54 protein-coding genes and 2 pseudogenes (2 of these 56 running past the window's edge) are annotated in these 57,671 nt (G+C 55.3%); 41 read left to right on the forward strand and 15 right to left on the reverse strand.

The annotated features are described in order from the left end of the window. From glyQ to IEQ42_RS12620, 4 genes are all read left to right on the forward strand, one after another. Positions 1–586, forward strand: the 3' portion of a protein-coding gene (gene glyQ / locus IEQ42_RS12605; protein WP_025112261.1) for a glycine--tRNA ligase subunit alpha. It extends 368 nt beyond the left edge of the window; the window shows 586 of its 954 coding nt (coding positions 369–954); the start codon falls outside the window, past its left edge; it ends in the stop codon at positions 584–586. Next, the gene (gene glyS, locus IEQ42_RS12610; RefSeq protein ID WP_210703764.1) at positions 583–2,637 is read left to right on the forward strand and encodes a glycine--tRNA ligase subunit beta; all 2,055 of its coding nucleotides are present in this window, start codon (positions 583–585) and stop codon (positions 2,635–2,637) included. The genes glyQ and glyS overlap by 4 nt, the downstream gene beginning before the upstream one ends. Positions 2,638–2,641: 4 nt before the next feature. Then, positions 2,642–3,181, forward strand: coding sequence for a D-glycero-beta-D-manno-heptose 1,7-bisphosphate 7-phosphatase (gene gmhB, locus IEQ42_RS12615; protein ID WP_210703765.1), 540 nt, complete (start codon positions 2,642–2,644; stop codon positions 3,179–3,181). 83 nt (positions 3,182–3,264) lie between these two features. Continuing rightward, positions 3,265–4,044 (forward strand): lysophospholipid acyltransferase family protein, encoded by a 780-nt coding sequence (locus IEQ42_RS12620; RefSeq protein ID WP_210623293.1) that lies wholly within the window; start codon positions 3,265–3,267, stop codon positions 4,042–4,044. A gap of 168 nt (positions 4,045–4,212) precedes the next feature. Here IEQ42_RS12620 and IEQ42_RS12625 read toward each other — a convergent pair whose 3' ends face one another. Further along, on the reverse strand, positions 4,213–5,745 hold the full coding sequence (locus IEQ42_RS12625) for a sensor histidine kinase (RefSeq protein ID WP_210703766.1): 1,533 nt from the start codon (positions 5,743–5,745) through the stop codon (positions 4,213–4,215). A 168-nt stretch (positions 5,746–5,913) separates the two neighbouring features. On the opposite strand from IEQ42_RS12625, the gene IEQ42_RS12630 reads away from it, so the two are divergent. Next, positions 5,914–6,633 (forward strand): response regulator transcription factor, encoded by a 720-nt coding sequence (locus tag IEQ42_RS12630; RefSeq protein ID WP_210703767.1) that lies wholly within the window; start codon positions 5,914–5,916, stop codon positions 6,631–6,633. Between the two features lie 63 nt (positions 6,634–6,696). Here IEQ42_RS12630 and gyrB read toward each other — a convergent pair whose 3' ends face one another. Genes gyrB through dnaA form a run of 4 tightly spaced genes read right to left on the reverse strand, consistent with a single transcriptional unit; the run spans position 6,697 to position 12,904 of the window. Continuing rightward, positions 6,697–9,114, reverse strand: a complete 2,418-nt coding sequence (gyrB, locus tag IEQ42_RS12635; RefSeq protein ID WP_042561927.1) for a DNA topoisomerase (ATP-hydrolyzing) subunit B — start codon at positions 9,112–9,114, stop codon at positions 6,697–6,699. Positions 9,115–9,119: 5 nt separating this feature from the next. After that, positions 9,120–10,223 carry a DNA replication/repair protein RecF gene (gene recF / locus IEQ42_RS12640; protein WP_210703768.1) on the reverse strand — a complete coding sequence of 368 codons (1,104 nt, stop codon included), beginning with the start codon at positions 10,221–10,223 and terminating at the stop codon, positions 9,120–9,122. A 14-nt stretch (positions 10,224–10,237) separates the two neighbouring features. Continuing rightward, complete coding sequence (gene dnaN / locus IEQ42_RS12645; protein WP_042556902.1) at positions 10,238–11,341, reverse strand: DNA polymerase III subunit beta; 1,104 nt, start codon at positions 11,339–11,341, stop codon at positions 10,238–10,240. Between the two features lie 39 nt (positions 11,342–11,380). After that, positions 11,381–12,904, reverse strand: a complete 1,524-nt coding sequence (gene dnaA / locus IEQ42_RS12650; RefSeq protein WP_210703769.1) for a chromosomal replication initiator protein DnaA — start codon at positions 12,902–12,904, stop codon at positions 11,381–11,383. Positions 12,905–13,470: 566 nt separating this feature from the next. Between dnaA and rpmH the strand changes: the two genes are divergently transcribed. The 28 genes and pseudogenes from rpmH to IEQ42_RS12785 all read left to right on the forward strand — a co-directional run bounded on the left by rpmH (position 13,471) and on the right by IEQ42_RS12785 (position 42,689). Further along, entirely contained in the window at positions 13,471–13,605 is a 135-nt protein-coding gene (gene rpmH, locus IEQ42_RS12655) for a 50S ribosomal protein L34 (protein ID WP_003213577.1), read from the forward strand. Between the two features lie 16 nt (positions 13,606–13,621). Beyond that, on the forward strand, positions 13,622–14,023 hold the full coding sequence (gene rnpA / locus IEQ42_RS12660) for a ribonuclease P protein component (protein WP_042556900.1): 402 nt from the start codon (positions 13,622–13,624) through the stop codon (positions 14,021–14,023). Next, on the forward strand, positions 14,016–14,261 hold the full coding sequence (gene yidD / locus IEQ42_RS12665; RefSeq protein WP_010465488.1) for a membrane protein insertion efficiency factor YidD: 246 nt from the start codon (positions 14,016–14,018) through the stop codon (positions 14,259–14,261). Before rnpA ends, yidD begins: the two co-directional genes overlap by 8 nt. Before the next feature lie 2 nt (positions 14,262–14,263). Then, positions 14,264–15,946 carry a membrane protein insertase YidC gene (gene yidC / locus IEQ42_RS12670; protein ID WP_210703770.1) on the forward strand — a complete coding sequence of 561 codons (1,683 nt, stop codon included), beginning with the start codon at positions 14,264–14,266 and terminating at the stop codon, positions 15,944–15,946. A gap of 81 nt (positions 15,947–16,027) precedes the next feature. Next, positions 16,028–17,398 carry a tRNA uridine-5-carboxymethylaminomethyl(34) synthesis GTPase MnmE gene (mnmE, locus tag IEQ42_RS12675; protein ID WP_210703771.1) on the forward strand — a complete coding sequence of 457 codons (1,371 nt, stop codon included), beginning with the start codon at positions 16,028–16,030 and terminating at the stop codon, positions 17,396–17,398. 554 nt (positions 17,399–17,952) lie between these two features. Then, positions 17,953–19,851: a tRNA uridine-5-carboxymethylaminomethyl(34) synthesis enzyme MnmG gene (mnmG, locus tag IEQ42_RS12680; RefSeq protein ID WP_210703772.1), complete on the forward strand. Its 1,899-nt coding sequence runs from the start codon at positions 17,953–17,955 to the stop codon at positions 19,849–19,851. Further along, positions 19,848–20,492, forward strand: coding sequence for a 16S rRNA (guanine(527)-N(7))-methyltransferase RsmG (gene rsmG, locus IEQ42_RS12685; protein ID WP_210703773.1), 645 nt, complete (start codon positions 19,848–19,850; stop codon positions 20,490–20,492). The genes mnmG and rsmG overlap by 4 nt, the downstream gene beginning before the upstream one ends. Positions 20,493–20,510: 18 nt before the next feature. After that, complete coding sequence (locus IEQ42_RS12690; protein WP_007911909.1) at positions 20,511–21,308, forward strand: ParA family protein; 798 nt, start codon at positions 20,511–20,513, stop codon at positions 21,306–21,308. Between the two features lie 9 nt (positions 21,309–21,317). Continuing rightward, on the forward strand, positions 21,318–22,190 hold the full coding sequence (locus IEQ42_RS12695; protein ID WP_047303468.1) for a ParB/RepB/Spo0J family partition protein: 873 nt from the start codon (positions 21,318–21,320) through the stop codon (positions 22,188–22,190). 148 nt (positions 22,191–22,338) lie between these two features. Then, entirely contained in the window at positions 22,339–22,746 is a 408-nt protein-coding gene (locus IEQ42_RS12700; protein ID WP_008084411.1) for a F0F1 ATP synthase subunit I, read from the forward strand. Positions 22,747–22,762: 16 nt separating this feature from the next. Further along, positions 22,763–23,632 carry a F0F1 ATP synthase subunit A gene (atpB, locus tag IEQ42_RS12705; RefSeq protein WP_042556894.1) on the forward strand — a complete coding sequence of 290 codons (870 nt, stop codon included), beginning with the start codon at positions 22,763–22,765 and terminating at the stop codon, positions 23,630–23,632. A 133-nt stretch (positions 23,633–23,765) separates the two neighbouring features. Then, on the forward strand, positions 23,766–24,023 hold the full coding sequence (gene atpE, locus IEQ42_RS12710) for a F0F1 ATP synthase subunit C (protein ID WP_003097235.1): 258 nt from the start codon (positions 23,766–23,768) through the stop codon (positions 24,021–24,023). 59 nt (positions 24,024–24,082) lie between these two features. After that, a complete protein-coding gene (locus IEQ42_RS12715; RefSeq protein WP_016772403.1) occupies positions 24,083–24,553 on the forward strand; it encodes a F0F1 ATP synthase subunit B in 471 nt (156 codons plus the stop codon). Between the two features lie 12 nt (positions 24,554–24,565). Then, a complete protein-coding gene (locus tag IEQ42_RS12720; RefSeq protein WP_042556893.1) occupies positions 24,566–25,102 on the forward strand; it encodes a F0F1 ATP synthase subunit delta in 537 nt (178 codons plus the stop codon). A 21-nt stretch (positions 25,103–25,123) separates the two neighbouring features. Continuing rightward, positions 25,124–26,668, forward strand: coding sequence for a F0F1 ATP synthase subunit alpha (gene atpA, locus IEQ42_RS12725; RefSeq protein WP_042556892.1), 1,545 nt, complete (start codon positions 25,124–25,126; stop codon positions 26,666–26,668). Positions 26,669–26,718: 50 nt separating this feature from the next. Next, a complete protein-coding gene (gene atpG, locus IEQ42_RS12730; RefSeq protein WP_042556891.1) occupies positions 26,719–27,579 on the forward strand; it encodes a F0F1 ATP synthase subunit gamma in 861 nt (286 codons plus the stop codon). A gap of 27 nt (positions 27,580–27,606) precedes the next feature. Further along, on the forward strand, positions 27,607–28,986 hold the full coding sequence (atpD, locus tag IEQ42_RS12735; RefSeq protein ID WP_042556890.1) for a F0F1 ATP synthase subunit beta: 1,380 nt from the start codon (positions 27,607–27,609) through the stop codon (positions 28,984–28,986). Between the two features lie 45 nt (positions 28,987–29,031). Then, positions 29,032–29,457 (forward strand): F0F1 ATP synthase subunit epsilon, encoded by a 426-nt coding sequence (locus IEQ42_RS12740; RefSeq protein ID WP_042556889.1) that lies wholly within the window; start codon positions 29,032–29,034, stop codon positions 29,455–29,457. Between the two features lie 117 nt (positions 29,458–29,574). Next, a complete protein-coding gene (glmU, locus tag IEQ42_RS12745) occupies positions 29,575–30,942 on the forward strand; it encodes a bifunctional UDP-N-acetylglucosamine diphosphorylase/glucosamine-1-phosphate N-acetyltransferase GlmU (protein ID WP_115147906.1) in 1,368 nt (455 codons plus the stop codon). A gap of 163 nt (positions 30,943–31,105) precedes the next feature. After that, positions 31,106–31,882 carry a DeoR/GlpR family DNA-binding transcription regulator gene (locus IEQ42_RS12750; RefSeq protein ID WP_210703774.1) on the forward strand — a complete coding sequence of 259 codons (777 nt, stop codon included), beginning with the start codon at positions 31,106–31,108 and terminating at the stop codon, positions 31,880–31,882. Between the two features lie 2 nt (positions 31,883–31,884). Beyond that, entirely contained in the window at positions 31,885–33,717 is a 1,833-nt protein-coding gene (glmS, locus tag IEQ42_RS12755) for a glutamine--fructose-6-phosphate transaminase (isomerizing) (RefSeq protein WP_210703775.1), read from the forward strand. A gap of 280 nt (positions 33,718–33,997) precedes the next feature. Continuing rightward, on the forward strand, positions 33,998–34,852 hold the full coding sequence (locus IEQ42_RS12760) for a TnsA endonuclease N-terminal domain-containing protein (protein ID WP_210703776.1): 855 nt from the start codon (positions 33,998–34,000) through the stop codon (positions 34,850–34,852). Then, entirely contained in the window at positions 34,849–37,017 is a 2,169-nt protein-coding gene (locus tag IEQ42_RS12765; RefSeq protein ID WP_045061251.1) for a Mu transposase C-terminal domain-containing protein, read from the forward strand. Before IEQ42_RS12760 ends, IEQ42_RS12765 begins: the two co-directional genes overlap by 4 nt. After that, on the forward strand, positions 37,014–38,474 hold the full coding sequence (locus tag IEQ42_RS12770) for an ATP-binding protein (RefSeq protein ID WP_019816907.1): 1,461 nt from the start codon (positions 37,014–37,016) through the stop codon (positions 38,472–38,474). The genes IEQ42_RS12765 and IEQ42_RS12770 overlap by 4 nt, the downstream gene beginning before the upstream one ends. Before the next feature lie 17 nt (positions 38,475–38,491). Beyond that, on the forward strand, positions 38,492–40,159 hold the full coding sequence (locus IEQ42_RS12775) for a TnsD family Tn7-like transposition protein (protein WP_082060923.1): 1,668 nt from the start codon (positions 38,492–38,494) through the stop codon (positions 40,157–40,159). 378 nt (positions 40,160–40,537) lie between these two features. Beyond that, positions 40,538–40,987 (forward strand): annotated as a pseudogene (locus tag IEQ42_RS27315) (TniQ family protein); the annotation flags it as partial. Positions 40,988–41,134: 147 nt separating this feature from the next. After that, positions 41,135–42,169 carry a hypothetical protein gene (locus IEQ42_RS27320; RefSeq protein ID WP_019816903.1) on the forward strand — a complete coding sequence of 345 codons (1,035 nt, stop codon included), beginning with the start codon at positions 41,135–41,137 and terminating at the stop codon, positions 42,167–42,169. 187 nt (positions 42,170–42,356) lie between these two features. Continuing rightward, positions 42,357–42,689: a DUF2790 domain-containing protein gene (locus tag IEQ42_RS12785; protein WP_032872197.1), complete on the forward strand. Its 333-nt coding sequence runs from the start codon at positions 42,357–42,359 to the stop codon at positions 42,687–42,689. 303 nt (positions 42,690–42,992) lie between these two features. On the opposite strand, the gene IEQ42_RS12790 is transcribed toward IEQ42_RS12785, so the two are convergent. From IEQ42_RS12790 to IEQ42_RS12815, 6 genes and pseudogenes are all read right to left on the reverse strand, one after another. Beyond that, a complete protein-coding gene (locus IEQ42_RS12790) occupies positions 42,993–43,460 on the reverse strand; it encodes a DUF411 domain-containing protein (RefSeq protein WP_032872163.1) in 468 nt (155 codons plus the stop codon). Then, a pseudogene (locus IEQ42_RS12795) lies at positions 43,450–44,253 on the reverse strand (c-type cytochrome). The gene IEQ42_RS12790 and the pseudogene IEQ42_RS12795 overlap by 11 nt, the downstream one beginning before the upstream one ends. 9 nt (positions 44,254–44,262) lie before the next feature. Beyond that, positions 44,263–45,237, reverse strand: a complete 975-nt coding sequence (locus IEQ42_RS12800) for a copper resistance protein B (protein ID WP_019816897.1) — start codon at positions 45,235–45,237, stop codon at positions 44,263–44,265. Further along, positions 45,209–45,457 carry a hypothetical protein gene (locus IEQ42_RS12805; protein ID WP_131670796.1) on the reverse strand — a complete coding sequence of 83 codons (249 nt, stop codon included), beginning with the start codon at positions 45,455–45,457 and terminating at the stop codon, positions 45,209–45,211. The genes IEQ42_RS12800 and IEQ42_RS12805 overlap by 29 nt, the downstream gene beginning before the upstream one ends. A 12-nt stretch (positions 45,458–45,469) precedes the next feature. Then, positions 45,470–47,446 (reverse strand): copper resistance system multicopper oxidase, encoded by a 1,977-nt coding sequence (locus IEQ42_RS12810; RefSeq protein ID WP_019816896.1) that lies wholly within the window; start codon positions 47,444–47,446, stop codon positions 45,470–45,472. Between the two features lie 177 nt (positions 47,447–47,623). Next, entirely contained in the window at positions 47,624–47,830 is a 207-nt protein-coding gene (locus IEQ42_RS12815; protein WP_019816895.1) for a co-regulatory protein PtrA N-terminal domain-containing protein, read from the reverse strand. A 383-nt stretch (positions 47,831–48,213) separates the two neighbouring features. On the opposite strand from IEQ42_RS12815, the gene flgB reads away from it, so the two are divergent. Next, positions 48,214–48,627: a flagellar basal body rod protein FlgB gene (gene flgB, locus IEQ42_RS12820; RefSeq protein WP_019816894.1), complete on the forward strand. Its 414-nt coding sequence runs from the start codon at positions 48,214–48,216 to the stop codon at positions 48,625–48,627. Positions 48,628–48,737: 110 nt separating this feature from the next. Here flgB and IEQ42_RS12825 read toward each other — a convergent pair whose 3' ends face one another. Further along, a complete protein-coding gene (locus IEQ42_RS12825; protein WP_019816893.1) occupies positions 48,738–48,938 on the reverse strand; it encodes a heavy-metal-associated domain-containing protein in 201 nt (66 codons plus the stop codon). Positions 48,939–49,299: 361 nt separating this feature from the next. Between IEQ42_RS12825 and IEQ42_RS12830 the strand changes: the two genes are divergently transcribed. From IEQ42_RS12830 to IEQ42_RS12845, 4 genes are read left to right on the forward strand one after another with little or no spacing between them, the layout of a single operon-like run. After that, complete coding sequence (locus tag IEQ42_RS12830; protein WP_019816892.1) at positions 49,300–49,575, forward strand: metal/formaldehyde-sensitive transcriptional repressor; 276 nt, start codon at positions 49,300–49,302, stop codon at positions 49,573–49,575. A 20-nt stretch (positions 49,576–49,595) separates the two neighbouring features. Next, positions 49,596–50,522 carry a CDF family Co(II)/Ni(II) efflux transporter DmeF gene (gene dmeF / locus IEQ42_RS12835; RefSeq protein WP_210703777.1) on the forward strand — a complete coding sequence of 309 codons (927 nt, stop codon included), beginning with the start codon at positions 49,596–49,598 and terminating at the stop codon, positions 50,520–50,522. A gap of 39 nt (positions 50,523–50,561) precedes the next feature. Further along, entirely contained in the window at positions 50,562–50,933 is a 372-nt protein-coding gene (locus IEQ42_RS12840) for a hypothetical protein (RefSeq protein ID WP_045061253.1), read from the forward strand. 2 nt (positions 50,934–50,935) lie between these two features. Continuing rightward, positions 50,936–51,136 carry a DUF1289 domain-containing protein gene (locus tag IEQ42_RS12845; RefSeq protein WP_019816980.1) on the forward strand — a complete coding sequence of 67 codons (201 nt, stop codon included), beginning with the start codon at positions 50,936–50,938 and terminating at the stop codon, positions 51,134–51,136. Positions 51,137–51,156: 20 nt separating this feature from the next. Here IEQ42_RS12845 and IEQ42_RS12850 read toward each other — a convergent pair whose 3' ends face one another. The 3 genes from IEQ42_RS12850 to IEQ42_RS12860 all read right to left on the reverse strand — a co-directional run bounded on the left by IEQ42_RS12850 (position 51,157) and on the right by IEQ42_RS12860 (position 54,739). Next, on the reverse strand, positions 51,157–53,514 hold the full coding sequence (locus IEQ42_RS12850; protein ID WP_024014913.1) for a heavy metal translocating P-type ATPase: 2,358 nt from the start codon (positions 53,512–53,514) through the stop codon (positions 51,157–51,159). A gap of 180 nt (positions 53,515–53,694) precedes the next feature. Next, positions 53,695–54,228 carry a cupredoxin domain-containing protein gene (locus IEQ42_RS12855; RefSeq protein WP_019816982.1) on the reverse strand — a complete coding sequence of 178 codons (534 nt, stop codon included), beginning with the start codon at positions 54,226–54,228 and terminating at the stop codon, positions 53,695–53,697. A gap of 157 nt (positions 54,229–54,385) precedes the next feature. Then, positions 54,386–54,739 (reverse strand): co-regulatory protein PtrA N-terminal domain-containing protein, encoded by a 354-nt coding sequence (locus IEQ42_RS12860; RefSeq protein WP_024014911.1) that lies wholly within the window; start codon positions 54,737–54,739, stop codon positions 54,386–54,388. A gap of 204 nt (positions 54,740–54,943) precedes the next feature. Between IEQ42_RS12860 and IEQ42_RS12865 the strand changes: the two genes are divergently transcribed. The 3 genes from IEQ42_RS12865 to copC all read left to right on the forward strand — a co-directional run. Further along, entirely contained in the window at positions 54,944–55,630 is a 687-nt protein-coding gene (locus IEQ42_RS12865) for a heavy metal response regulator transcription factor (RefSeq protein WP_019816984.1), read from the forward strand. Beyond that, positions 55,630–57,018: a heavy metal sensor histidine kinase gene (locus IEQ42_RS12870; RefSeq protein ID WP_019816985.1), complete on the forward strand. Its 1,389-nt coding sequence runs from the start codon at positions 55,630–55,632 to the stop codon at positions 57,016–57,018. The genes IEQ42_RS12865 and IEQ42_RS12870 overlap by 1 nt, the downstream gene beginning before the upstream one ends. Positions 57,019–57,377: 359 nt before the next feature. Then, a protein-coding gene (copC, locus tag IEQ42_RS12875; RefSeq protein ID WP_024014909.1) for a copper homeostasis periplasmic binding protein CopC crosses the window boundary here: on the forward strand, positions 57,378–57,671 show its 5' portion. 90 nt of this gene lie beyond the right edge of the window; 294 of the gene's 384 nt are visible here — the first part of the coding sequence; the start codon lies at positions 57,378–57,380; the stop codon falls past the right edge of the window.

Raw genomic sequence — 57,671 nt, forward strand, 5'->3', positions numbered from 1 at the left:
GGAATCGCCGACCCTCGGCGCCTGGGGTCTGGGCTGGGAAGTCTGGCTGAACGGCATGGAAGTGACTCAGTTCACTTACTTCCAGCAAGCGGGCGGCATCGAGTGCTACCCGGTGACCGGCGAAATCACCTACGGTCTCGAGCGTCTGGCCATGTACCTGCAGGGCGTGGATTCGGTCTACGACCTGGTCTGGGCTGACGGCCCGATGGGCAAAGTCACCTACGGCGATGTGTTCCACCAGAACGAAGTGGAGCAATCCACCTATAACTTCGAACACGCCAACGTCGACAAACTGTTCGAACTGTTCGACTTCTATGAAAGCGAAGCCAAGCGCCTGATCGAACTCGACCAGCCGTTGCCGCTGCCGAGCTACGAAATGGTCCTGAAGGCCTCGCACACCTTCAACCTGCTGGATGCGCGCCGGGCAATCTCGGTGACCGCGCGTCAGCAATACATCCTGCGCGTACGCACCCTGGCGCGTTCCGTTGCGCAAGCCTACCTGCTGGCGCGCGCCAAGCTGGGCTTCCCGATGGCGACCCCGGACCTGCGTGACGAAGTACTGGCCAAGCTGGAGGCTGCACAATGAGTGCGCAAGATTTTCTGGTTGAACTGGGCACCGAAGAACTGCCACCCAAAGCGCTGAACACTTTGGCTGACGCGTTCCTCGCCGGTATCGACAAGGGCCTGCAAGCTGCCGGCCTGAGCTATGAAGCAAAAACCGTCTACGCCGCGCCGCGTCGTCTGGCTGTGTTGATTACCGCGCTGGCCACCCAGCAACCGGATCGCAGCATCAACCTCGACGGCCCGCCACGTCAGGCGGCTTTCGATGCCGAAGGCAATCCGACCCAGGCAGCGTTGGGCTTCGCCAAGAAGTGCGGCGTCGACCTGAGCGAGATCGATCAGAGCGGCCCGAAACTGCGTTACAGCCAGAGCATCGCCGGCAAGCCGACCGCGAGCCTGCTGCCGACCATCGTCGAAGATTCGCTGAACGACCTGCCGATCCCGAAACGCATGCGTTGGGGTGCACGCAAAGAAGAATTCGTGCGTCCGACCCAATGGCTGGTGATGCTGCTCGGTGACCAGGTCATCGACTGCACCATCCTCGCGCAGAAGGCTGGCCGTGACTCCCGTGGCCACCGCTTCCACCACCCGGAAAACGTGCGCATCGGTTCGCCGGCAAGCTACCTGTCCGACCTGCGTGCCGCTTATGTTCTGGCCGACGCCAACGAGCGTCGCGAGATCATCAGCAAGCGCACTGAAGAGCTGGCGACCCGTCAGGAAGGCACTGCAATCGTTCCGCCAGCGCTGCTCGACGAAGTGACCGCGCTGGTTGAATGGCCGGTGCCGCTGGTGTGCTCGTTCGAGGAACGTTTCCTCGACGTGTCGCAAGAAGCACTGATCACCACCATGCAGGACAACCAGAAGTACTTCTGCCTGCTGGATGCCGACGGCAAGTTGCTGCCTCGTTTCATTACCGTGGCCAACATCGAAAGCAAAGACCCGCAGCAGATCATCGCCGGTAACGAGAAAGTGGTTCGCCCACGCCTGACCGACGCCGAGTTCTTCTTCAAGCAAGACAAGAAGCAGAAGCTCGAAGTGTTCAACGATCGCCTGAAGAACGTGGTGTTCCAGGAAAAACTCGGCAGCGTCTATGACAAGGCCGAGCGCGTATCGAAACTGGCGGCTTACATCGCCGCACGCATCGGCGGCAACGCTTCGTGGGCTGCCCGCGCAGGCTTGCTGTCGAAGTGCGACCTGTCCACCGAAATGGTCGGCGAGTTCCCGGAGATGCAAGGTGTCGCCGGCTACTACTACGCCCTCAATGACGGCGAGCCGCAAGACGTCGCGCTGGCGCTGAACGAGCAGTACATGCCGCGCGGTGCCGGTGCTGAACTGCCTGCGACCCTGACCGGTGCAGCCGTCGCCATTGCCGACAAGCTCGACACACTGGTCGGCATCTTCGGTATCGGCATGCTGCCAACCGGCAGCAAAGACCCGTATGCCCTGCGCCGTGCGGCACTGGGCGTGCTGCGTATCCTGATCGAGAAAAAACTCGATCTCGATCTGAACGACGCCGTGGCTTTCGCCGTGAATGCGTTCGGTCCCAAGGTCAAGGCTGCTGGTCTTAACGAAGCGGTGCTGGAATTCATCTTCGACCGTCTGCGTGCGCGTTACGAAGACGAAGGCGTCGATGTTGCCACTTACCTGTCGGTACGTGCCCTGAAGCCGGGTTCGGCGCTGGACTTCGACCAGCGTGTGCAAGCGGTGCAGGCCTTCCGCAAACTGCCGGAAGCGGCAGCGTTGGCGGCGGTGAACAAGCGGGTTTCCAACCTGCTGAGCAAAGTTGAAGGCGCCGTGCCAAGCGTGGTTGAAGCCAAGTACTTCGACAATGCCAACGAGTTCTCGCTGTACTCGGCGATCCAGCAAGCGGATCAGGCTGTGCAGCCAATGGCTGCGGCGCGTCAGTACAACGAATCGCTGGCACGCCTTGCAGCATTGCGCGAGCCGGTAGATGCGTTCTTCGACGCGGTGATGGTCAATGCCGAAGACGCCAAAGTGCGGGCCAACCGTTACGCGCTGCTGGCGCGTCTGCGTGGCCTGTTCCTGGGTGTTGCCGACATTTCGCTGCTGGGTTGAGGGATTGCTGTTGAAACTGCTGATTCTCGATCGGGACGGAGTGATCAATTACGACTCCGACGCTTACATCAAGTCGGTGGAGGAGTGGATTCCTTTGCCCGGCTCGATCGAGGCGATTGCGCAGTTGAGCAAGGCCGGCTGGACGGTGGCGGTTGCCACTAACCAGTCGGGCATTGCTCGCGGCTACTACGACCTCGCTACCCTCGACGCCATGCACGCGCGTTTGCGCGCATTAGTGGCGGAGCAGGGCGGTGAAGTCGGGCTGATCGTGTACTGCCCGCATGGGCCGGACGAGGGTTGCGATTGCCGTAAACCGAAACCGGGCATGTTGAAAACCATCGCGGCGCATTACCACGTCGAACTGAACAATGTCTGGTTCGTCGGCGACAGCCTTGGTGACCTGGAGGCCGCCAAAGCCGTCGATTCACAGCCAGTTTTGGTAAAGACCGGAAAAGGCGAAAAGACTCAGGGTAAAACCCTGCCGGTTGGCACTCTGATTTTTGACGATCTGGCGGCGATTGCCGCAGAACTTATCCACAACTAGAGTACTTCTGAAATTCCTGACCAGGGATTGATCGGGAGTGCGCTTGAACAGACGGGCATTGCCCCGTAACGGTAAACGTCGCCATGTCGATACTGCGGGCCTTCAGAATCTTTCTCTTTTACCTGCTGCTGGGCACCACCTCCTTACTGTGGTGCAGCCTGAGCTTTTTTATCGCGCCCTTTTTGCCATTCAAGGCGCGCTATCGCTTCATCAACGTGTACTGGTGCCGTTGCGCCTTGTGGTTGAGCAAGGTGTTCCTGGGTATCCGTTACGAAATCAAAGGCGCGGAAAATGTGCCAGACCGGCCCTGCGTGATTCAATCGAACCACCAGAGCACTTGGGAGACGTTTTTCCTCTCCGCTTATTTCTCGCCTTTGAGCCAGGTGCTCAAGCGCGAATTGCTGTTCGTGCCATTCTTCGGCTGGGCCATGGCCATGCTGCGACCGATCGCGATTGATCGCGACAACCCGAAAGCTGCGCTCAAGCAAGTCGCGGCGAAAGGCGATGAGCTGCTCAAAGACAATGTCTGGGTGCTGATCTTTCCGGAAGGCACTCGCGTCCCCTACGGCACTGTCGGAAAATTCTCCCGCAGTGGCAGCGCTTTGGCGGTGAATGCCGAGCTTCCGGTACTGCCGATTGCACACAATGCCGGCAAATTCTGGCCGAAAACCGGTTGGGCCAAAAAGCCTGGAGTGATCACTGTGGTCATTGGCGAACCGATGTACGCCGAAGGTACTGGGCCGCGAGCCATTGCAGCATTGAACGACCGGGTGCAAGCCTGGAACGAGCAGACGCAACGGGAAATGGGTTCATTGCCACCTGCGCCACAGGCACCCGCTGAAAGTGGTCAGATCGCTGTCTGAGATTTTGTGGATAACCTGTGTACGCTTTTGTTGAAAAAGCTTGAATATTAGATATAACCTACTGATTTACTTATATATTTCTCAAGCTCATAAAACGCCGTAAAAGGTGCATAAGTTTTTTTTGGATGTAAAAAAACCGGCTGATATAGCCGGTTTTTTTGTGCCTGTTCATTCAATGACCAACGGTAACTCAAGCCTGAACGTCGTACCTTGATCGACCACACTACGGCATTCGATTCTGCCGCCATGGTGATCGACCACGGCTTTCACCATCGACAGGCCCAGACCAACGCCATCAATGCCCTGAGCCGAGGAAAATCGCCGGTATTGGCTGAACAGGTCGGGCAGTTCCTCGGCGGCAATGCCTTTGCCCTGATCAACAAGCTCGCAACGGAGCCAATCGTCCTGACACGTGACACGCAACTGAATCGTGGTGTCAGCCGGGCTGTACTTGATGGCGTTTTCCAGCAGATTGAACAACGCACGAGTCAGCAGGCCCTGGTCAGCAGACACCAGCCGTTCCTGGGACTGCTCGTCCATGTCGTGCAGCAGTTCGATGCGTTTCTGCTGAGCGATCGGCAAGGCCTGATCGAGCACGTCCAGCACCAGCATCCCAAACAACGTCGGCTGGAACTGATACGTTTCGGATTCAGCCCTCGCCAACAACACAAAGCCATCGGTCAGATCCAGAGCGCGGTGAACCTGACGCTCGATCTGTTCGAACAATGGCGCATCCGCCCCGGCCTGATGACGATGAACGTCAAGCAGAGCGAGGATCGCCGAATGCGGCGCACGAAGATCATGGGAGAGGAAGCGCAGCAAGACGCCGCGTTGTTCCTCGGCGGCGCGCTCGGCACTCAGGTCGGTCAAACTCAGCAACCAGCCGATTGGGGTGTCACCATCCACCGGCAGCAACGCAGCGCGCTCAAGGCGCAGGCTGCGCTCCTTGTGATCACGAAATTCCAGCAACGGCAGTGCGGATAACAGAGGACGCGGGGCTGTGGACAACTCTGGATATCCGAGCAGCGCCAACTGATCGAGAACGTCGTCACCCACCAAAGCATGATCGAACAGCTGGCGAGCCTTGCGATTGCCCAAAAGGATCTGGCCCTTGGGATCGCTGATGAGCGTGGCGACGGGTAGATATTCCAGACCGTCAGCGATAAAGCGCCGGGTATCGCGGGTACGACTCATGGCTTGTTCGAGCGCCATGATCTGGCGCTGCAAGTGATCAGCGCCGGTGAACTGCGCGCGGCGGCGTTCGGGAAAGACTTTCGGTTCGCTGTCCAGCCGCGCCAGCTCCCAACCGAAGTACGTCAGCACCACACTCAGGCGTCGCCAGTTCCAGATCAAATAGCCGAACAACATGCCCAGCATCGCTGGCGTCGGCGACCACCACTCGCGGATTTCCGCCAGCCCGACGCTGGTCAGCAGTACGCCGGCCATGCCGATCAGCGTCATCCAAAGGGCCAGACGTGGACGCCATAACAGCAGCCCAAGAACGCAAGCCACCAGGCCCACCGAGAGCAATGCGCCAAGGCTCGGGGATGCGTCATTCAAATTGACCTGCGCTCTATACGATAACAGCGCAGTCAGTGGTAACAGCACTAGACTTATCCACAACCACTCGCGCACCAACTGGCGAAACAGTCGCTGCACCTGGCTCGGCTCTCGGCTTTCATGCCGTCTGCGGTCATTCATGGGAAAAAGGGCAGGGTGGTGTGAATGGTTTCATAGGTCACAGGTCTGATACTCGACCCGAAGAATCATAGCGGACGTCGACCAACGGCGGGCCGCTTACTTTCCTGAAGATCGCCGAACGACTATGGTTGACGCCCAACTGCCCCCAGCGACAAGGAACCCTCGCGTATGCGCGTTGCGATACTGGACGATGAACCCGCCGAACTGCGCCGGGTCGAGCAGACCCTGCAGCAAATGGCTGAAGCCGGAGAACAGCCTTGGTCGCTGCACAGCTTCGAGCACGGTGAAGACCTGTTGCGACAGCTGCGCCGGGAAACCTTCGACCTGTTGATCCTCGACTGGCAACTGCCCGACATCACCGGGCTGACCCTGTTGCGCTGGACCCGTGAACACATGGAGGCGCCACCGGCGGCGATCATGCTCACCAGCCGCGATGGCGAAAGCGATATCGTCCAGGCCCTGAATGCTGGTGCCGACGACTACGTCAGCAAACCGTTCCGGCCCAATGAACTGAAAGCCCGAGTCGCCGCAGTATTACGCCGGCACAGCCAGCCACGCAGCGCTGCAACCGAAGTGCTGAGCTTCAATGATCTGACCTTCGATGACGCCGAGTTGACGGTCACCCGTGAGGGCAAACCGATCGTCATGACCGAACGCGAATACCGCCTCGCACGATGCCTGTTCAGCAACCTCGGCCGACCGCTGTCGCGGGATTACCTGTATGAGCGCTTCTGGCCCCATGAAGAAGTCGCTTCATCGCGGCCCTTGGACACGCACATCTATCGACTGCGCAACAAGCTGGGGCTGACGGCGGATCGCGGCTGGCAGTTGTTGACGATTTATGGGTATGGGTATCGGCTGGAAAGTGTGGCGACGGCGCAAGAATAAGATCAAGGAGCCAAAAAAAAGGCCAACGCAAATGCGTTGGCCTTTTTTTGGTGCTGACCGGGATCAGAAATCCAGGTTGGATACTGCCAGCGCATTGCTCTCGATGAACTCACGGCGTGGTTCGACCGCATCACCCATCAGGGTGTTGAAGATCTGGTCCGCGCCAATGGCGTCTTCGATAGTGACCTTCAGCATGCGACGCGAGCTTGGGTCCATGGTGGTTTCCCACAGCTGATCAGGGTTCATTTCGCCCAGACCTTTGTATCGCTGGATGGTGTGGCGCTTGGTGCTTTCGGCCATCAGCCAGTCCAGAGCTTCCTTGAACTCGGTGACCGCTTTCTTGCGTTCGCCGCGCTGGATGTACGCGCCTTCGTCCAGCAGGGTACTCAGTTGAGCGCCGAGAGTGACGACAGTTTTGTAGTCGTTACTGCCGAAGAAGTCGCGGTTGAACGTCACGTAGTTCGACAGGCCGTGGGAGATCAATTCGACCTCCGGCAGCCACACGCCACGTTCACGATCTTCACGCAGGCTGGCCTTGTAGACCAGACCGGACTTCTCGACGGTACGCAGACGGACTTCGTACTGAGCCAGCCAGTCTTGCATCGCAGCGTGGTCGCCGAGCTTTTCAAGGCTGACGGCCGGCAGATAGATGAAGTGCTCGGTCAGCTCCTGTGGGTACAGGCGCGACAGACGCTTGAGGGTCTTCATCACCATGCGGAAGTCATTCACCAGACGTTCCAGCGCCGGGCCGGAAATGCCTGGTGCTTCTTCGTTCAGGTGCAGGCTCGCATCTTCCAGGGCCGACTGCGTCATGTACTCTTCCATGGCGTCGTCGTCTTTGATGTATTGCTCCTGCTTGCCTTTCTTGACCTTGTACAGCGGCGGCTGAGCGATGTAGATGTAGCCACGCTCGATCAACTCCGGCAACTGACGGAAGAAGAAGGTCAGCAGCAGCGTACGGATGTGCGAACCGTCGACGTCAGCATCGGTCATGATGATGATGTTGTGATAGCGCAACTTGTCGATGTTGTACTCGTCGCGACCGATGCCGCAGCCAAGCGCGGTGATCAAGGTGCCCACTTCCTGGGAAGAGATCATCTTGTCAAAGCGCGCCTTCTCGACGTTGAGGATCTTACCCTTCAACGGCAGGATGGCTTGGGTCCTGCGGTTACGCCCCTGCTTGGCAGAGCCGCCCGCGGAGTCACCTTCCACGAGGTACAGTTCAGACAGCGCCGGGTCTTTTTCCTGGCAGTCGGCCAGTTTGCCTGGCAGGCCGGCGATGTCCAGCGCGCCTTTGCGGCGGGTCATCTCGCGGGCCTTGCGCGCGGCTTCACGGGCACGTGCTGCATCGATCATCTTGCCGACAACGAGCTTGGCTTCGTTCGGGTTTTCCAGCAGGAAGTCGGAGAAGTATTTGCCCATTTCCTGTTCGACGGCGGTCTTCACTTCGGAAGAAACCAGCTTGTCTTTGGTCTGGGAGCTGAACTTCGGATCCGGCACTTTCACCGAAATGATCGCGGTCAGGCCTTCACGCGCATCGTCACCCGTGGTGGCGACTTTGTGCTTCTTCGCCAGGCCTTCAGCTTCGATGTAGGTGTTCAGGTTACGCGTCAGTGCGGAACGGAAGCCCACCAGGTGAGTGCCGCCGTCGCGCTGCGGAATGTTGTTGGTGAAGCACAACAGGTTCTCGTTGAAGCTGTCGTTCCACTGCAGGGCGATTTCCACGCCGATGCCGTCTTCACGCTGGATGTTGAAGTGGAACACCTGGTTGACCGGGGTCTTGTTGGTGTTCAGGTATTCAACGAACGCACGCAGGCCACCTTCGTATTTGAACAGCTCTTCCTTGCCGCTGCGCTCGTCTTTAAGGACGATGCCGACACCGGAGTTGAGGAAGGACAGCTCACGAATGCGCTTGGCCAGGATGTCCCAGCTGAAGTGAATGTTCTTGAAGGTTTCATCGGAAGGGCGGAAGTGAATCTGCGTACCCGTGGTCTCGCTGTCGCCAACGATTTTCATCGGCTCTTGCGGAACGCCGTGCACGTAAGTCTGTTCCCAGATCTTGCCGCTACGGCGCACGGTCAGGATCAGCTCTTCGGACAGTGCGTTCACCACGGAAACACCTACACCGTGCAGACCACCGGATACCTTGTAGGAGTTGTCGTCGAACTTACCACCAGCGTGGAGGACGGTCATGATGACCTCGGCGGCGGAAACGCCTTCCTCTTTGTGCACGTCTACCGGGATGCCACGGCCGTTATCGCGAACGGTGATGGACTCATCCGGGTGGATGATGATGCTGATGTCATCGCAGTGGCCGGCGAGGGCTTCGTCGATCGAGTTGTCGACCACTTCGAACACCATGTGGTGCAGACCGCTGCCATCGTCGGTGTCACCAATGTACATACCGGGACGTTTGCGTACGGCATCCAGGCCTTTCAGCACTTTAATGCTCGTTGAGTCGTACGTATTTTCTTCGCTCAATGCCTTCACTCCCGATGGTCGTGGGTCTGGGTGATACGGCCCTGTTCCACGTGGAACAAAGCGACTGGCGTTTCCGTCTGCCAGCCTTCCCTCAATAATTCGTGATCTACACAGGTAATGAAAACCTGGCAGCGTAAGTCTTCCAACAAGCGGCACAGCGCACGACGGTGGTTCTCGTCCAGCTCGGACGGCAAGTCATCCACCAGATAAATACACTGACCGCGACGGGCCTGGCTCACCAGATGCCCTTGGGCAATCCGCAATGCACAGACCACCAACTTCTGCTGACCCCGGGACAAGATGTCCGCGGCGTTGTGGGCGCCCAATCTAAGACGCAAATCAGCCCGTTGTGGCCCAGCCTGGGTATGGCCCACCTGCTGATCCCGTTGCAGGGATCCAGCAAGTACGGCACTCAATTCCCGGTCTTTGTCCCAACCTCGGTAATAGCTGAGCGTCAAACCTTCGAGCTCAACCAGTTCGCTCAAGGTTTGTTCAAAGACTGGTTTCAAGGCTTTGATGTAAGCGCGGCGGTATTCATCGATTTCAGCGCTGGCCTGGCACAGTTCCCTGTCCCAAACCGCTTGTGAAACGGCGTCAAGTGTACCATGCCGCAGCCAAGAGTTTCTCTGGCGCAGGGCCTTCTGCAAGCGCTGCCAAGTGGCCATGAACCGAGGCTCGACGTGGAATACGCCCCAATCGAGAAACTGTCGGCGAATCTTCGGCGCGCCTTCCAACAAACGGAAGCTGTCCGGGTTGATCAGCTGCAGCGGAAGGATCTGCGCAAGTTGCGCGGCGCTACGGGCATTCTGGCCGTCGATGCGGATCTGGAACTCGCCCTGACGGTCGCGTGAAATTCCCAAAGCGCTGTGGCCACCCTCGGCCAGTTCGACCTGACCAAACACCGTGCAGGCGAGTTGCTCGTACTGGATGACTGGCAACAGCCGCGTGCTGCGAAACGAACGGGCAAGCCCCAGCAGGTGAATGGCTTCCAGAACACTGGTTTTGCCGCTGCCGTTGGCGCCGTAAAGGATGTTGATGCGAGGGGAGGGAGAAAAGGTCACCGGGTGCAGATTACGCACCGCGGTGACCGAAACACGACTTAAGGACATCCAGGATCAGCTGTTTACAGGCGCATCGGCATGACAACGTAAGCCGAATCGTCGTTGTCGGACTCTTGCACCAGCGCACTGCTGTTGGAGTCGGACAGGATCAGACGAACCTGCTCGGTGGTCATCACGCCCAGCACATCGAGCAAGTAGCTCACGTTGAAGCCGATCTCCAGAGAGCCGCCGTTGTATTCGACGCCCACTTCCTCTTCCGCTTCTTCCTGCTCCGGGTTGTTGGCCTGGATCTTCAACTGACCGCTGGCCAGTTGCAGACGGATACCGCGATATTTCTCGTTGGACAGAATCGCGGTACGGCTGAACGCTTCACGCAGTGCCTGACGATCGCCCAGCACCAGCTTGTCGCCGCCCTTCGGCAGAACGCGCTCGTAGTCGGGGAACTTGCCGTCGACCAGTTTCGAGGTGAAGGTGAATTCACCCGTGGTGGCGCGAATGTGATGCTGACCCAAGACGATGCTGACAATGCCGTCCGGCTCGGTGAGCAGACGCGCCAGTTCGAGAATGCCTTTGCGCGGCACGATCACCTGATGGCGATCCGGCTGACCGATATCGGCCTTCATCGAGCACATCGCCAGACGGTGACCATCGGTAGCCACTGCGCGAATGATGCCTTCCGAGACTTCCAGCAACATACCGTTAAGGTAGTAGCGCACGTCCTGTTGGGCCATGGCGAAGCTGGTGCGTTCGATCAAACGACGCAGTCTGCTCTGCTCCAGGCTGCAGGTCAGCGAGCCCGGGCCTTCTTCCACAGTCGGGAAATCATTGGCGGGCAGGGTCGACAGGGTGAAGCGGCTACGACCGGCCTTCACCACCAGCTTCTGCTCGTCGACCTTGATATCGATCAGCGCATCGTTGGGCAGGCTCTTGCAGATATCCATCAGTTTGCGCGCAGGCACGGTGATGGAACCTGTTTCAGCCGGCTCTTCGAGTTGCACACGACCAACCAGCTCGACTTCCAGGTCGGTACCGGTCAGCGACAATTGCTGGCCTTCGACAACCAGCAGCACGTTAGAGAGTACCGGCAAGGTCTGTCGGCGCTCAACGACGCCTGCGACCAGTTGCAGGGGTTTCAACAGGGCTTCGCGTTGAATGGTGAAATGCATGGTCTAGTCCCTTGCCTTAATAAGCTGCGCTGGTGTTCATCAAGTGGTCAGTGTACGCAGCAGGTTCTTGTAGTCCTCGCGGATGTCCGCGTCGGATTCCTTAAGTTCGTTGATCTTGCGGCAGGCGTGCAAAACAGTCGTGTGGTCGCGGCCACCAAACACATCACCGATTTCCGGCAGGCTGTGGTTGGTCAGTTCTTTGGACAGCGCCATGGCGACCTGACGCGGACGTGCCACCGAGCGCGAACGGCGCTTGGACAGCAAATCGGAAATCTTGATCTTGTAGTACTCGGCGACGGTACGCTGAATGTTATCCACAGAGACCAGTTTGTCTTGCAACGCCAACAGGTCTTTCAGGGATTCGCGAATCAGCTCGATGGTGATGTCGCGGCCCATGAAGTGCGAATGGGCAATCACGCGTTTCAGCGCGCCTTCCAGCTCACGGACGTTGGAGCGAATGCGCTGGGCAATGAAGAACGCTGCATCGTGTGGCAAGTCGACTTTGGCCTGGTCGGCCTTCTTCATCAGGATTGCTACGCGGGTTTCCAGTTCCGGCGGCTCGACGGCGACGGTCAGGCCCCAGCCAAAACGGGATTTCAGGCGTTCTTCAAGGCCTTCGATTTCTTTCGGGTAGCGGTCACTGGTGAGAATGACCTGCTGGCCACCTTCAAGCAGGGCATTGAAGGTGTGGAAAAACTCTTCCTGGGAACGCTCCTTACGGGCGAAGAACTGAATATCGTCGATCAGCAAAGCATCCACCGAACGGTAGAAGCGCTTGAACTCGTTGATGGCGTTCAGCTGCAGCGCCTTGACCATGTCGGCCACGAAACGCTCGGAATGCAGGTACACGACCTTGGCATTCGGGTTCTTCTTTAATAGATGGTTACCCACCGCGTGCATCAAGTGAGTTTTACCCAGGCCAACGCCACCATATAAGAAGAGTGGGTTGTAGCCATGCTTTGGGTTGTCCGCCACTTGCCAAGCCGCCGCGCGGGCGAGCTGGTTGGACTTACCTTCGACGAAGTTTTCGAAGGTGAACGTGCGGTTCAGGTAACTGGTGTGCTTGAGCGCACCTTCGACCTGCACAGTGCGCTGTTCGGCGCGAACCGGAGCCTGCTGTGACGCGGCACCGGCCATCGGGTCGAAGCTGTCGCGAGAAGGCTCTTCGCTGACTTCCACAGTTTTCTGCGTCGAACGTTTGGCCTGAGTTGGCGCTGGGGCCGGCGCCTGCTGGCTTGCCGGTGCGTTGTTGGCGTGGGCCAAAGACGCTTGCGCGGCAGCTAACGGAGCATTCGGGGCCGCACGCGGTGCCGAGCTACGTTTGCTGCCTATTAATAAGGAAAGCGCCGGCGCCATACCGTTGCCGTGCTCATCCAGCAGTTCGAGGACGCGCCCAAGGTACTTTTCGTTGACCCAGTCCAGTACAAAACGGTTCGGTGCGTAGACGCGCAACTCGTCGCCTTCGGCTTCGACCTGTAGTGGACGGATCCAGGTGTTGAATTGTTGGGCAGGCAGCTCCTCGCGCAAAAGCTCCACGCACTGCTGCCAAAGTTCCACTGACACGGATATCCCCTAAGTTGAAAGCCGGTGAGGCAAAAACAAGCGGCCATTGTAGCGGCGAGCTGTCCACTTATCCACATGCAGGTTGCCCCCCGTCCATGATTTATCAATGCGTTAAACGGAAAAAAGGCGACCAACGGTGTGTGAATAAGCTCTGTGGATAACCGCCTCTAAGGGCATTGGACAAGTGGGGGCTAAACTCAGTGGATAACCTGCCTGTGGATAACAGCCCATTCCACACACAGGTTATCCGACAGTGCAGCACAGGCTGACCACGGTTTTCCACTGTAGTTGTCATTCTCTGTACGTCAGGTTAAACATGGCCTCAAGGCAGTTATCCACAGAAGATCGTGGCCCTAGCTTTTATAAGCCTTACAGAAAAGCTTTAAATAATTCCCTTCTTTATTTTTATGTATGGCGAACAGGCTTTCAGCCAAAGAAGGTCCTGAGATCTATTTATAAGGAAACGTTGGTTGGAAATTGACCTGAAGCCTTGCTTTCTCTAGAATCCCCGGTCTCTTAAAACGGGGGCCATTCCGGCCCGTTGTGGACGAACCAGGTAACACGACATGAAACGTACTTTCCAACCAAGCACCATCAAACGCGCTCGTACCCACGGTTTCCGTGCTCGCATGGCTACCAAGAACGGTCGCGCAGTCCTGTCGCGTCGCCGCGCCAAAGGTCGTGCGCGTCTGGCAGTTTGATAATCCGGTACTGGAGGTGAGTCAGGACTTCAGTCGGGAAAAGCGTCTGCTTACCCCCCGGCATTTCAAGGCAGTCTTTGACTCCCCTACCGGCAAGGTTCCGGGGAAAAATCTCCTGCTCCTTGCGCGCAACAACGATCTTGATCACCCCCGTCTCGGGCTGGTTATCGGGAAAAAGAGCGTAAAGCTCTCCGTTGAGCGCAATCGCCTCAAACGTCTGATGCGCGAATCGTTCCGTCTGCACCAGGATTCACTGGTCGGCTGGGACATCGTTATCGTCGCGCGCAAAGGTTTGGGTGATGTAGAAAACCCCGAATTGATTCAGCATTTCGGCAAACTCTGGAAGCGTCTGGCCCGTAACAATCCAGTTCCAGCAGTCAAAACCGAAACTGTAGGGGTAGACAGTCCAGATGCGTAAACTGGCCCTCGTTCCGATCCAGTTTTATCGCTATGCCATTAGTCCTTTGATGGCCAGCCACTGTCGTTTCTACCCCAGTTGTTCCTGCTACGCGTATGAAGCCATTGAAAATCATGGCCTTCTGCGCGGTGGCTGGCTGACCTTTCGTCGTTTAGGTCGCTGTCATCCGTGGAATCCCGGTGGTTATGACCCGGTTCCACCTATCCCTACCTCCCGTTCTTCTTCGATGGCCGAGTAATCATGGATATCAAACGCACGATCCTGATCGTCGCCCTGGCAATCGTGTCCTACGTTATGGTTCTTAAATGGAACCAGGACTATGGCCAGGCTGCCCTGCCGACTCAGAATGTTGCTTCCAGTACGACTACATCCGGTTTGCCGGACACCGCCACTGGCAATAATGCTGCCGCCAGTGACGATATTCCGCGCTCCGCTAGCGATACCAGCGCACCTGCTGAAATTCCGGTGGCTGCCAGCAAGGATCTGATCCAGATTAAAACCGACGTGCTCGATCTTGCGATCGATCCACAAGGTGGCGACGTTGCTCAACTGACCTTGCCTCTGTATCCCCGTCGTCAGGATCGTCCAGATGTTCCGTTCCAGCTGTTCGACAACGGCGGCGAACGTATTTATCTGGCGCAAAGCGGTCTGATCGGTACCAATGGCCCGGACGCGAATCCGGCTGGTCGCCCTCTCTACTCCGCCGAGAAGAAGACTTATCAACTGGCTGACGGTCAGGACCAACTGGTCGTTGATTTGAAGTTCAGCAAGGACGGCGTCAATTACATCAAGCGTTTCACTGTTAAACGCGGCCTGTATGACGTAACCGTTTCCTACATTGTGGATAACCAGAGCGCTCAGCCCTGGAATGGCGCAATGTTCGCCCAGCTGAAACGCGACGACAGCGGCGATCCTTCGTCCACAACTGCTACCGGTACCGCGACTTACCTGGGCGCAGCCCTGTGGACAAGTTCGGAGCCGTACAAGAAAGTGTCCATGAAGGACATGGACAAGGCGCAACTCAAGGAAACCGTCACCGGTGGTTGGGTAGCCTGGCTGCAACACTACTTCGTGACCGCATGGATTCCGGCCAAGGGCGAAAACAACATCGTCCAGACCCGTAAAGACAGCAAAGGCAACTACATCATCGGTTACACCGGTCCAACAATGACCGCTGCACCAGGTGCCAAAGTTGAAACCAGTGCTGTTCTGTACGCCGGTCCGAAAAGCCAGGCCGTGCTGAAAGAGTTGTCCCCAGGTCTGGAACTGACTGTCGACTACGGCATCCTGTGGTTCATTGCCCAGCCGATTTTCTGGCTGTTGCAACACATCCACGCGATCGTGGGTAACTGGGGCTGGTCGATCATCTTCCTGACCATGCTGATCAAGGGTATTTTCTTCCCTCTGTCGGCTGCCAGCTACAAATCGATGGCGCGCATGCGTGCCGTAGCGCCGAAACTGGCCGCATTGAAAGAGCAGCATGGCGATGACCGGCAGAAAATGTCGCAAGCCATGATGGAGCTGTACAAGAAAGAAAAGATCAATCCGCTGGGTGGCTGCTTGCCAATTCTGGTGCAGATGCCGGTTTTCCTTTCGCTGTACTGGGTTCTGCTGGAAAGCGTGGAAATGCGCCAAGCGCCGTTCATGCTGTGGATCACTGACCTGTCGATCAAGGATCCGTTCTTCATTCTGCCGATCATCATGGGCGCAACCATGTTCATCCAGCAGCAGCTGAACCCGACTCCTCCGGATCCGATGCAGGCGAAGGTCATGAAAATGATGCCAATCATCTTCACCTTCTTCTTCCTGTGGTTCCCGGCTGGTCTGGTGCTGTACTGGGTAGTGAACAACTGCCTGTCGATTGCACAACAGTGGTACATCACGCGTAAGATCGAAGCGGCTGCGAAAAAAGCCGAGGCGTAACTTGCTCTGTGGATAACACCACTCAAAACGCCCCCTAGTGGGGCGTTTTGCTATCTGCCACTTTTGTCTGGATTACGGTTTATGAGCGCACCTCGTGAAACCATCGCAGCTGTCGCGACCGCTCAAGGTCGCGGTGGTGTGGGCATTGTTCGAATTTCCGGTCCACTGGCCAGTGTTGCGGCCAAAGCTATCGCCGGTCGCGAACTGAAACCGCGGTACGCCCATTACGGCCCGTTTTACAGTGACGACCAACAGGTGCTCGACGAAGGTCTGGCGCTTTATTTCCCGGGGCCGAACTCATTCACTGGCGAAGATGTGCTGGAATTGCAGGGCCACGGCGGCCCGATCGTTCTGGACATGTTGCTCAAGCGTTGCCTGGAACTGGGTTGCCGTTTGGCTCGCCCAGGTGAATTCAGCGAACGCGCGTTTCTCAACGACAAACTCGACCTGGCCCAAGCCGAGGCGATTGCCGACCTGATCGAGGCCAGTTCGGCACAGGCGGCGCGTAATGCCCTGCGTTCGTTACAAGGCGCATTCTCCCAGCGTGTGCATAACCTCACCGAACAGCTGATAGGCCTGCGTATCTACGTCGAGGCCGCCATCGACTTCCCGGAAGAAGAAATCGACTTCCTCGCCGATGGCCACGTATTGAGCATGCTCGACAAAGTGCGCGAGGAATTATCCACAGTACTGCGCGAGGCCGGCCAGGGTGCCTTGCTTCGCGATGGTATGACCGTGGTGATTGCCGGCCGTCCAAATGCCGGCAAGTCCAGTTTGCTGAATGCCTTGGCCGGCCGTGAAGCAGCGATAGTGACCGAGATTGCCGGTACCACTCGGGATATCCTGCGCGAACATATCCACATCGACGGTATGCCTCTGCACGTTGTGGATACCGCAGGTCTGCGCGATACCGACGATCAGGTGGAAAAAATCGGTGTCGAACGCGCATTGAAAGCCATTTCTGAAGCGGATCGGGTGCTATTGGTCGTAGACGCGTCGGCGCCTGAAGCGTTGGACCCGTTCGCCTTGTGGCCGGAATTTCTCGAGATCCGCCCGGACCCGGCGAAAGTCACCTTGATCCGTAATAAAGCAGATCTGACGGGCGAAGCAATTGCTCTGGAAACAAGCGACGACGGCCATGTGACCATCAGTCTGAGTGCCAAATCTGCAGGCGAAGGCCTGGAATTGCTGCGCGAACATCTCAAGGCCTGCATGGGTTACGAGCAAGCCTCGGAAAGCAGCTTCAGCGCCCGTCGCCGCCATCTGGAGGCCTTGCGCCACGCCAGTGCGGCGCTGGAACACGGCCGAGCGCAACTGACGCTGGCGGGAGCTGGTGAGTTGCTGGCTGAAGATTTGCGCCAGGCCCAGCACTCTCTGGGTGAAATTACCGGTGCATTCAGCTCCGATGATCTGCTCGGACGAATCTTTTCCAGCTTCTGCATCGGTAAATAATCCCTCCTGCTGTTCACAGGCGGGCCCGTTCGCGGCCCGTCTGTTTCCCTCATCATTGAATTGATTCCAGAAGTGCCGGGCAGATTTATGCGCCCAGGGCGACTTTCGCCTGCGCGCAAAAGGTTCATTCATCCATTTTCTGTGGTTTAAGTCCTGTGAATAACTGCCACTGAGATCAGTTGATAACAGGGCCTGAAAACTGGATATAACTCGCTTTGTGGATAACCACCCCTTTCATCCACAGGCTTAAACCGGTTATCCAAGCCGCTCATGGCCACATGGCCACAGGGTTTTGAATCTCTGTACACATTGAAAAATAAGGCCTGTAGAGATCTATCCACAGAAATCATGCTCAGTAAGAATAAGCATTAAAACAAAGGTTTTATAAATTTCTTTCTTTTTTATTCTTTTAAGCTCGAGTTCTCCACAGCTGGTTAATTTTTGTGCAGAGGGTTCTTTAGGAAGGGCGAAGTCCCTATACTTGTCGACCGGGTTCAGAAACCTGATCTCAAACTATTCCTGAATTACCTACTTAAGCAGGCACGAGGTGCGTGGTGGATTTCCCTTCCCGTTTTGAAGTGATCGTCATCGGCGGCGGTCATGCCGGTACCGAGGCAGCACTGGCGTCAGCACGTATGGGGGCAAAAACCCTGTTGCTGACGCATAACGTGGAAACCCTCGGCGCCATGAGCTGTAACCCCGCCATCGGTGGCATTGGCAAAAGCCATCTGGTCAAGGAAATCGACGCCCTTGGCGGCGCGATGGCCATGGCTACCGATAAGGGCGGCATCCAGTTTCGCGTGTTGAACAGCCGCAAAGGCCCAGCCGTACGGGCAACTCGTGCGCAAGCCGACCGGGTTTTGTATAAAGCCGCTGTCCGCGAAATTCTGGAAAACCAGCCCAACCTGTGGATATTTCAACAAGCTGCCGATGACCTGATCGTTGAACAGGAACAGGTACGCGGTGTTGTCACCCAAATGGGTCTGCGTTTCTTCGCCGATTCCGTGGTTTTGACCACCGGTACGTTTCTCGGTGGACTTATCCACATCGGTTTGCAGAATTTCTCCGGCGGTCGTGCCGGTGATCCGCCATCGATTGCTCTGGCACATCGTCTGCGTGAAATGCCGCTGCGTGTGGGTCGATTGAAAACCGGCACGCCGCCGCGTATCGATGGCCGGTCTGTGGATTTCTCGGTGATGGCCGAACAACCGGGCGATACGCCGATCCCGGTGATGTCGTTCATGGGCAACAAGGAACAGCATCCGCGGCAAGTCAGTTGCTGGATTACCCACACCAACGCCCGTACTCACGAAATCATTGCCGCCAACCTCGACCGTTCGCCGATGTATTCCGCTGCCGGCGAGATCGAAGGCATCGGCCCGCGTTACTGCCCGTCGATTGAAGACAAGATTCACCGCTTTGCCGACAAGGAAAGCCATCAGGTGTTCATCGAACCGGAAGGTTTGACCACCCATGAGCTGTATCCGAACGGGATATCCACAAGCTTGCCGTTCGACGTGCAATTGCAAATCGTGCAATCGATTCGCGGCATGGAAAACGCGCACATCGTGCGTCCCGGTTATGCGATCGAGTACGACTACTTCGATCCGCGTGACCTGAAGTACAGCCTGGAAACCAAAGTCATCGGCGGTCTGTTCTTCGCCGGGCAGATCAACGGCACCACCGGTTACGAAGAAGCTGGCGCCCAGGGTTTGCTGGCCGGGGCCAACGCGGCACTGCGTGCGAAGGGCAAAGAAGCCTGGTGCCCGCGCCGCGATGAGGCGTACATCGGGGTTCTGGTCGATGACCTGATCACACTGGGTACCCAAGAGCCTTACCGCATGTTCACTTCCCGTGCCGAGTACCGTCTGATCCTGCGCGAGGACAACGCCGACCTGCGCCTGACTGAAAAAGGTCGTGAGCTGGGTCTGGTCGATGACGCGCGTTGGGCGGCCTTCTGCAAGAAACGCGAGAGCATCGAACTCGAAGAGCAGCGCCTGAAAAGCACCTGGGTACGCCCGAGCACGCAACAGGGCGATGCCATTGCGGAAAAATTCGGTACTCCGCTGACCCACGAATACAACTTGCTCAACCTCTTGAGTCGTCCGGAAATCGACTACGCTGGTCTGGTCGAAGTGACCGGGCACGGCGCCGAAGATCCACAGGTCGCCGAACAGGTCGAGATCAAGACCAAATACGCCGGTTACATTGATCGTCAACAGGATGAAATCGCCCGTCTGCGCGCCAGTGAAGACACGAAACTGCCTGTGGATATCGATTACACCAACATTTCCGGTCTCTCCAAGGAGATCCAGAGCAAGCTCGGCGCGACTCGTCCAGAGACGCTGGGTCAGGCTTCACGGATCCCGGGCGTGACCCCGGCAGCGATTTCGCTGTTGATGATTCATTTGAAAAAACGCGGCGCGGGCCGTCAGTTGGAGCAAAGCGCTTGAGTTCTAAGGTCACCTCGCAACACGCCGAAGAGTTATCCACAGGAGCCCGCGAGCTCGGGATCAATCTCACTGAAACCCAGCACGAATTGCTGTTGGGTTATCTGGCCTTGTTGATCAAATGGAACCAGGCTTACAACCTCACGGCTGTGCGCGATCCGGACGAAATGGTTTCGCGTCACTTGCTCGATAGTCTGAGCGTGATGTCGTTTATCGAAAAAGGCCGCTGGCTCGACGTCGGCAGTGGTGGCGGTATGCCGGGGATCCCGTTGGCGATCCTGTATCCGGACTCGCAAGTGACCTGTCTGGACAGCAACGGCAAGAAAACCCGTTTCCTGACTCAGGTCAAACTCGAACTCAAACTGGATAACCTGCAAGTTATCCACAGTCGTGTCGAAGCCTTTCAACCTGCTCAGCCTTTCAACGGGATCATTTCCCGGGCGTTCAGCAGCATGGAAAACTTCAGCAACTGGACTCGCCATCTCGGCGATGCCGATACACGCTGGCTGGCAATGAAGGGCGTTCATCCGGCCGATGAGCTGGTAGCATTGCCGGCAGACTTCAAACTCGATAGCGAACACGCCTTGGCCGTACCCGGTTGCCAAGGCCAACGCCATCTGCTGATACTGCGCCGCACGGCATGATTGGGAACACAAGCAAGAATGGCTAAGGTATTCGCGATAGCGAACCAAAAGGGTGGTGTGGGCAAGACCACCACCTGCATCAACCTCGCAGCATCCCTGGTCGCGACCAAGCGCCGGGTGCTGTTGATCGATCTCGACCCACAGGGCAACGCCACCATGGGTAGCGGTGTGGATAAACACGGTCTGGAAAACTCGGTCTATGACTTGCTGATCGGTGAATGCGATCTGGCTCAGGCCATGCACTATTCCGAGCACGGCGGTTATCAACTGCTGCCGGCCAACCGCGACCTGACAGCCGCTGAAGTGGTTCTGCTGGAAATGCAGATGAAGGAGAGCCGCCTGCGCAGCGCGCTGGCGCCGATCCGGGAAAATTACGATTACATTTTGATCGACTGCCCACCGTCGCTGTCGATGCTCACTCTCAACGCACTGGTAGCCGCTGACGGGGTGATTATCCCCATGCAGTGCGAGTACTTTGCGCTCGAAGGGTTGAGCGACCTTGTGGATAACATCAAGCGTATCGCCGAACTGCTGAATCCGAATCTGAAAGTCGAAGGTTTGTTGCGCACCATGTACGACCCGCGCCTGAGCCTGATGAATGATGTCTCGGCGCAGCTCAAGGAACACTTTGGCGAGCAACTGTACGACACGGTCATTCCGCGCAATATCCGTCTCGCCGAAGCTCCGAGCTACGGCATGCCGGCTCTGGCGTACGACAAGCAATCGCGCGGCGCACTGGCCTACCTGGCCCTGGCAGGCGAGATGGTTCGTCGTCAGCGCAAAAACTCACGCATTGCCGCCGCTCAGGCAACTTAAGGAATCCCCATGGCCGTCAAGAAACGAGGTCTCGGACGTGGACTGGATGCACTGCTGAGTGGTCCGACTGTCAGCTCGCTGGAAGAACAAGCTGCGCAAGCAGACACGCGTGAGCTGCAACACCTGCCGCTGGACTTGCTCCAACGGGGCAAATACCAGCCTCGTCGGGACATGGACCCGCAGGCGCTGGAAGAACTGGCGCAGTCGATCAAGGCGCAAGGCGTGATGCAACCGATCGTGGTTCGACCGATTGGTGATGGCCGCTTTGAAATTATCGCGGGTGAGCGCCGCTGGCGCGCCAGCCAGCAGGCCGGACAGGAAACCATCCCGGCGATGGTCCGCGATGTGCCGGATGAGACCGCGATCGCCATTGCCCTGATCGAGAACATCCAGCGCGAAGACCTCAACCCGATTGAGGAAGCGGTCGCGCTGCAGCGCTTGCAGCAGGAATTCCAGCTGACTCAGCAACAAGTTGCCGAGGCTGTGGGTAAGTCACGCGTGACTGTGGCTAACCTGTTACGGCTTATTGCGCTGCCGGAAGTCATCAAGACCATGCTGTCTCACGGCGACCTGGAAATGGGTCATGCCCGTGCTTTGCTCGGTCTGCCGGACAATCAACAGGTAGAAGGGGCGCGACATGTTGTCGCACGAGGTCTCACCGTGCGCCAGACTGAAGCACTGGTTCGTCAGTGGTTAAGTGGCAAACCGGAGCCTGTGGAAGCGACCAAACCCGACCCCGATATCGCCCGCCTCGAACAGCGTCTGGCCGAGCGCCTAGGCTCTGCGGTGCAGATTCGCCACGGGAAGAAGGGAAAGGGCCAGTTGGTGATCGGTTACAACTCGCTCGATGAGCTTCAAGGTGTGCTCGCTCACATCCGCTGAAACATTTCCTCATGTAGCGGGCAGTCGGAAATCACTACCTGACAGTTGAATAGGGGCAGAACCGCCCCTATACTCTGCGCGCATTTTGTCGGCACAAATTATGCCAAGTTATTGAATTCTGGCAGCCGACCATTGGAGAGCAAATGTGATGGAAACCCGCAAGCCAAACCGCCTGCCGTTCCATCGCCTGGCGGTTTTTCCGGTGTTAATGGCTCAATTTGTCATTTTGCTCATTGCCGCTTTGGCGCTCTGGCAATGGCACGGAGTCGTTGCCGGATACTCGGGACTTTGCGGAGGCCTGATAGCCTTGCTGCCCAATGTATATTTCGCTCACAAGGCATTTCGGTTTTCCGGCGCCCGAGCAGCCCAGTCCATCGTCCGGTCATTTTATGCCGGCGAGGCAGGCAAACTGATTTTGACGGCAGTGCTCTTTGCACTGGTGTTTGCAGGTGTGAAGCCGTTGGCGCCGATAGCAGTATTCGGCGTGTTCGTGCTGACTCAGTCGGTCAGCTGGTTCGCTCCCCTGCTGATGAGAACAAGACTTTCGAGACCTTAGGGCGTTTGAGGCAACCATGGCAGAAACAACCGCTTCGGGCTATATCCAGCACCACTTGCAGAACCTGACCTTCGGTCAGCTACCCAACGGCGGCTGGGGCTTTGCCCACACCGCAGCAGAAGCCAAAGAAATGGGCTTCTGGGCTTTCCACGTCGATACTCTCGGCTGGTCGGTTGCGCTGGGTCTGATCTTCGTTCTTCTTTTCCGCATGGCGGCAAAGAAGGCGACTTCGGGTCAGCCAGGTGCTTTGCAGAACTTCGTTGAAGTATTGGTCGAATTCGTCGATGGCAGCGTGAAAGACAGCTTCCATGGCCGTAGCCCGGTGATTGCACCGCTGGCACTGACCATCTTCGTCTGGGTGTTCCTGATGAACGCCGTCGACCTGATACCGGTCGACTGGATTCCTCAACTGGCCATCCTGATCTCCGGTGACCCTCACATCCCGTTCCGCGCCGTGTCGACCACCGACCCGAACGCGACTCTGGGCATGGCGTTGTCGGTTTTCGCACTGATCATTTTCTATAGCATCAAGGTCAAGGGCATCGGCGGCTTCATCGGCGAACTGACCCTGCACCCGTTCGGCAGCAAGAACATCTTTGTTCAAGCCCTGCTGATCCCGGTGAACTTCCTGCTGGAATTCGTGACCCTGATCGCTAAACCGATCTCTCTGGCTCTGCGTCTGTTCGGCAACATGTATGCCGGTGAGCTGGTGTTCATTCTGATCGCTGTGATGTTCGGCAGCGGTCTGCTCTGGCTGAGCGGCCTGGGCGTTGTTCTGCAGTGGGCGTGGGCTGTGTTCCACATCCTGATCATCACGCTGCAGGCGTTCATCTTCATGATGCTGACCATCGTTTACCTGTCGATGGCGCACGAAGAAAACCATTAAGACCAGTCTCGACTAGTCTGATGTCCTTCCCGGTCAAACGGGAAGGGGCTCTTCACAGGGCACCTGAAACGATTTGTTTTACCGCTTTAATCTAAAAAACCTAAACCATACGACGTAAAAGTCGGGAGGAAAGATGGAAACTGTAGTTGGTCTAACCGCTATCGCTGTTGCACTGTTGATCGGCCTGGGCGCACTGGGTACCGCAATTGGTTTCGGCCTGCTGGGCGGCAAGTTCCTGGAAGGCGCAGCGCGTCAGCCAGAAATGGTTCCAATGCTGCAAGTTAAAATGTTCATCGTTGCCGGTCTGCTCGACGCCGTAACCATGATCGGTGTTGGTATCGCTCTGTTCTTCACCTTTGCGAACCCGTTCGTTGGTCAGATCGCTGGCTAATTACCCGGATTCTTCCGAGTAATTTGATGTGATGGACAACGTAACTGCGAGGTGTTGGCGTGAACATTAATGCGACCCTGATTGGCCAGTCCGTTGCGTTCCTGATTTTTGTACTGTTCTGCATGAAGTATGTTTGGCCTCCGGTCATTGCTGCTCTGCACGAACGTCAAAAGAAGATCGCTGATGGTCTGGACGCTGCCAGCCGTGCAGCTCGCGACCTGGAGTTGGCCCAAGAAAAAGCGGGTCAGCAACTGCGCGAAGCGAAGGCTCAAGCAGCTGAAATCATCGAGCAAGCCAAGAAACGCGGTAACCAGATTGTCGAAGAGGCCGTTGAAAAGGCCCGTATCGACGCTGACCGTGTGAAGGTTCAGGCTCAAGCCGAGATCGAACAGGAACTGAACAGTGTCAAAGACAAGCTGCGCGCCCAAGTGGGTTTGCTGGCTGTCGGCGGCGCCGAGAAGATCCTGGGTGCCACAATCGATCAAAACGCGCACGCAGAGCTGGTTAACCAACTGGCTGCTGAAATCTAAGCGAGGGCGATCATGGCAGAACTGACCACGTTGGCCCGACCTTACGCTAAGGCGGCCTTCGAGCACGCTCAGGCCCACCAGCAACTGGCCAATTGGTCAGCCATGCTCGGCCTGGCTGCAGCGGTGTCGCAAGACGACACCATGCAGCGCGTGCTCAAGGCCCCGCGACTGACGAGCGCAGAAAAGGCCGCCACGTTTATTGACGTGTGCGGCGATAAGTTTGATGTGAAGGCACAGAACTTCATCAATGTCGTTGCCGAAAACGACCGTCTCCCGCTTCTGCCGGAGATAGCCGCTCTTTTCGACCTGTACAAGGCCGAGCAAGAGAAGTCGGTAGACGTTGAAGTGACCAGTGCTTTTGCATTGAACCAAGAACAGCAAGACAAACTCGCCAAGGTTCTCAGTGCACGACTCAACCGGGAAGTGCGCCTGCAAGTCGAGGAAGATAAAGCCCTTATTGGGGGTGTTGTCATCCGCGCCGGCGACCTGGTTATCGATGGCTCGATTCGCGGCAAAATCGCGAAACTTGCCGAAGCATTGAAATCTTGAGTTTGAAGGGGCAGCAGAGCAATGCAGCAACTCAATCCTTCCGAAATAAGTGAAATTATCAAGGGCCGCATCGATAAGCTCGATGTGACCTCCCAAGCCCGTAACGAAGGCACTGTCGTCAGCGTATCTGACGGCATCGTGCGGATTCACGGTCTGGCCGACGTAATGTACGGCGAGATGATCGAGTTTCCGGGCGGCGTCTACGGTATGGCCCTCAACCTGGAGCAGGACTCCGTAGGTGCCGTTGTATTGGGCGCTTACCAGTCTCTTGCCGAAGGCATGAGCGCCAAGTGCACCGGCCGCATCCTTGAGGTTCCTGTTGGTAAGGAACTGCTGGGTCGCGTAGTCGACGCACTGGGTAACCCTGTTGATGGCAAGGGTCCACTGGGCAACACTCAGACCGACGCGGTCGAGAAAGTTGCTCCAGGCGTGATCTGGCGTAAGTCGGTAGACCAGCCTGTACAGACTGGCTACAAGGCTGTCGATGCCATGATTCCTGTCGGCCGTGGCCAGCGTGAGCTGATCATCGGTGACCGTCAGATCGGTAAAACCGCTCTGGCGATCGACGCGATCATCAATCAGAAAGACAGCGGCATTTTCTGCGTCTACGTAGCGATCGGTCAGAAACAATCGACCATCGCCAACGTGGTTCGCAAGCTGGAAGAGAACGGCGCCCTGGCCAACACGATCATCGTGGCTGCCAGTGCTTCGGAATCTCCTGCGCTGCAGTTCCTGGCACCGTACTCCGGTTGCACCATGGGTGAATTCTTCCGCGACCGCGGTGAAGACGCGCTGATCGTTTATGACGATCTGTCCAAGCAAGCAGTGGCTTACCGCCAGATTTCCCTGCTGCTGCGCCGTCCACCAGGCCGTGAAGCTTACCCAGGCGACGTGTTCTATCTCCACTCCCGTCTGCTGGAGCGCGCATCCCGCGTTTCGGAAGAATACGTAGAGAAGTTCACCAACGGCGCAGTGACCGGCAAAACCGGTTCCCTGACCGCACTGCCGATCATCGAAACCCAGGCTGGCGACGTTTCCGCGTTCGTTCCGACCAACGTGATCTCGATCACCGACGGTCAGATCTTCCTGGAATCGGCCATGTTCAACTCGGGCATCCGCCCTGCAGTGAACGCCGGTGTTTCGGTATCCCGTGTGGGTGGTGCCGCTCAGACCAAGATCATCAAGAAGCTCTCCGGTGGTATCCGTACCGCTCTGGCTCAGTACCGTGAACTGGCGGCATTCGCCCAGTTCGCTTCTGACCTGGACGAAGCGACCCGTAAGCAACTTGAGCATGGTCAGCGCGTTACCGAGCTGATGAAGCAGAAGCAATACGCACCAATGTCGATCGCTGACATGGCGCTGTCGCTGTATGCCGCTGAGCGTGGGTTCCTGACTGACATTGAAATCGCCAAGATCGGCAGCTTCGAACAAGCGCTGATTGCTTACTTCAACCGCGATCACGCCGATTTGATGGCCAAGATCAACGTTAAAGGTGACTTCAATGACGAAATCGACGCTGGCATGAAAGCCGGTATCGAGAAGTTCAAGGCCACCCAAACCTGGTAAGCCGCAGCGGGAGCCGCGAGGCTCCCGCTTGCTAACCTGATAGGTGTTACATGGCAGGCGCAAAAGAGATTCGCAGTAAGATTGCGAGCATCAAAAGCACGCAAAAGATTACCAGCGCCATGGAAAAAGTGGCGGTCAGCAAAATGCGCAAGGCACAAATGCGCATGGCTGCTAGCCGTCCTTATGCGGAGCGTATCCGCCAGGTAATTGGGCATCTGGCCAACGCCAACCCGGAATACCGCCACCCGTTCATGATCGACCGCGAAATCAAGCGTGTTGGTTATGTTGTGGTGAGCAGTGACCGTGGTTTGTGCGGCGGCTTGAACACCAACCTGTTCAAGGCCCTGGTCAAGGACATGGCGGTAAACCGCGAAAACGGCGTCGAGATTGATCTGTGTGTCGTTGGTAGCAAGGGTGCGGCCTTTTTCCGTAACTTCGGCGGTAACGTCGTTGCAGCTATCAGCCACCTGGGTGAAGAGCCGTCGATCAATGATCTGATCGGCAGCGTCAAGGTGATGCTGGATGCCTACCTGGACGGCCGTATTGATCGCCTGTCCGTGGTGTCCAACAAGTTCATCAACACCATGACGCAGCAGCCTACCGTGGAGCAGTTGATTCCATTGGTGGCAACCCCGGATCAGGGTCTCAAGCACCACTGGGACTATCTCTACGAACCGGACGCCAAAGAGCTGCTTGATGGCTTGATGGTCCGTTACGTCGAGTCGCAGGTCTACCAGGCGGTGGTCGAGAACAACGCGGCTGAACAAGCTGCGCGGATGATCGCGATGAAGAACGCTACCGACAACGCCGGTGATTTGATCAGCGATTTGCAGCTGATCTACAACAAGGCGCGTCAGGCTGCGATCACCCAAGAGATCTCGGAAATCGTCGGCGGCGCTGCCGCGGTTTAACGGTTCAAATATTCAGAGGATCCAGCTATGAGTAGCGGACGTATCGTTCAAATCATCGGCGCCGTTATCGACGTGGAATTTCCACGCGACAGCGTACCGAGCATCTACAACGCTTTGAAAGTACAAAGCGATGCCGGCACCACTCTGGAAGTTCAGCAGCAGCTGGGCGACGGCGTGGTTCGTACCATTGCGATGGGTTCCACCGAGGGCTTGAAGCGCGGTCTGGAAGTTACCGACTCTGGCGCAGCCATTTCCGTACCGGTCGGTAAAGCGACCCTGGGCCGGATCATGGACGTCCTCGGCAACCCGATCGACGAAGCCGGTCCAATCGACACCGAAGAGCGTTGGGGCATTCACCGTCCAGCACCTTCGTTCGCTGAACAGGCAGGCGGCAACGACCTGCTGGAAACCGGCATCAAGGTTATCGACCTGGTTTGCCCGTTTGCCAAAGGCGGTAAAGTCGGTCTGTTCGGTGGTGCCGGTGTAGGCAAAACCGTAAACATGATGGAACTGATCCGTAACATCGCCATCGAGCACAGCGGTTATTCCGTGTTCGCCGGTGTGGGTGAGCGTACTCGTGAGGGTAACGACTTCTACCACGAGATGAAGGACTCCAACGTTCTGGACAAAGTGGCACTGGTTTACGGTCAGATGAACGAGCCGCCGGGTAACCGTCTGCGCGTAGCACTGACCGGCCTGACCATGGCCGAGAAGTTCCGTGACGAAGGTAACGACGTTCTGCTGTTCGTCGACAACATCTATCGTTACACCCTGGCCGGTACTGAAGTATCCGCACTGCTGGGCCGTATGCCTTCTGCAGTAGGTTACCAGCCGACTCTGGCTGAAGAGATGGGCGTTCTGCAAGAACGTATCACTTCGACCAAGGAAGGTTCGATCACTTCGATCCAAGCGGTATACGTACCTGCGGATGACTTGACCGACCCGTCGCCAGCGACCACCTTCGCCCACTTGGACGCCACCGTCGTTCTGTCCCGTGACATCGCCTCCCTGGGTATCTACCCAGCGGTAGATCCACTGGATTCGACTTCGCGCCAGCTGGACCCGAACGTAATCGGCCAGGACCACTACGACACCGCTCGCGGCGTTCAGTACGTTCTGCAACGTTACAAAGAGCTGAAAGACATCATCGCGATCCTGGGTATGGACGAACTCTCGGAAGCCGACAAGCAGTTGGTTAACCGTGCTCGTAAGATCCAGCGCTTCTTGTCCCAGCCGTTCTTCGTGGCTGAAGTCTTCACCGGTGCTTCGGGTAAATACGTTTCCCTGAAAGACACCATTGCTGGCTTCAAAGGCATCCTCAACGGTGACTACGACCACCTGCCAGAACAAGCGTTCTACATGGTTGGCGGCATCGAAGAAGCGATCGAGAAAGCCAAGAAACTGTAATCCCGGCGCCCGGCAACGGGCGCTCATTTAGGTTGAGGCAATCAGATGGCTATGACAGTCCATTGCGATATCGTCAGCGCGGAAGGAGAAATCTTTTCCGGCCTGGTCGAGATGGTGATTGCGCACGGTGCACTGGGTGATCTTGGTATCGCTCTGGGTCACGCGCCGCTGATCACTAATCTGAAGCCAGGTCCGATCCGCCTGATCAAGCAAGGCGGGGAAGCCGAGGTGTTCTACATCTCCGGTGGTTTCCTCGAGGTTCAGCCGAACATGGTCAAGGTGCTTGCCGATACCGTGCAACGTGCCGCCGACCTGGATGAAGCTCAGGCTCAAGCAGCTCTCAAGGCTGCCGAGGCTGCCTTGCATGAGCGTGGCGCAGAGTTCGATTACGGCGCTGCGTCCGTACGTCTGGCCGAGGCTGCAGCTCAGCTGCGCACCGTCCAGCAGATCCGCAAAAAGTTTGGCGGTTAATCCGTCATCCGCTTGTTGTGCGATTGATAAAAAAGGGTAGCCTCGGCTACCCTTTTTTCTTTTCTGAATTCTAGAACCCCGGTCGCAGTTGCTGACCTCCAGGATTGGTAGCCAGTCATGTCTCTCGAAATCGTCATCCTCGCAGCCGGTCAAGGCACTCGCATGCGCTCGGCTCTGCCGAAAGTGCTGCACCCGATTGCCGGTAATTCCATGTTGGGCCATGTTATCCACAGCGCCCGGCAACTCGACCCGCAGCGCATCCACGTGGTAATCGGCCACGGTGCCGACGTGGTGCGCGAGCGTCTGGCGGCCGACGATCTGAACTTCGTGTTGCAGGACAAGCAACTGGGCACTGGTCACGCAACGGCCCAAGCCGTGCCATTCATTACTGCCGACACTGTGCTGATTCTTTACGGTGATGTGCCGTTGATCGAAGTCGAAACCCTGCAACGCCTGCTCAAGCATGTCGTTCCAGGGCAGATGGGTTTGCTGACCGTGGAGCTCGACGATCCAACGGGCTACGGCCGCATTGTTCGCAACGCTGACGGCAAGGTTGCCGCCATCGTCGAGCACAAAGATGCCAGCGAAGCGCAGCGCGCGATCACCGAAGGCAACACTGGCATTCTCGCAGTGCCGGCCAATCGGCTGGCTGACTGGATGAGCCGACTCTCGAACAACAACGCACAGGGCGAGTATTACCTGACCGACGTGATCGAAATGGCCGTCAGCGATGGTCTGGTGGTTGCCACCGAGCAACCGCTGGATCCGATGGAAGTGCAGGGCGCCAACGACCGTAAACAACTCGCCGAACTGGAGCGTCATTACCAGCTGCGCGCCGGTCGTCGTCTGATGGCTCAAGGCGTGACCCTGCGTGATCCGGCCCGGTTCGACGTACGCGGAGAGGTCACGGTGGGTCGCGATGTGCTGATCGACGTTAACGTGATCCTCGAGGGCAATGTTGTAATCGAAGACGACGTGGTCATCGGCCCGAACTGTGTGATCAAGGACAGTACCCTGCGCAAAGGAGTGGTGATCAAGGCCAACAGCCACATCGAAGGTGCAATTCTCGGCGAAGGCAGTGATGCCGGTCCGTTTGCTCGTCTGCGACCGGGCACTGTGCTCGAAGCGCGGGCGCATGTGGGTAACTTTGTCGAATTGAAAAATGCCCACATGGGCGAAGGCGCCAAGGCAGGTCATTTGACTTACCTGGGCGATGCCGAGATTGGCGCACGCACCAACATCGGTGCTGGCACCATCACCTGCAACTATGACGGCGCCAACAAGTGGAAAACCGTGTTGGGCGCGGACGTGTTCATCGGCTCCAACAACTCATTGGTGGCGCCTGTGGATATCTCCAATGGTGCGACCACTGCAGCGGGTTCTACGATTACGCAGAATGTGGATAACGCTCAGTTGGCAGTAGGCCGCGCACGACAGAAGAACATTGACGGCTGGAAGCGGCCGGAGAAGATCAAAAAGGACTGAGTTATCCACAGTCATTTTGAGATCACGAGATCGCAGCCTTTGGCAGCTCCTGTATGGGACTGCTGAGGACTGCGATTTTTTTTGTTTGCCGGGTTGACGATTTGTGGTCAATAGGTTTTGATTGCTTCCGTTATCTTTCGAATCGAAACTTAAGCCAATCGCCATGTCGAAACGCAACACGCCTCAACGCCGCCATAACATTCTCGCCTTGCTCAACAAGCAGGGAGAGGTGAGTGTGGACGAATTGGCCAAGCGCTTCGAAACCTCAGAAGTTACGATCCGTAAGGACCTGGCTGCGCTGGAGAGCCACGGTTTGTTGCTGCGCCGCTACGGTGGAGCGATCACCATGCCTCAGGAACTTGTCGCGGAAACTGCGCAGAGCGTTTCCAAGTACAAGCAGGCAATCGCCCGCGCGGCGGTAAAACGCATCCGCGAGCATGCGCGCATCATCATCGACAGTGGCAGCACTACCGCCGCGATGATCCCTGAACTGGGTCAGCAACCGGGTCTGGTGGTGATGACCAACTCTCTGCACGTCGCCAACGCTTTAAGTGAACTTGAGCACGAACCGGTGTTGTTGATGACCGGCGGCACTTGGGATCCGCACTCGGAGTCCTTCCAGGGCCAGGTGGCCGAGCAAGTACTACGCTCTTACGACTTTGATCAATTGTTTATCGGTGCCGATGGCATCGATCTGGCGCGCGGTACGACCACGTTCAACGAACTGCTCGGCCTGAGCCGGGTCATGGCTGAAGTGACGCGTGAAGTGATCGTGATGGTCGAGGCCGACAAGATCGGTCGCAAGATTCCCAACCTGGAACTGCCCTGGAGCAGCGTCCATACCCTCATTACCGATGATCGCCTGCCTGTAGATGCACGCGATCAGATTCAGGCCCGCGGTATCACCGTGATTTGCGCGGCTGTCAGTCAGGAGAAATAAGCATGTGTGGAATTGTCGGCGCAGTTGCAGAACGTAATATCACCGCCATCCTGCTCGAAGGTCTTAAGCGCCTCGAATACCGCGGCTATGACAGCGCTGGCGTGGCGGTGTACACCAATGAGCAAACCCTCGAGCGCATGCGCCGTCCGGGCAAAGTCAGCGAACTGGAAGTTGCGCTGGCCGAACACCCGCTGGTTGGCCGCCTCGGTATTGCGCACACCCGTTGGGCAACCCACGGCGCCCCGTGCGAGCGCAACGCTCACCCGCATTTCTCCGGCGACATCGCGGTGGTGCACAACGGCATCATCGAAAACCACGAAGCCCTGCGTGAACAACTGAAAGCACTGGGGTACGTGTTTACTTCGGATACCGATACCGAAGTCATCGCTCACCTGCTGAATCACAAACTCAAGGATCAGCCAGATCTGACTGTCGCCCTCAAGGCTACCGTCAAGGAACTGCACGGTGCATACGGTCTGGCCGTAATCAATGGCAAACAACCGGATCGTCTGGTTGCCGCGCGTAGTGGCAGTCCATTGGTGATTGGTCTGGGTCTGGGTGAGAACTTCCTCGCCTCCGATCAACTGGCTCTGCGTCAGGTTACTGACCGCTTCATGTACCTGGAAGAAGGCGATATTGCCGAAATTCGCCGCGATAACGTGCAGATCTGGGATGTGAGCGGAGCCGCTGTCGAGCGCCAGACCGTTCAGTACACCGACGGCGCCGAAGCTGCCGAAAAAGGTGAATTTCGCCACTACATGCTCAAGGAAATCCACGAGCAACCGACTGTGGTGCAGCGTACGCTGGAAGGTCGCCTGAGCAACAACCAAGTGCTGGTGCAAGCTTTCGGCCCACAAGCGGCAGAGCTGTTCGCCAAGGTGCGTAACGTACAGATCGTTGCCTGCGGCACCAGTTATCACGCCGGCATGGTTGCCCGGTACTGGCTCGAAGAGCTGGCCGGGATCCCGTGCCAGGTCGAAGTTGCCAGCGAATTCCGCTACCGCAAAGTGGTGGTGCAGCCGGATACATTGTTCGTCACCATCTCGCAGTCCGGCGAAACTGCCGACACCCTGGCCGCATTGCGCAACGCCAAGGAGCTTGGCTTCCTCGCCAGTCTGGCGATCTGCAACGTTGGTATCAGCTCGCTGGTGCGCGAATCCGACATGACTTTGCTGACACAGGCCGGTCGCGAAATCGGCGTTGCGTCGACCAAAGCGTTTACCACGCAACTGGTCGGTCTGCTATTGCTGACCCTATCCCTTGGCCAAGTGCGCGGGAGTCTGGCGGCGGGTGTTGAAGCAACGCTGGTGGAAGAACTGCGTCGCCTGCCGACTCGTTTAGGCGAAGCGCTGGCGATGGACAGCACCATCGAAAAAGTCGCCGAGCTGTTCGCCGAGAAGAACCACACACTGTTCCTCGGTCGCGGCGCGCAATTCCCGGTAGCGATGGAAGGTGCCTTGAAACTCAAGGAAATCTCCTACATCCACGCCGAAGCCTACCCGGCCGGCGAACTGAAACACGGCCCGCTCGCGCTTGTGGATAACGATATGCCGGTGGTCACCGTCGCGCCGAACAACGAACTGCTGGAGAAGCTCAAGTCCAACCTGCAGGAAGTCCGCGCACGCGGCGGCGAACTGATCGTCTTTGCTGATGAGAAGGCCGGGATGGCCAATGGCGAAGGCACCCACGTGATACAGATGCCGCACATCCACGACATTCTCTCGCCGATCCTCTACACCATCCCGCTGCAGTTGCTGTCCTATTACGTCGCTGTGCTGAAGGGCACGGACGTTGACCAGCCACGGAATCTGGCGAAGTCGGTGACGGTGGAATAAGTTATCCACAATTGATGTGGACGATGGTTTTTAACAATAAAGATTGACACAAAACAATAAAGTTTGACACTGGCGAACATAGATTGACACAAGGCTCAAACCCCGTATCTACGGGGGTTTTCCTTTCCAGGCTTTCCCTTTGGTCTGGAATCATCGCTTCAACTTTCAGCGGGTGTAGTCTAGAAAACGTTTTGTATACGGCCGCTTTGCCGGTCGTGTCCTTCTACGACTTTTTCTCGGCGCGAGGTGAAGCGGTCCGCATCGACTGAGGAGGCGTGGGTTGCGAGGTCGTAAGTTTGCATCACAGCAGGACATTGAACGGCACATTGCAAATGGATTTGGCGAAGGCGCCGGGGCAAGCTACGTGCCTTGGCTGCGGGTACAAGATGTCCCGTCGATAGGTCGTTCGCACAAGATTCAAGGCGTGAAGATCGAGAGGATTCATCACCTCCTGTCAGATCTCGAGCGTTCGTACTTCCTTGTGTGTGAATTTTCTGAAGACGTCGTGGATATACGGGAGCAATACCCTTTACTACTCACAGAGCGTGCGCAAGCGATAGCGTCGGCGATCGATGTACGCTATCCAAGATACCCTAGAACAACACTGCCTTATGTGATGACAACAGACTTCCTGTTAACTGTTAAGGACCCGAGCGGAAACTTCAAATCGGTAGCTAGGACGGTGAAGTATCGTTCCGATTTAATTGGCAATGGAAGTAAAAGAACGCTTGAAAAACTTGAAATTGAAAAGCGTTTTTGGGAAAGCCAAGGTGTTGATTGGAAAATCGTAACAGACGAGTTTTTTACACGAGATTTGATTAAAAATCTTGGACTAATCAGGAGGTACTCGAAGCTCTCTCGTGATTTAATGAAAGCGCCGTTGCATTCGAGTTTTATCGAGTGCCTTGTAAACAGCCGGGAATATTCGTGGACCTTGGCCACCTGTCTAAGAAAAATAGCATCACTTCTGTCCATTTCCTATATAGACGCTCAAGCAATTTTCTTTCATCTGGTTTGGAACAAGATACTGAAAATCGATTTGGTTAACACTCCTCTCCACCTTACTGGTCTAGTTCCTGGCTTCGAAGTTTCACCGGGCCCTGTCCAAGTATCGTTGAAGGAGAAATTATCATGACTGTTCTCGTTAATGACGTTTTCGAGCCTGTAACCGATCTGTCGGTCATTGCTACGATAGCCAGGCTCCTTTACCAGGATGAAACGCATGACTTAGCAGTTTTGATGGATCTAGCTGACCCACCCCGGCAGCCGTACGCGGTTGGTCTGGATGAGCTGCGTCGCTCGATAGCGTCTGGTCACACCAAACCAGCAGCCATCACCACGCCCGAGTTTATGCTTGTGCTTGAGGAACAGTTGGATGAGAGAGCCAAGCAAGGCCGGGACGAAAAGTGGGCCGTCATCGCCCCTCTATTAGATCCTGAATACCCGGGACAAATATTTGTACGAGGTGAGTTAGGCCGGCTTGTTAGCAGACGGGCGTCAGAGCTCGGAATCCAGCGGAAAACGATCTATCGGCTTCTTTACCGATATTGGTTTTATGGTCAAGTTCGCAACTCATTGCTTAATAATTATACGGCGGTAGGTGTTGCCGATAGAAAATATGATCCGAGCAGGCCACCAGGGCGAAAGCCTAAATTTCAAGGCGTTCTTACTTCGCCTTCCAAGATGCTCAGTGCAGTTGATAAACGATGCATCCGTGTTGGATATGCTCTTTATGTAAGAGATAAGAAATCATCTATTTCGAGCGCATATGACGAAATGTTGAGACGATTCTACTCTGTTCGAGACATCTCTAAAAACAGTGAAGAAGAGCTTCGTTTGTTGCCTGGTTCAGAACTCCCCAGCTTGAGGCAGTTCCAATATTGGGGACAGATTTTTTTCGACGAGATTGAAACCGAGCGTGGCCGTAAAGGGTTGAGGAGGTGGTTAAAGGATTGCCGTCCGCTTTCAGGTACCGTTCGAGATTGGCTGCGTGGACCCTGTCATCAGTTCGAAATCGACGCAACGATTGCCGATATTTATTTGGTCAACAGCTACTCTAGACGGATGCTCATTGGTCGGCCCGTTGTTTATATCGTAGTGGATAGTTTCTCCGGAATAATTGCTGGTCTCTATGTAGGATTGGAGGGCCCTAGTTGGAATGGGGCGAGACAAGCGCTGTTCAACGCGTTTACCTCCAAAGTCGAGTTCTGCGCTCAGAACGGCGTTGACATCAATGCAGATGATTGGAATTGTCACCACCTGCCCCACCAGATTTACGCCGACCGGGGAGAGATGCTGTCACTCGCAGCAGAGGGGTTATCCTCAGGGTTGGGAATTGAGATGGGCACTGCCCCACCTTATCGGCCTGATTGGAAGCCTATGGTAGAAAGTCGGTTTGGCATTTTGAATGATTTGACGGGTATCAGGTGGCTACCTGGCGGGGTAGCTGCGCGGGACAAAGAGCGCGGCGAGCGAGATTACCGGCTCGATGCCACGCTGAACCTCAAAGAGTTCACCCAAATCCTCATCAATTGCGTGCTCCACTATAACCGTCACCATCGACAGCCTGACCGACTGACTCAAGCGATGATGAATGACGGCGTAGAACCTACGCCTAACGGTATATGGAATTGGGCCTGCGACAACGACCTGATCGAATCCAACAAACGTCCCGACGAGCTGGTTTATCTCCACCTTTTACCGCGTGAGCGCGCGACCGTTCAAAAGGGCGGAGTGATGTTTCGCGGCATGCACTACGTGTGTGATATGGCCATAGAGAAAGATTGGTTTGCCAAGGCTCGCAAAGGGGGCGTTTGGTCAATAGAGTGTTGGTTCGATCCGAACTCTGCGGCACACATTTGGATTCAAGGAGAGGCCAAGCAGTTTATCCGTTGTGATCTTCGACGATCGGATGCCGGTTACGCGAATTATCGCTCGGACGAGATTTTTGATCTGCTCGAAGCCTATCGCCAAAAACCGCCTACTCGCCGTCGAGCTGAGCTGGAAAGCCGTGTGCAGCTTAGCGATCAGGTCCACCAGATCATCAGTCACGCGCTCGCAGAACGAAAACAGGAACCTGCTCCGCCTACTAAGGCAGAGGCCACTGGAAACATCCGCGAGAACCGCGCAGAAGAACGTCTCCGCGAGCGTGAAAATGCGGTTGTTCCTGAAGGCGTCAGGGTGGAGCCAGCTTCACTTCAATCTGAAACGACACAGAAAGCGCATGATTCATATGCCGGTGAGCGCACCGCTCAGGTTATCGATTTGCTCAAAAGAATTCGGCCAGGACAGGCAAAATGAAAGGTGCACAGACGTTTGCCAATTACGTCAGACAGGACATTAGTGAGTATGCGGGTAACCCGCTTATCGAAGCTTTGCCTCCGATATTGTCGGAGGCGGCGGCTGTTGAACTGATTTCGAACTTTCCTCAGCCGGTGGATCCGAAAGAGCTGACGCTCGAAGGAGCCACTCGAATTCACTGTATCGACAGGCTGAGAACCGTCGTACAGCCGTTCTTGCTACATCTGGAACTGGAGGCCCTGTTCTCACTGCTCATCCGTCGAGGGTATGTCGGGCGTAACCCGATGTCGCCCGCTACCGTCCGGCATTTGCATTCTTTATCGGGAGCTCAGCGTTACCACGATGCGTTCAAGTCCACTGCAGAAACGTTTACGGTCGTCGGCCTGAGCGGCATTGGCAAGTCAACGGCACTCCACGCCATCTTGAGCCTTTATCCACAGACAATCCGTCATGAGCGCTATGAGGGAAAGCAGTTTGTTCATACCCAAATCACATGGCTGAAGCTTGACTGCCCTCGGGATGGATCGCTGGCTGGATTTTGCCAGCAGTTTTTTTATGCGGTTGGAGACGCTCTAGGAGACAAGGACTACCACAAGCGCTACCGGCATCGAAACATCAATGATGCGCTGCAACAGATGGAGCAGGTGGCCAGCACGTTTTTCATCGGCGCCTTGTTGATCGACGAGCTGCAAAACCTCCACCTGGCGAAAACCGGTGGTAAGGAGAGCATGCTGAATTTTTTCCTGCACTTGGTAAACAACATCGGTATCCCGGTGGTTTTCAGTGGCACGAACTCGACGATTAGCCTGTTCTCAGAAGCCATGCGGACTGCCCGCCGAGTTTGTGGTGCTGGTACGCTCGAATTCAAACGATTCGAAAAGGATGATGAGGAGTGGCGGTTGTTGGTCGAAAATCTCTGGAGCTATCAGTGGTGCAAACAGACGGCTGAGCTGACCGACGAGATTTTTGACACGCTGTATGAGCACACTCAAGGCGTCACGGATTTCCTGGTCAAGCTGCTGGTATTGAGTCAGCGTTATGCGGTCCAGAGTGGCTCGGAGTGTTTGACTGCCGAGATCCTGGTGAAGGTAAGCAACTCAAAAATGCAGATTCTAAAGCCAGCCCTTTCAGCTCTGCGTAGCCGTGATCCGAAGCGGATGCGACAGTTTGACGATTTGCTGCCGATTGAGGATCAGCTGAGCGAAATGATGGTTTTCGATGGATTGGCACGAGAGGATCGCCTCACCTTGCTTCGAAGCGTTGTATCCCGTGAGAAGCCGGTAGACCCATCTCCGACCATTTTTGCGAAAGATCACCCATCGCCGATTGCTACTGCTGTGGAAAACTCAGAGGCTAAAGCGCTTAGCGAACATGACGCTCCCCTCGACGCTCTGCGCGCTGCGGGCTGGCTCAACGAGGACCTGTTTGAGTTCTCACCGATGTATCACAAAGCGTGAGTCGGAGGGGGGGTGAAGTGCAACTTAAACTCCATTTCTTCCCCGCCGCGTTTCCCGACGAGACGCTGCACAGCGTGATTTCTCGTTATGCCCGTCTTTGCGGTGTTCGTAATTGCCAAGCAGCATTTGCCGGACTGAAATCGGCGGCAGCTTTTTCGCAAAATGTGGCATTCCCGAGTCATTTAGGGGATTTTGTCGATGCGCTACCCAGCGGTACTGAGCTATCGGTAGCCGAGGTCCTCATGCGCCACACATTATTACCCTACTATGCGCCGTTTTTGAGGATGAGCCAGGTCGAACACGCTCGGACGCTGATGACCGCTGATGGGAAAGGCTTGATGTTGAAGCTGGGCGTCAACGCGAGCCGTATTGGATTCGCCTCCCGAGTGCGGTTATGCCCAGAATGTATCGCACAAGATCAGGCTCAACGGGGAGTCGCTTACTGGCACAGGGTCCACATGCTTCCAGGCGTGCTGGTATGTCCGCATCACGGTACGTCACTCAGGATCCTTGATCCTCGCTGGTCCAGCCGCAGCTCTCGACAACTCAATCTGCCCAATGATGAGAATGTGCAAGCACACACAGTACTTCTCGACACCCCGTTGCGGTGCATGCCACCGCTTCACGAAATAGCGTTGCGCTCACTTCAGGTCCTCGAGTCTGACGTCACTGCTTTGTCGGCGGAGGCGGTGCGCTTCACGCTTTTACACAGGGCAACGCAGCTCAACCTTGCTTCTGATAACCATCGCTTGCACCTGCACATGCTGGCGCAGCACATGGCCGATTTTTTTGCTGCACTCCCGCGAGAATGGGAGTTTTCTATACTCGGAGATGTTCGTGCAGGTACACCCGCCTCATGGGTCACGAAGCTGCTTCGTACGCCTATAACCTCTCACCATCCGCTCAAATACATTTTATTGGCCGGTGCTCTGGGCGTTGAAATGGTGAGCTTGCTTCATGGTCAATGCCCAGTGAAAGAGGCGGTGGCATGTGATCCGAAAGCTCACATTCGGCTTCACGCGCGCCTTTCTCCGGTGATGCCTGGTGAAGGCCTGGACTGTTCGTCAGCCGCTGTGTGGCAACATGCTCTTGAAGGAGCTGATGCCAAAAAGATCGCTGCCGTTCTAGGCGTTTCATCAGCGTATGTCTATCGTCACATCAGAAATGTACCCGGCGGGCAAGATGCTTGGAGGGAGGCACGATTTCACACTGAGCTATGCGCAAGACGCGCGGCTTTCGAGGCTGATTATCGATTTTACAAAGCACATGCATGCAGGGGGTATGCGTGGCTGTATCGCCACGATAAGCAGTGGCTTTCGGAGTCAACTGCAAACCCAAGCCCCCATCGTACGCCTCGTCTAAATAGCACCGAAATGTTCGCTGCCCTCGATGCGAGACTGGCCGGCGAAGTCCGTCAGTGTGCCGACGCGCTTTATGCTCTTGCGGGTAAGCCTGTCCGCATTTCGCGTACCAGGATAGGTCGGGAGCTTCATGTTCTTTCTCGCTTCGAAAAGCAGCTTTGCAAGCTTCCTCTGTGTGCAGCAATGCTCGAAAAAGTATGTGAACCAATCGAAGGCTTTCACGATAGGCGTCTGCGATGGGCTAGACGCCAATTGCTCTCAGAGGGCAAGGCTGTATCACGTTCTTCGCTCTACAGGGTCGCGAGCATTCGACCCATGCTGTAATCCAGCTGGGCATTCCCCCTCCATCTAAAAAGTTCTAAATCAATTCACCATAAACCCATTATTTTTCTGTTAATGAAAAAATTCCCCTCCAGAATAGGTCCGGCATACGCTGGATCATCACGATCAGCATGTAAACGTACTAACCCGCGATCAACGGAAATAGTTTTGCAACCGGCATGGGCTGACCTACGCGGGTTTATCGATACGTGTTTTGTATTCGAGGAATACGGGCGCGGCAGGATTTAGATGAATTCACTACGATTCAAAGTTGAGCGGCTTGTCATTTCAAATCCAGACCGGATGCAGAATTTTAGGGGTTGCATATATACTGCCCCCGGATGCACATTCTTTTCGAGCCCTACCTTTAATCGGTAAATGATGTCTGATCTATTATTTTTCCCCGTTTCGATGCCGGATGAAATGCTTTACTCTCGTGTCACCCGATATCACTATCTGTCAGGTAACAGAACCGCGACGGAAACCTATCGCGATTTGTTCGCATCGAAACCCTTTTGCATCGGTGGCATCGTACCCAAGCAGATCGAGAGGCTCGCGCACAGGCTGCCGGGGCAATCGGAGAGCAATCTCGCAGAGTTGATCAGAAGCAATACTACTTTTCCTGCTTACCGACCGTTTCTTGGGGTTAAGCAGGGGCCAGAGAACGACGTAGGGCCACTGGGTTATGACGGGGTGGTACGGGTGCCCCGCAGAGAAGAGTCCACCCATGGCAAGGCTAAGCTTTGTCCTACCTGCGTTCAGGAAGATTTGATTGAGCGGGGTTCTGCCTACTGGCATCGATCTCACCAGATACCCGGTGTTGCCGTCTGTTGGCGTCATGGCGACGCATTGATCCATGCCTGCCCCGAGTGCTCTCGCCCGTTCTACCGTAAATTGAAGCTGCTTCCCAATCTGACTGAGCCATGCGCATGCGGCTGGAGCCCGTTAAACAGCGCAGCAATACACAAGGGGTCAAAGATGGAACAGAAAGTCGCTCTGTTCGCACACGATATCCTGCAACGCAATATCCCTCCGATAGGCAGTACGGTATTAAGTTCGTGCTACGTCCGCCAATGCAAGAAACGCGGATTCATTTTCGGAAAAAATGCGGGTATCGCAAAACTATTCGACAGCATCCAAAGCGCTTACGGCGATGAGCTTTTGGCGCAGATTGATCCAGCCTACAACACCGGAAAGCATGAGCAATGGATCCGGCTCAAATCAGATAAAGGTCAGCTAAATATGCCGCTCGCGCGGCATTTGATCATTGCTCTTCATTTGTTTTCCAGTGCAGATGGCTTTGAAGAGGCTCTGAAGAATGAGTCTATTCTGCTGAGTGCCGCTGTTTCTCCGCGAGCGCCCAAAGTCGAAGAATCGCGTCTTAGTCAAAAAACTAGATATCGCCAAAAAATCGAGTTGCTTTTAGCGCTACGTACCGATGCCAATATCGAGTACCTCTGGAAGAAGGCGTACAAACCTACGCAATGGATTCTAGAAAATGATAACGCATGGTTAATGGCAAAACTCCATGCCCCTAAAAAAGCTACAGTTAAGGTCGAAAAGTCCGTCGACTCAAGAGACGACGCCTATGCAGCCCTTATCGAAGCGGGCGTAGATGAGCTGTATAAAGTTACGAAAGATCCGAAGAGAGTGAACATTCGGAATTTGCAATCGCTGCTCCCAGGTTCGTTACCTCATGAGCTGGATCTACGCAAGCAGAGGTTCCCTCTTACTTATCAACAGATCAAGATTCATCAGGAGTCAGTATGGCATTTTCGTCTAAGAACTTTGGTGTGGACTGTCTCTGAACTCATCAGGATGAAGCTCCCCGTGAATTACTCGACGGTAAGATTGACCTCAGCGGTATCAAGCAAGGTTTTCCTGGTTTTTTGCAGTTTCTTCGAGTGGGATCTGGAAAGCCTGGCAAGAACCGGGGTCGACGCGGAGGCCCTGCTCAGGTCTACCGGCGTATCGAGGAATTGGGAGGGACCACCGGTTCAAATAAGCTTTTGAGGGCATCTTTGTTCCGTCAGCGTCTGCCAACCTTTGGTGTTAACAAAAATCCCATCTGGCTTGAAAGCGTAAATGCGGGGTAGCGTCCACCTTTCACATTAGTAACCTTCGCGGCAGCTTTCTGAAAGCTTTCACTTGTTACTCTTTAACTCAGTAAATTGAGCTTTAGGAGAAAATCATGAAAGCAATGACAGCAGTGAAAGCGTTTTGCGCCGCTTCGATTTTGACCTTATCTTCATTAGCCATGGCTGAAGGTGGCGGTGACCGCGTGTATGGTCGAATGATGCAAGAGAACCAACAAGCAATGGAGCAATATGCCTCAAGGAACGGCAAGACTCCTCCTGAAGTTGTTCATTATGAATATGGTATGAACCTCGATATCCACAAGGTCGTCAGTGTCACGCAAGCCAATAAAACCTGTGGGGTTGCCCCTTCGCGCATGACCTATGAAGACTCTACGGGCAAGCTTAACACCGTGGAATATAAGGTCATGGCCGACAACTGCCCCCATGGAAGCTAGACAATGAAATTATTTAAGAACTGCATAATTCTCCTTTGTCCGAAACTAGCTTACTGCTCGCTGACGTAGAAGTAATTTTCAGGAAAGCCTGAAGTTATCCATTTTATGAAATCATTCCGTCAGTCGAAGGGTTTCTAACGTGCAGTAAACAATTGCTCGACCACCTGATACATCCCGCCTCCTTGTTTTTCCTTTGGTTTGGGAGGTGGTTTAGGCGCCCTAGTGGCGCCTTTTTTACGTTCGAAATGAGCTATGTCCTCTGCACGGCCATGACCTTCACCATGCAGGAGTGAGATTAGAAGATCAGTTTTCGGGGTATTCAGCAACGACGTGGTCTGTGCCTGCCTTTGACAAGCCGATTACGTTATACGCGTCATGTTTCCCGTCCACTTCCATTCCTGGGGAGCCGGCCGGCATGCCTGGAACGGCAATCCCGAGCAGGTCATCACGTTTGCTCATCGCAATGATTTGCTCGGCGGGCACGTGACCTTCAACAAACTTTCCGTTGATGGTTGCTGTGTGACAGGACGAGAGCTCAGGAGAAATCCCGAGACCGCGCTTGATCGCGCTCATGTTGGTTTCCACGTGATCAACGACGGTAAAGCCGCTGGCTTCAAGGTGCTGGACCCATTTCTTGCAGCATCCGCAATTAGCGTCGCGATGTACATCGATCGTCAATGGCTCTGCTGCGTGACTGGCTGAACTGATGAACAGAGCCACGAGAGCAGCGAGACGAAGTGCCCGTCTGCGACGAAGAGAATTATTTCGCATGGGTATGTTCCTTCCCATCAGTATGTGTATGTGATTTGGGCTGTACGGTTGGAGTCGGGGCCGCGTCATCTGAAGCTTCCCTACCCTTATGATCGGCGTGGTCCGCAGGCTCCTTTGCAGACGGCGCTGCGGAGGGGCCATGGGCATGTGCCGTGTTTTTCTCGTCATCATTAGCGCGGACTTCCGCCCTTTGGTTGGCAGCACCTGCGCCACTTTGCCCCTGGGTCGTTCCATGTTGACCCTCATGGTTGTGCATCACGCTTTCGCCACCACCGTGTTGATGGCCACCGCTACTCGTGATCAGGGCTTTGTATTGCTCTGTATCAAGTGACGGAAGCTGCTGGAGAAATGCGACCATCCCCTATATGTACGGATCGGCCATGCTTTTGCCCCACGCGGGCATGCCGGTGGATTTGATGCCGTGCTTGATGATCCAAAAAGCTGCGGCTGGGTGCCCATCGACGCCCAGTTTTGAAAGGTTCGGAGGTGCGGGGTAAAGGCTGTTACTCAGTTCGGTGCCTGTAAGGCCCGGAGCCAAATGGCAACCGACACACATCGAGTTGTAGTTGCCAGCACCTTCACGGATGAGGGCTTCTTGGCTCAGGTCGGGGACCTGAATGTCGCGCGAGCGCACTTCGATCGAGCGATCCCGAGCAATAGAAAGTAGCGCGTAGACAGGGGCAGAGTGGGGATCATCCGCCCCGACATTGATCACGCCGAAATATACCACGCCGGCAGCCGCTGCTACGGTGGCCAGACCAGCAGCTATCAGTGCCTTCAGTGTAATCTTCATGCCCGGTTCTCAGAACCACATCCGGATACCGGCGACAAAGCGTGCCTCGCTGGCATCTTCACCTTCCTCACGTGCAAAGTCTGCCGTATTGCCATAGGAACGGCTCCAACTCACCCCGATATAAGGGGCAAATTGGCGGACAATCTCATAACGCAATCGGAGCCCCACTTCGGTGTTGGCTAATCCGGACCCGATGCCGCGCTGAGGGTCATTCTTCCCATAAAAATTGACCTCGGCCGTCGGCTGCAAGATCAATCGATTCGTCAGCAGAATGTCGTAATCGCCTTCCAGTCGAGCAGCCGATTGACCGTTCTCACCGATGTAGGCAGTCGCTTCGGCCTCGAAGTTGTAGAGGGCCATGCCCTGAATGCCGAGTGCGGCCCAGGTTTGAGGAGACCCTGGTTTGAAATCCTGTCGTACACCGGTGACGACGTCCCACCACGGTCCGATGGAGTGCCCCCAGAGCGCGGATAATTCAGCACTTTCCGTCACGCCATTGGTACGTTCGCCTTCCGAGCGCAACCACAGTCGATCAATGTCACCGCCGATCCATCCTTTCGCATCCCAAGCCAACGCACTACCGTTGTCAGCATCCTGGTATTCAAACTTATCCAGCAGCATGAAAGAGTTGATTGTTTTGTCGTGGACACCATGACCAGCGACATCTGGAAAGGCGGCTGCACGGTCAGCATCGGTAAGTACGGGGACAGGGGTTCGACTGGTTGTCGTCGTCCCTTCATCCATACTTTCCATGCCGGTCATTTGACCGTCGTCCATTTTCATCTTGCTGTGGTCCATAGCCCCCATGTTGCTATGGTCCATCGCTCCCATGGAGCCATGGTTCATCTTCGAGTGATCCATCTCTTCAGCGGCGTGAGCCACGGCAAAGAAGACAGGACTCGTAGAAACTGCCAATACCATCAACGTTGGGCGTAAAAAATTCTTGGTCATGATCTCAATCCGCCTTCTTGTTTTCATGGTCATGATCCATCGACTCATGGCGCATCTTGGTATGAGGTATCGTCGCGTGATTCGGCGTTGCCTCGTTTGACGTGGTCGCAGTCTTGTTCGGCGCATCCGCAGAAGTAGCAGGTGAAGGATCACCACGTTCTTCGACTGCCAATGCTACGCAGGAGAATCCACCCATCAGGCCAAAAGCAAAGAGGCAACCGATCAGCGATTTACGATTTAGGTGTGTGCTCACAGATCGTCTCCTTTACTCATCAACCCGTACTTCACGGAACATGCCCATTTCCATATGGAAAAGCAGGTGGCAGTGATAGGCCCAGCGACCTAAAGCATCGGCGGTTACTCGATAGCTGCGCTTGGTACCCGGTGGCATGTCGATTGTGTGCTTACGTACCATGAACTTGCCGTTTTCATCTTCAAGGTCGCTCCACATTCCATGAAGGTGGATGGGGTGCGTCATCATGGTGTCGTTTACCAAGGTGATGCGAAGACGCTCCCCGTACTTGAGACGAAGGGGCTCAGCATCAGAAAATTTGATGCCGTTGAAGGACCAGGAAAACTTTTCCATGTGACCGGTCAGATGCAGCTCAATGGTGCGATTGGGCTCTCGGCCATCAGGGTCCTGGAAAGTGCTCTTCAGATCTGAGTAAGTGAGCACCCGTCGACCGTTGTTCCGCAAACCGATACCTGGATCGTTCAGTTTTGGCGTTGGGTTCATGGCCTGCATGTCAACCAACGGGTTGTTGGTTTCGGACGCTGGGTGAGATTGCATCTCGCCTCCCATACCGCCCATCCCTGCCATCTGGCTGTGGTCCATGCCGGCCATGTCGGACATGTCGCCTTTGTCCATCCCCGCCATCTTGCTGTGGTCCATGCCGGCCATGTTGGACATGTCACCTTTGTCCATACCTGCCATCTTGCTATGGTCCATGCCGGCCATGTTGGTCATGTCACCACTGCCCATGCCGGTCATCCCGGTCATGTCACCTTGGTCCATTCCCTGCATCTTGCTGTGATCCATGCCAGCCATACCTGACATGTCACCCTGTTTCATATCGCCGCCGCCCATGCCAGCCATGCTGCCATGGTCCATGCCAGCCATACCGCCCATGCCCATGTCATCCATGGTCAACAGCGGACGCGGATCGATCGCCGGTACCGGTGCTTTCAGTCCTTCACGAACTGCCAAGGTCCCCCGCGCATAGCCGGTTCTATCCATGGACTGGGCAAAGATTGTGTAAGCCTCCTCGGTGGCAGGCTCAACAATCACATCATAGGTTTCTGCCACGGCGATTCGGAATTCATCGACACTGACTGGTTGGACATATTGGCCGTCGGCCGCCACCACGGTCATTTTCAAACCAGGAATGCGAACATCGAAATAGCTCATCGCTGAGCCATTGATAAAGCGCAGGCGTAGCTTCTCGCCAGGCTTAAAAATACCGGTCCAGTTGCCGTTCGGCGCTTGGCCATTCATGAGGTAGGTGTAAGTATCCTCGCTGACGTCTGCCAGATCAGTTGGGTTCATTTTCATTTCGGCCCACATTTTCCGGTCGGCGACGGCAGCAGACCAACCTTGCTTGCTGACGTCGTCGATGAAGTCGCCCACGGTACGTTTGTGGTGGTTGTAGTAGTCCGATTGTTTCTTGAGTTTGGCCATGACGCGCCCAGGATCCTCATCGGTCCAGTCAGTCAGCATCACCACATAGTCGCGATTGTATTGAAACGGCTCAGGCTCTTTCGAATCGATGACTATTGGCCCGTAAACACCTGCCTGCTCTTGCAACCCAGAATGGCTGTGGTACCAGTACGTGCCGTTTTGATGCACCTTGAACTTGTATTCGTACATGCCGTCGGGCGCGATGCCGTGGAAGCTCAAACCCGGTACGCCATCCATGTTGGCAGGCAAAATAATGCCGTGCCAGTGGATGGAGGTGTCTTGATCCAGACGGTTCTTCACGCGCAGAGTGACCGTCTCCCCTTCGCGCCAACGCAGCAAAGGCCCCGGCAACGAGCCATTGATGGTCATGGCTGTGCGCGGCGAGCCAGTGATGTTTACCGGCGTTTCACCAATAAACAGATCAAATTCGTTGCCGGTGAGGACGCTCGGCAGGCCGGGACTGGTCACTGCCCATACAGGAGTGCGCCACAGACCAAGGCCACCAAGGATGCCGCCGGCGGCCAGGCCTTTAACGAATGTCCGTCTAGAGGTTTTGGAATGCATGCCGTTTATTTCCAATCAGTCAAAAGGGAGCCGTTCAAATCAACCCGTGAGTTGGCAAGATGAGCTTCGCGTACCGAAAAAAAGACGAATTTTTCATTGCAAGCGAGCTCAGAAATTGCCACATCTAAACCACCTTCGTGATTACATTTCTGTCAGCTTGGCCGCGTGCCTGATCGTTCAGCAGTTTTTATGGTCCATCGCTTTGGCTTTGCTTTCAGCGACAGGCGGTTGAGCGCTCTGCGTTTGAGCTACCTGGTACGATTCCATCGAATTCGTCCTGGCCACTTCCATACGTGCGAAAGTCCGGTCACCACCGCCTTCAGCCATGGCCAGAGTGGAAACAGTCAGCGCTGCGACGACGAACAAGGTTTTGATGGTGTTCATATGGGCTACCTCAGATGTGTGAAAATATCCCCTCTGAATCACATCATGGATTGGACTCTTTGGGGGTGAGCAAAAGACTCAGTTGGACTATAAGAGACACCCCCTGTCAGGAAGCTTAGGCCAATATTACAGTTGTGTCAGTTTGGAATATTTTTCTTGAAGTACACGCTATTTAATACGTATGGTCTCCATCTTTTCGCATTGCGCGACTTTTATTGAATATAAGATTGAAGTGTAATCATTGCTTTGGGTTCCATTAATTCTCACGGAGGCGATGTTCTAGGTCTCTGCATTAAAATTAATAGGAGACTTGAATGCTCTGCTGCAACAGCTGGGTGTTCAATGATCAAAGAAGATAGTAATGCCACCGAGGGTGATTAATTGTGAGTATTAATTTTGAGAAAGCATTAGGCTCCGCAGAAAGAGCGTTAGTTTATCGTGGCCAAAGAGCTGAGATCTTAAGTAACAATATCGCGAACGCTGACACTCCGAACTTCAAAGCCCAAGACTTGGATTTTTCTACTGTGCTCGCCAGCCAAACCAAAGAACCTGCTACCACTGCGTTTTCTTTGAAAACAACAAACGCAAAGCATTTTCTTAAGAAAGAATCGGCGGTGGCTATATACGGGCGCGACTTGCTTTACAGCACGCCGGCTCAGCCTGCCTTGGACCAAAATACTGTCGATCAGCAGGTCGAGGTCGCGAAATACACGGAAAACGCGATACGTTTCGATGCCGCTTTTACTCGGCTAAATGGAGCATTCAAGGGTTTGCTCAAAGCTCTGCGCGGTGACTAGCAGCATAGGCGCATGCGAGCCAACTTTGGCCGATACAGCGGCTCAGGTACTTTCGGATTCAAAGGTATTCACCATCAGACGACGCTCTACTCAGGAGCAGGCGTCTCCATTCAATGGCTGATCTTGGAAGGAAAACCAACAGCCTCCACAGCTTTACGGAGCTGTTCAGCGTTTTCGCTACTTTCAACACTCACCTTACCGGTTGATCGATCGACGGAGACCGTAGCGTTGTCGTCCAGTGCCTGGATCGCTCTGGTGATTTTGCCGACGCAGCTGCCGCAACCAATGCCTGATACATCTAAGACGACCATGTGAATTACCCTCGTGCTGAGCGGTGTCTTTTCCCCGCAGCGACAGCATCGACGTTGACACCATGGCAAGGTCAACGATTATCTAATCAAAGCCGTGAGCGCAGATTTCGAGAAGTTTTACGGGACTTGACCACTCGGCTGCTAATTAGCTCGCTACCATTTGAACGGTTTCCAGGAGTGCGCCCTATTGTTCTCGTCGGTAAAGGTCGGCTAACGGCAACATTGCGGCTCTCTCGCTTGATCCAACGATTTTGTATGCCTCTCGTTTCGTCAACGGCTTTGATCTGTCCTCCCGCGAACCTTGCATAGGTATAGGGGGGAGGCCTATCATGCGACCCTATATAGGTAGGGGGGGTATAGCGTGGGTCATATCGCATCACACAAAGACGATCTTCTTAAACGTGTAAAACGTATTGCCGGGCAAATTCAAGCTGTTGAACGAGCATTGGAATCGGACTTCGACTGCGCCAAGACACTACATCTTGTTGCGGCCACTCGGGGTGCCATCAACGGGCTGATGGAGGAGATCATCGAGGATCACGCACGAGCACATGTCGCGAACCCCGCGCTCAGCGAAGAAGAGCGTAACAAGGGCGTCGAAGAGCTTCTTGAAGCTATCCGCCGGTACTCCAAGTGAATGCATCCAGGTAAACACGTATGAGCAGGACCGACATCGATTACACACACGACCACGTGTTTCTAGGCTCAGCGCACGATGAGAATGCCAAGCGTACGCTTTGGGTTGTAGCACTCACGGTGGTAATGATGATCGGGGAGATCACCGCCGGCTATATCACGGGTTCGATGGCGTTACTGGCCGATGGCTTCCACATGGCAACCCATGCCGGCGCATTGGGCATCGCGGCGGCCGCTTACGGATACGCAAAACGCCACGCTACCAGCCAGCGCTACAGTTTCGGTACAGGAAAGGTTGGAGACTTGGGCGGGTTCGCCTCGGCGCTGATTCTTGGCATGATTTCGTTGGGCATTGGCGTTGAATCGTTCATGCGTTTGTTGCAGCCAACACCGGTTCAGTTTGGCACCGCGACCCTCATCGCCGTTGTCGGTTTGCTCGTCAACATTGTCAGTGCCCTGCTGCTGGGTCATGGGCATGGGCATGGACATGGACATGGGCACGACCACGATCACCCTCATGCCCACAACGGAAACGACAACAACTTGAGGTCCGCCTATGTCCACGTCGTTGCAGACGCGCTGACGTCGATTCTGGCCATCGCTGCCTTGCTTGCCGGTCGATATCTGGGTTGGGTGTGGCTCGACCCGGTCATGGGTATCGTCGGCGCTATCGTTATCGCGCGTTGGGCCTGGACCTTGATGGGGGTAACTGCGGGCGTGTTGCTCGATCAGACCGACGCGCACGTTGCCGAGGAAATCCGCGAACTCGTTGAGAAACCTGGTGGCGCTACCATTACAGACTTGCACGTTTGGAGGGTGGGACCTCAAGCGTGCGCGGCGATCGTCAGCGTTCTAGGTGAAGCCACTGTGAACGCCGAGAGCATTCGTGAGCGTCTCAAAACAGTTCACGAAGTCAGCCACCTGACCGTCGAGTTCCGGCAGACATGACTCAGCGCCTGTCCAGCACAACCTCTATAGGACACACCGATGCCGCCCGGTAAACGTGAACTGGCTCGGATCGAGCGCCAGTTGATCGTCACGCTCACCGACGCGTGCGAAACAGCAAAGGACGAGATAAAGGGGTTTATTTGGCTCACTCACACCGCTGACCTAAGTGCGTTGGCTGAAACCCTGAAGGTCATCTGGGTGTTCGAAACCCTGGCTGACAGGAAGCGGGCCGAGATTGACGCGAAGGCCCGCATCTTTGAGTTGACGGCGATCGCCTTGAAAGAGGCCAATCTTGACCTGCCTGTTTCAGACCGCAATGTCCGCTTTGACTCGGAGCAAGAGTGCCAACGCACGCACATAGGCGACTGGAAACGTCGCGTGGCTCAACTACATAAAGCTAAGGGGGACTGACCATGGCAAAAGAAATCGAGAATCCTTGTATCTCGGTTTGCCAACTCAGTGGTGATCTGTGTGTGAGCTGCGGGCGGAATAAGGAAGACATCAGAAAGTGGAAGCGCATGAAGCGGCCCGAAAAAATGGCCGCTGTGCAAAGGGCGAATGCGCGCTTAAAGGGATTGAAGAAAGCACATGGATCGCCATTCCCCCCGAGTTAAAACCGCTGCAATTTTGAAGGTCAGTCAACTCGGGTATTCCTCAGCCTCAATGCATTGAAAACTACCGACGCGGAACTGACGCTCATGGCTATGGCAGCGATCATTGGCGACAGGAGGTGCCCCGTCAATGGATAGAGCAAACCAGCGGCAAGAGGTATACCCATTGAGTTGTAGAGAAAAGCAAAGCCCAAATTCTGGCGCATGTTTTTAACTGTGGCGACCGAAAGAGCTCGTGCTCGTAAGATCCCCATCAGGTCACCTTTGACCAGCGTGAGTTGCGCGCTATTCATCGCCACGTCAGTCCCCGTTCCCATGGCTATCCCCACATCTGCTCGCGCCAGGGCCGGAGCATCGTTGATACCGTCACCTGCCATGGCCACTTTTCGCCCGTGTTGCTGTAGGTCTGCCACCAGACGTTCCTTGTCTTGGGGTTTGACTTCACCGTGGACCTCTTCAATCCCCATCTCCCTGGCGACAGCCCGAGCGGTAGTAAGCCCGTCCCCAGTAGCCATGATGATTTTCACGTTGTGAGCCTTAAGCTTGGTGACGGCCTCTTTTGAGGTTGGCTTGATCGGATCTGATACGGCCAACAAACCTGCCAATGCGCCGTCGACGGCGAGGTAGATAATACTGATGCCGTCAAGTCGCAACACCTCAGCGCGCTCTTGTAGGGAGTTGGTGCTCACGCCTGCGGCTTCCATCAACGCTGTGTTCCCCAGCTGGAGCTTCTTGCCATCGACAACGCCACTGACGCCGATACCCGAATCCGACTCAAAGGATTCGGGCTTGGTGAGCTTTATGTTCTCGGCTCGGGCGTGATCGACGATCGCATGTGCTAAAGGATGCTCACTGCCCTGATCAAGGCTGGCAGCCAGGTGAAGGACGTCGTCGGGATTGAAGGTGGGAGTGGCCTCCACGCTGTGAAACACGGGCCGTCCCTCTGTCAGGGTGCCTGTCTTGTCGACAATCAGCGTGTCGATTCTGCAAAGGCTTTCAATTGCACTGGCATCTCTGAACAAAACACCCATGCTGGCTGCTTTACCTGTCGACACCATGATCGACATAGGCGTAGCAAGTCCCAACGCACAGGGACAAGCGATGATCAGCACGGCGACAGCGTTGATTAGACCAAACACCCAACTGGGCTCAGGGCCGAAAAGCCCCCAACCGATAAATGTCATTATCGCAATCGCGATAACACCCATCACGAAGTAGCCGGCAATCGAGTCGGCCATTCGTTGCATCGGCGCCTTGGAACGCTGAGCTCTCGCGACCATCTGTACGATCTGGGACAGCATGGTTTCGGCACCGACCTTCTGGGCCTCCATCACCAGGCTCCCATGCGTATTCAGCGTGGCGCCGATCAGGCTATCTCCAGCTTTCTTCATTACCGGGACTGGCTCGCCAGTGAGCATCGACTCATCCACCGCACTTTCACCCTCAAGTACCGAACCATCAACTGGCACCTTTTCACCCGGTCTGACCCGTAAGTGGTCTCCCAGGTGCACATGTGTGAGAGGAATGTCTTCCTCCTGGCCATCGGCATTGATCCGGCGTGCAGTTTTGGGCGAAAGGCCGAGAAGAGACTTAATGGCGGCGGAAGTTTGTGATCGGGCTTTGAGCTCAAGGATCTGGCCAAGCAACGTGAGCGAGATGATGACCGCTGCCGCTTCGAAGTAAACGCCGATACGTCCATCTTGCATGAAATTGGAGGGAAAACTTTGGGGGAAGAGCGTTGCTATGACGCTGTACAGATAAGCTGCGGCGGTGCCCAACCCAATCAGAGTCCACATGTTGGGACTGCGATTTTTAACCGAGGCCAGTCCCCTTACAAAAAAAGGCCATCCTGCCCATAAGGTCACGGGTGTCGCCAGAGCGAACTCGATCCAGTTTTGAGCCGAACCATGAAGAAGTTGTAACGAGTGACCCGCCATCGCGAGCACGGTTACGACCACGGTTAAGGGCAGCGACCACCAGAAGCGGCGATTGAAATCCCGGAGTTCAGGATTTTCTTCTTCATCAAGCGCCGGCATGACAGGCTCTAGTGCCATGCCACATTTAGGACAGTTACCGGGGCCGGTCTGCCGTATTTCAGGATGCATCGGGCACGTAAATTCAGTGCCCGTTTGTACCGCAGACTCCGGCGTTGTGCTGCCTGACTCGTTGCGCACCACGTGGCCACTGTAGCGCTCAGGGTCCGCTCGAAACTTCTCCTGACATTTCAGGCTACAGAACCGATACGTCTGTCCTTGGTAAGTCTCAGCAAATTTACTCGACGAAGTGACTGCCATTCCACACACCGGGTCATGTAGATCAGCATCATCCCGGGAAGCAGCATGGGTGTGATTATGGTCGTGATGGCCAGAGGTGGTAGGCATGTCTATTCCCCTTGTAAGGTGCTACTAGAAATGAGCATATTCAGTACAACGCTGATTTGCGGCTCCACAGTGGTGCGGTGATGTTTCCGCACGGACCCCGGCTGAGAAGCGTTGCTATGTTACTTGCGACTTAGCGTAGCCAACTCTTGCGTCGGGCCGGCAGAAACAGCCGACTCCGGTTTATTTCAGATCAAATTCGCCGACCATTCCCGATTGGTAATGCCCCGGCACGTTGCAGGCAAACTGAAGCCCTGCACTGTCGTTGAAGGTCCAGATCAGCTCTTGGGTTGAGCCAGGCTCAATCAGGACACTGTTAGGGTCGTCATGCTCCATTGCGACCATCTTCATTCCGCCCATGCCGTGGCTCATGCCGCTCATCTTCCCGGTACCGGTAGGGCTTAATGTTCCGTTCTTGAACATGCTTGCCATTTCTTTCTGGTGTGCTGCATGAGCAGCGGCTTTGCCGATGTTGAACTCATGCAGCAGCGAACCCTCGTTGCGAAGGACAAAGCGGATTGTTTCACCAGGTTTTACGTCGATGCTTTTAGGCTTGAAAAAAATGTCGCCCATCTCGACCTCTACAGTGCGGGTAACGTCAGAGGCCACACCAGGCTGGCCTATGTCGTCTTGTCCATGCCCAGCATTAGCCATAGCCGTAGCAGCGAAAAAAAGGGTCATTGCTGCGATGAACGGGGTAGCGAGCGTAGTTTTCATGGTGACCTCAGGAATACGTGGGAACATTGGCTATGCTAATGATGCTCAGCTGCCAGCTAACTGACTTGGGCATTACTTCTTTGTCAGTTTTCTAAATAGATACGGCGTCCAATTGACGCCGCAACAAGATGCTGACAAGTACTTATCCTGGGGGCGTTTATTGATGGTTTTCTGAAAGCATCAATTTGTGCTCGCGCTGCATCTGGCGCAAAACGTCGTCAACAATTTTGTCGTGCTTCTCCATCCAGGCTAGATGCTGTTGGGGTGACATTGAGGCATCTGGGTGATCGTTGTGGAGCTGGCTCATGATGTCGCCAAGCATCTTCATGTGTTCTGCCATGTGGACGTGACGCTCTCCTTCAGGGGCTTGTTCAGCTTTCATCAACGTGGCCTCGGCCTTGTCGCGCAAACCTTCCATACGCTCAATCACACGATCTCCGCCGCTTTCAGCCCACACAGAAGCCGAGACCAGTATCGAGCTTACAAAAAACAGCATTTTCAGGTGGTTCATCGGGGTAGCTCCTCATGAGGGAATCCGACTTCCATACGATTCATCGCTCAGAGGTCGGTCGAGCACCAATGAAGTGCTCATGTCTGAACCCTAGCCAGCACTCGCTGACATCTACCTGAAGCCAAGATTACTTTTCTGTCAGTTGCTGGTTGGCTGCCAGTTTTCGTTGCAGACTCCGCTTAACCTTTATCTGAGAACGACCTCATGAGACTTCTTGTCGCTGAAGACGAACCAAAAATAGGTATCTATTTGCAGCAAGGGCTCAACGAGGCCGGGTTCAATGTCGACCGTTTCACGAATGGAAAAGAGGCGCTTCAGCACGCTTTGAGCGAAGCCTATGATCTGCTGATTCTCGACGTCATGATGCCGGGTTTGGATGGCTGGGAAGTCCTGCAGAAGGTGCGCGCTTCCGGGAAAGACGTCCCGGTGCTTTTTCTCACCGCCAGAGACCGCGTTGAAGACCGAGTGAAGGGACTTGAACTCGGTGCGGATGACTATCTGATCAAACCCTTCGCGTTTTCTGAATTGCTTGCTCGAGTCAGAACGCTGCTGCGTCGCGGTAGCAGCGCACCTTCGCAAACCTTTATGAAACTGGCTGACCTTGAAGTGGACCTGCTCAAGCGTCGAGCCATCCGAGGAGGCAAACGCATAGACCTTACGGCCAAAGAGTTCGCGTTGCTTGAGCTTCTGCTGCGTCGTCGAGGGGAGGTGCTGCCAAAGTCTCTTATCGCCTCCCAGGTTTGGGATATGAACTTCGACAGCGATACCAACGTTATCGAGGTTGCAGTGAGACGGCTCAGGGCCAAGATAGACGACGATTTTGAGGTCAAGTTGATTCATACCTCAAGGGGAATGGGTTACATGCTCGATGCACCAGATTCGGAGTCGTGATGAACCGGATGTCCCTGACGACTCGTATGAGTCTGATGTTTATGCTCGCGGTAACGGCCGTGCTCACGGTCGCCGGACTCAGTTTCAATAACCTCAGCCGGCATCATTTCAAGATGCTGGATCAGCAGGCATTGTACGAAAAACTCCACTCGACCCAGCGGATCTTGTCCGGGCTGAGCAACATCGATCAATTCAGCGAGGCTAAACCGGAGTTAGAAGCGCTGCTGGGCGCACACCGTGATTTGACTGCGCTTATCATCGATGGCGACGGCAAGGTGCTGTTTGCGGATCCCGGCCCGGTCGACGTTCCGAAGGCGTTTCGAACAACCACAAACACAACCGTCTGGGAATGGCGGGAGCAAGAGCAGATGTTCCGTGGTGTGACTGCGCAATCCGTAGTGACGGGACAAGAAAGGCCATTAACTGTCATGTTGATTTTTGACGTTACGCAGCATATGTCCTTTTTCGAGACGCTCGAACGATGGTTTTGGATAGGGTTGGTGATCAGCGCATTGGTCAGTGCTGCACTCGGCTGGATGGTAGCTAGCAGTGGCATGCGGCCTATCCGCCAGGTCACATGGGTTGCTGCCTCCATGTCAGCAAAATCACTCAAGGAGCGTATTCCCCTGGCACCCGTTCCGAAAGAGCTTCAACAGATGGTGTTGTCGTTCAACGCCATGTTATCCAGGCTCGACGATGCATTTGTCCGGTTATCCAACTTTTCGGCAGACATTGCCCACGAACTACGGACCCCCGTGAGCAACTTGATGACCCACACTGAAGTGGTGCTTTCGAGAAAAAGAAACATCGAGGACTACGAAGACAATTTGTACTCCAATCTTGATGACTTGAAGCGCATGAGCCGGATGATTGATGACATGCTTTTTCTGGCGAAATCTGACAATGGTCTAATTACGCACGAGAGCAAGCCAATAGACCTGGTGGCTGTCGTGGAAAAATTGCTTGAGTACTACCGCCTGTTGGCTGATGAACGAGGGATCGAGCTCAAGGTTTCAGGACGGGGGAGCGTGCGAGGTGATGTTCTTATGCTCCACCGAGCGATTTCCAATCTGCTCTCAAATGCGCTGCGCTACACCTATGAAGGGACGTCAATCAGTGTCGATATTCAGCACAAGGATGCGTCGGTAACGGTTGTCGTGGAAAACTATGGTGAGCCCATTGCCCCCGAACACCTTGAAAAGCTGTTTGATCGTTTTTATCGCGTGGACCCAGCGCGGCGAGAAGGAAGTCCGAGCAACGCAGGGCTAGGTCTGTCAATTACCCGATCAATTGTCGAAGCGCACAATGGCAAGATCTGGTGTACGTCAGGCGACGGGAAAACGGCTTTTCATCTTGAGTTTCCGGCCGTCGATTCCACGGTTAGCTGAGCGACAAAACATTGGGACCAACGACGTCTTGGCGTTCTGCGTTTGCTACGCCTCTGCGGATTTTTCAAAGTGATTGAGCTCCCCTGTCCTGCGGTACGCCGTGTCTTTTCCAGGTCTTGCTACGCTCAACGATTAGATGCCAAACATCGGATCAAGCTGACTGAAATGTAATCGAACAGTTTGTGATCGTGTGGCATCGTGTTCTCGCACTGTGACGTTAGGGCTAGCGAGTTTCTCCTGTTCAACCTGGCGAAGAGGACGGGGGCTCCAAGTTAATCAACAGTGGTTTTTAAAGAAATTAAAAACTAGTTCCTCCCAAAAAACCTCGAATCAACAGCGCTTGCTGTGAGGAGTCTTGCATGTCATTCCTTAAAACTACGTCCGTGGCTGTTGCAATCACTGCTGGTTTGCTTCTGAGTGCAGTGGCCCAGGCACATCCAAAACTACTTTCTTCCACTCCGGCAGAAGGCTCGGATGCGGCGGCTCCGTCGAAAATCGAACTGCATTTTTCTGAGAATCTCACCACTCAGTTCTCCGGTGCAAAGCTGATCATGACCGACATGCCAGGCATGCCTAACTCACCCATGGGTGTAAAGGCCGCCGTCGCTGCTGGTGGTGATCCGAAAACCATGGTGATTACGCCGGCTGCACCG

The sequence above is a fragment of the Pseudomonas iridis genome (assembly GCF_017980685.1).
Classification (GTDB): Bacteria; Pseudomonadota; Gammaproteobacteria; order Pseudomonadales; family Pseudomonadaceae; genus Aquipseudomonas; species Aquipseudomonas iridis.

Coding starts and splice junctions, on each gene's coding strand:
- glyS (WP_210703764.1), top strand. CDS start 583: ATGAGTGCGCAAGATTTTCTGGTTGAACTGGGCACCGAAGAACTGCCA.
- IEQ42_RS12620 (WP_210623293.1), top strand. CDS start 3,265: ATGTCGATACTGCGGGCCTTCAGAATCTTTCTCTTTTACCTGCTGCTG.
- IEQ42_RS12625 (WP_210703766.1), bottom strand. CDS start 5,745: ATGAATGACCGCAGACGGCATGAAAGCCGAGAGCCGAGCCAGGTGCAG.
- IEQ42_RS12630 (WP_210703767.1), top strand. CDS start 5,914: ATGCGCGTTGCGATACTGGACGATGAACCCGCCGAACTGCGCCGGGTC.
- recF (WP_210703768.1), bottom strand. CDS start 10,223: ATGTCCTTAAGTCGTGTTTCGGTCACCGCGGTGCGTAATCTGCACCCG.
- dnaN (WP_042556902.1), bottom strand. CDS start 11,341: ATGCATTTCACCATTCAACGCGAAGCCCTGTTGAAACCCCTGCAACTG.
- rpmH (WP_003213577.1), top strand. CDS start 13,471: ATGAAACGTACTTTCCAACCAAGCACCATCAAACGCGCTCGTACCCAC.
- yidD (WP_010465488.1), top strand. CDS start 14,016: ATGCGTAAACTGGCCCTCGTTCCGATCCAGTTTTATCGCTATGCCATT.
- yidC (WP_210703770.1), top strand. CDS start 14,264: ATGGATATCAAACGCACGATCCTGATCGTCGCCCTGGCAATCGTGTCC.
- mnmE (WP_210703771.1), top strand. CDS start 16,028: ATGAGCGCACCTCGTGAAACCATCGCAGCTGTCGCGACCGCTCAAGGT.
- IEQ42_RS12690 (WP_007911909.1), top strand. CDS start 20,511: ATGGCTAAGGTATTCGCGATAGCGAACCAAAAGGGTGGTGTGGGCAAG.
- IEQ42_RS12695 (WP_047303468.1), top strand. CDS start 21,318: ATGGCCGTCAAGAAACGAGGTCTCGGACGTGGACTGGATGCACTGCTG.
- IEQ42_RS12700 (WP_008084411.1), top strand. CDS start 22,339: ATGGAAACCCGCAAGCCAAACCGCCTGCCGTTCCATCGCCTGGCGGTT.
- atpB (WP_042556894.1), top strand. CDS start 22,763: ATGGCAGAAACAACCGCTTCGGGCTATATCCAGCACCACTTGCAGAAC.
- atpE (WP_003097235.1), top strand. CDS start 23,766: ATGGAAACTGTAGTTGGTCTAACCGCTATCGCTGTTGCACTGTTGATC.
- IEQ42_RS12720 (WP_042556893.1), top strand. CDS start 24,566: ATGGCAGAACTGACCACGTTGGCCCGACCTTACGCTAAGGCGGCCTTC.
- atpA (WP_042556892.1), top strand. CDS start 25,124: ATGCAGCAACTCAATCCTTCCGAAATAAGTGAAATTATCAAGGGCCGC.
- atpG (WP_042556891.1), top strand. CDS start 26,719: ATGGCAGGCGCAAAAGAGATTCGCAGTAAGATTGCGAGCATCAAAAGC.
- atpD (WP_042556890.1), top strand. CDS start 27,607: ATGAGTAGCGGACGTATCGTTCAAATCATCGGCGCCGTTATCGACGTG.
- IEQ42_RS12740 (WP_042556889.1), top strand. CDS start 29,032: ATGGCTATGACAGTCCATTGCGATATCGTCAGCGCGGAAGGAGAAATC.
- glmU (WP_115147906.1), top strand. CDS start 29,575: ATGTCTCTCGAAATCGTCATCCTCGCAGCCGGTCAAGGCACTCGCATG.
- IEQ42_RS12750 (WP_210703774.1), top strand. CDS start 31,106: ATGTCGAAACGCAACACGCCTCAACGCCGCCATAACATTCTCGCCTTG.
- glmS (WP_210703775.1), top strand. CDS start 31,885: ATGTGTGGAATTGTCGGCGCAGTTGCAGAACGTAATATCACCGCCATC.
- IEQ42_RS12765 (WP_045061251.1), top strand. CDS start 34,849: ATGACTGTTCTCGTTAATGACGTTTTCGAGCCTGTAACCGATCTGTCG.
- IEQ42_RS12770 (WP_019816907.1), top strand. CDS start 37,014: ATGAAAGGTGCACAGACGTTTGCCAATTACGTCAGACAGGACATTAGT.
- IEQ42_RS27320 (WP_019816903.1), top strand. CDS start 41,135: ATGGAACAGAAAGTCGCTCTGTTCGCACACGATATCCTGCAACGCAAT.
- IEQ42_RS12785 (WP_032872197.1), top strand. CDS start 42,357: ATGACAGCAGTGAAAGCGTTTTGCGCCGCTTCGATTTTGACCTTATCT.
- IEQ42_RS12790 (WP_032872163.1), bottom strand. CDS start 43,460: ATGCGAAATAATTCTCTTCGTCGCAGACGGGCACTTCGTCTCGCTGCT.
- IEQ42_RS12800 (WP_019816897.1), bottom strand. CDS start 45,237: ATGACCATGAAAACAAGAAGGCGGATTGAGATCATGACCAAGAATTTT.
- IEQ42_RS12810 (WP_019816896.1), bottom strand. CDS start 47,446: ATGCATTCCAAAACCTCTAGACGGACATTCGTTAAAGGCCTGGCCGCC.
- IEQ42_RS12815 (WP_019816895.1), bottom strand. CDS start 47,830: ATGAACACCATCAAAACCTTGTTCGTCGTCGCAGCGCTGACTGTTTCC.
- IEQ42_RS12825 (WP_019816893.1), bottom strand. CDS start 48,938: ATGGTCGTCTTAGATGTATCAGGCATTGGTTGCGGCAGCTGCGTCGGC.
- dmeF (WP_210703777.1), top strand. CDS start 49,596: ATGAGCAGGACCGACATCGATTACACACACGACCACGTGTTTCTAGGC.
- IEQ42_RS12840 (WP_045061253.1), top strand. CDS start 50,562: ATGCCGCCCGGTAAACGTGAACTGGCTCGGATCGAGCGCCAGTTGATC.
- IEQ42_RS12845 (WP_019816980.1), top strand. CDS start 50,936: ATGGCAAAAGAAATCGAGAATCCTTGTATCTCGGTTTGCCAACTCAGT.
- IEQ42_RS12850 (WP_024014913.1), bottom strand. CDS start 53,514: ATGCCTACCACCTCTGGCCATCACGACCATAATCACACCCATGCTGCT.
- IEQ42_RS12855 (WP_019816982.1), bottom strand. CDS start 54,228: ATGAAAACTACGCTCGCTACCCCGTTCATCGCAGCAATGACCCTTTTT.
- IEQ42_RS12860 (WP_024014911.1), bottom strand. CDS start 54,739: ATGAACCACCTGAAAATGCTGTTTTTTGTAAGCTCGATACTGGTCTCG.
- IEQ42_RS12865 (WP_019816984.1), top strand. CDS start 54,944: ATGAGACTTCTTGTCGCTGAAGACGAACCAAAAATAGGTATCTATTTG.
- IEQ42_RS12870 (WP_019816985.1), top strand. CDS start 55,630: ATGAACCGGATGTCCCTGACGACTCGTATGAGTCTGATGTTTATGCTC.